Raw genomic sequence first — 56054 nt, 5'->3', positions numbered from 1 at the left:
GCCACAGCACGGAACTCGGAGACCCAGCGCCGGAAGCCCTCATCGGCCTGTGCCCGTGCCGTCATGGCGACAGCCAGGATCAGCAGTGCGGCCGCAAGAAGGCCGATGTGACGGATTGAAGCCATGGCGCGCCCGCTCTCGTGGTCGGAGGATCCTTCCACGCAAGACTTGGCGGCGGCATGGTTAACAAAGCGTTCGGCTCACGCGGCGAGGCGCCGCATCAGCAGCCGTTCCCAGGCGAGCGCGTGCCCGACGATGGTGTCGAGGTCGTCGAACTGCGGCGTCCAGCCGAGTTCGCTCCGAATCCGGTCGGCACCCGCCACCATGGCGGGGATGTCGCCGGCCCGCCGCCCGCGGAGGCGGATGTCGAGCGAGGTGCCCGCGATCCGCTGCACGGCATCCAGCACCTCCAGCACCGTGTAGCCGCGGCCGTAGCCGCAATTGAGGACCATGCTCTCGCCGCCGCCCCTCAGATGGTCGAGCGCCGCGCCGTGCGCCTTCACGAGGTCGGTGACGTGGATGAAGTCGCGGACGCCCGTGCCGTCGCTCGTGTCGTAGTCCGTGCCGAACACCGCCACGCTGTCGCGCTGGCCGGTGGCGGCCTCGATCGCCACCTTCATCAGGTGCGTGGCGCCGCGCGTCGCCTGCCCCGTGCGCTGCAGCGGGTCGGCGCCGGCGACGTTGAAATAGCGCAGCGCAACATAGCGCAGGTCGGATGCGGCGGCGGCGTCGGCAAGCATCCGCTCGGTCATCATCTTCGATGCGCCGTAGGGGGAAAGCGGGTCGAGCGGTGCGGTTTCGAACACCGGCACCGAGGCGGGAATGCCGTACACTGCCGCCGTCGAGGAGAACACGAAGCTGTGCACCCGATGAGACACGGCGGCGGCCAGCAATTCGCGCGACTTGACGGTGTTGTTCAGGTAGTAGCCGAGGGGATCGGCGACGGAGTCGGGCACCACCACGGAGCCGGCGAAATGGAAGACGGCATCGACGGCGCGGGTCTTGAAGATGCGGTCGAGCAGCACCCGGTCGCCGACATCGCCGATGATCAGTTCGGCGGCGGGCGCAACGGCCCAGTCGAACCCGGTGGAAAGGTCGTCGAGCACGATCACGCGTTCGCCGCGCTCGACCAGTTCCCACACCATGTGGCTGCCGATATAGCCGCCGCCGCCTGTAACCAGCACGCTCATTCTACCGCTCACCTCGGCCGGGCGCCTATGGACGGATCGCCTGACGCTACAGTAATCGAGCAATTCTAGCGACCGAATGGAAAGGCTTAAGCGTGGTAAACCGAATTCGTAAAGCTGTCTTTCCGGTGGCCGGCCTCGGGACGCGCTTCCTGCCGGCGACCAAGGCGATGCCGAAGGAGATGCTGACCGTCGTCGACCGGCCGATCATCCAGTACGCGGTCGACGAGGCGCGCGAGGCCGGCATCGAGCACTTCGTGTTTGTCACCGGCCGGAACAAGTCGGTCATCGCGGACCATTTCGACATCCAGGTCGAACTCGAGATGACGCTGGGCGAGCGCGGCAAGACGAAGGAGCTCGAGCTCCTCCACCGCGACCTTCCCGAGCCTGGCACGACCAGCTTCACCCGCCAGCAGTCGCCGCTCGGCCTCGGCCACGCCGTCTGGTGCGCGCGCGACATCGTCGGCCGCGAGCCCTTCGCCTTGCTCCTGCCGGACATGCTGATGCAGGCGCCGACCGGCTGCCTCTCCCAGATGCTGCGCGCCTACGAGCGGCACGGCGGCAACGTGATCGCCGTCGAGGAGGTCCCCCACGACCAGGTCGGCAGCTATGGCATCGTCGCCAAGGGCGAGGAGGACGAGACCGGCTTCCGCATCACCGGCATGGTGGAGAAGCCGAAGCCCGCCGACGCCCCCTCCAACCTCATCATTTCGGGCCGCTACATCCTGCAGCCGGAGATCTTCGACATTCTCTCGCGCCACGAGACCGGCGCGGGCGGCGAGATCCAGGTCACCGACGCCATGCTCAGGCTGATGGAGACGCAGCGGTTCACCGGCGTGCGCTTCGACGGCAAGACCTATGATTGCGGTGCCAAGGTCGGCTTCCTCGCCGCCAACGTCGCCTATGCCCTCGCCCGCCCCGACATCGCGCCGGGCTTCCGGGCCGAGCTCCGGGATATCCTCGACCGCTACGACATGGCGCTCGCCGACTCGGAGTGAGCGCGGCGGCGCGGCCCTAGCCGAATCGCGCCCTGATCCGGCCGAGCGCGGACAGGTCGTCCATCTCGAAGAGCCGCTCGCACAGCGCGCGCAGCTCCGCGCCCGCTTCGGCGAGACCGCCGAAGGCGAGGTTCGCGTCGAACTTCGACAGGATCTCCGCCTCGCTGAGCGGCTCGCGCGCGCCGCCGCGCATGTGCGGCTGGCGGACCCTCCGCTCGCTGCCGTCGCGCAGCCGGACCGTCACGTCGCCGCTGTAGTTCCGCGGATACTCGTCGTCCGGGTCGATCTCGTAGCGGACCTTCCCCGTCAACGCGAGGAGCGCCGGATCGGCGATCCGCGCCTCGGTGAACTGGCCGAGGCCGGCGGCGCGGTCGACGAGCCCGACCGCCACGCAATAGGGCACGCTGAACTTCGCCGAATAGGGCGTCGACGGCCGCCTCTTCTCCGCGAGCGGCTCCCAGAGCCGGTGCACGGTGCCCTCGCCCACCCGGCACAGCACGTCCTCCACGTCCTCCGCGCGCACGCCGCCCTCCGCCAGGCGGATCGCGCAGTCGATGAAGGGCTGGGTCATGGTCCCGCAGGCATAGGGCTTGAAGGCGATGCTCTCCATGTGGAACCGCTCGCCGAGCCCGTCCGTCAGCTCGCCGTACCGGCGCTCGATCCCCGGCGCGGCGAAGGCGAAGAAGAAGCCGTGCTCGCCCTCGATGACGGAGCGGGGCGCGAGGAAGCCGTGCTTGCCGAGGAGCGCGGCGCGGATGCCGGCCTGCGCGGCCCAGCCCGGGTGAAGGCGCTTCGTCCAGGTGCCCTCGGCGAGATACTCGATGATGCCGGACGCCATGCTGCCGGCGACGCCGAGCGCGTCCGTGAGCTGACGCGCGTTCAGCCCGAGCGCGACGCCGGTGCCGACTGCCGCGCCGAGCGCGCCGATCACCGCGGTCGGGTGGAAGCCGGCGCGATGAACCGCCGTCGGCGCCACGAGCGCCATCCGGCAGATGAACTCCCCGCCCGCCACGATCCCGGCGAGCGCATCGGCGCCGGACCGGCCGTAGCGTTCGCAGACGGCAAGCACGGCCGGAATGACGACCGTGCTCGTGTGGACCGGATTGCCCTCGAAGGTGTCGTCGTAATCCTCGCCGTGCGAGGCGACGCCGTTCACGAGCGCCGCGCCGGCGGCGTCGAAGCCGCGGCCGTGCCCGAAGGCGGTGCACGGCCCTTCCGCGTCCCAGGAGGCAAGGATCGCCTCCACGTAGGGTTCGCGCCGCGCCGATACCGCGAGCCCGACATGGTCGATCAGCGCCAGCTTCGCCACCTCGCGCGCGCGGGTCGGGACGGCATCGGCCGTGAGCCCGCGCGCCCAGTCCGAAAAGGCCTCGGCGGCGAAGCGGGTGGTCTTGATCGGGGCGTTCATCTCGGCTCCTCGGAACGGTAATCGAATATGCCCTTGCGTCTGCCTCGGACGAGCGGGACCCGGTCGACCGCGACCGTCAGGCCGCCGAGCTCGCCCGGTCCTCGCCCCGCGAGCCCCTCGGCCTCGGCCAGGAAGCGCGCACGCTCGCCTGCGCTCACGAAAGGCTCGGCGAGGCTCGTGAACTTCTGCACGTACTCGGCACGGCCGAACGGTCGCTCGCCGCGCGGATGGGCACGTGCGACGGCGATCTCCTCCTCGACGGTGCGGCCGTCGCGGAGCCGAACCACGGCGCGCGCGCCGTGATCCTTCTCCAGCCCCTCGCGGCCGTAGAAGCGGTCGTTCCACTCGTCCGATTCGGCCGTCCGGATCTTCCGCCAGAGCGCAACCGTCTCGCTGCGCGACACGCGTTCGGGCGCGTAGCTCGCCTCGTGGTGCCAGGCGCCGTCCTCCAGCGCGACGGCGAACATGAACATGGCGCTGTGGTCGAGCGTCTCGCGGCTCGAATTCGGGTCCATCTTCTCCGGGTCGTTGGCGCCCGTGCCCATCACCAGATGCGTGAACTTCTTGGTATGGAGCACGATCTCCTCGACCACGCCCGGATCGGGCAGGAGCGGACGCATCTTCAGCGCAAGGTCGATCACCGCCTGGCCGTGATAGCCGGCCGAATGCTCCTTGGTGAACGTCTCCAGGATGCCGCGCTTCGGCTCGCCCAGCTCCGGCAGCGGCACGCTGTAGACGGCGTCGTCGCCCTTCAGCATCGCCGCGATGAGCCCGTAATCGCCCTCGTAGATCGGCGAGGGGCTGGTCTCGCCGCGCATCGCCCGGTCGACCGCCTCGATGGCGACATTCCCGACATGGCCCGGCGCGTGCGCCTTCCAGCTCGAGATCTCCCCCTTCCGCGACTGCCGCGGCGCGTAGGAGAGATGGGCCGCGAGCTGGATCGCCTGGTAGGCGGCCTCCGTCTCCAGCCGCAGCATGGCGGAGAGCCCAGCCGCCACGGCGGGCCCGAGATGGCCGACGTGGTCGATCTTCTCGAGGCTGAGATTGATGCCCTTGGCGAGGTCGATCTGCACCTCGTAGGCGGTGACGATGCCCCTCAGGAGGTCGTCGCCGCCGAGCCGGCAGTGCTGCGCGACCGCGATGAGCGGCGGAATGGTGTCGCCCGGATGGCCCGATTCCTGCGCGAAGAAGCTGTCGTGGAAATCGAGCTCCCTGACCGCGGCGCCGTTCGCCCAGGCCGCCCACGCCGCCTGGAACCGCTGTTCCGGCGGAAGCCCGAGGATCGTCGCGCCGCCCGGATCGGGAAAGGCGAGCGCCTGGGCGCGCGCCGACACCGCCGGCGCACGGTTGATCGCCGCGATCGCCACGCCCGCATTGTCGATGACGCGGTCGATGGCGACGGCCATCGCGCGCGGATCGAGCGGAGCGCCGTCCGTGGCGATCTCCGCCAGCCGCCACGCGAGCTCGCGCTCCCGCGGGATGCGCTCGCCCGGCCGAATCACCCGGACCTCGTGCTCGATCATGCCTGCGATGCCTCGGCCGCGCGCGCCCGCCGGGCGCTCCGCCAGCCCCGCAGCGCCGACCCCACGATGAACACCAAAGCGAGGCCGAGCAGGAGCGCGCTCACCGGATCGCGCAGGAACACCCAGTGGTCGCCGTTCACGATCACCAGCGCGCGCCGGTAGTTCGCCTCGATCATGTAGCCGAGCACGAGGCCCAGCACGAGCGGCAGGAAGGGGAAGCCGAACCAGCGCATCAGGTAGCCGAGCACGCCGGCGGCGAGCACCACGCCGAGGTCGAACAGGCTGTGGTCGATCGTGTAGATGCCGGAGAAGACGAGCGCGTAGATCGCCGCGAGCAGATACGGCTTCGGCCGGTTCACCAGCCAGATCGCCGGCGTCATGATGAGGATGCCGATCAGGAGCTGCGCGACGTTCGCGACCAGCAGCCCGCCGAACAGGCCGTAGACGACGTCCGGGCTCTTGGCGAGGAGGAGCGGCCCCGGCTCCATGCCGTGGATCATCAGCGCCCCGAGCAGGATCGCCGTGGAGTTCGATCCCGGGATGCCGAAGGCGAGCGTGGGGACGAGCGCCGTCCCGGCGACGACGTTGTTCGCCGCCTCCGGCGCCGCGATCCCCTCCGGCGAGCCCTTGCCGAACTCCTCCGGATGCTTCGACCAGCGCCGCGCCTCGTTGTACGACATGAAGGAGGCGATCGTCCCGCCCGCCCCCGGCATCACGCCTTCGAAGGTGCCGATGCCGACGCCGATCCCGAGCGCGACCTTGATGCGCTTCAGCATGGCCCAGTTCGGCAGCTTGATGTGCGTGTCGCGCGCCCGCGTCTTCTCCCATTCCGGCAGCCCGGCCTGCGTGAAGAGCTCCGTCATGGCGAACACGCCGACCATGACGAGGATGAACTCGATGCCGCCGAGGAGCTCGGGCCGGCCGAAGGTGAAGCGGTTCACGCCCGAGAGCGGGTCGGTGCCGACGGTTGCGATCATCAGCCCGGCCACGCCCGCCATCAGCCCCTTTACGACCGAGCCGGAGGACAGCGACGCGATGACGCTGATGCCGAGGATGCCGAGCGCGAAATAGGCCGCCGGCGTGAAAAGGAGGGCCACGCGGGCGAGCGGCCCGGTCAGCACGATGAGGAGGAGCAGGCCGGCCAACCCGCCGATCACGCCGGACATCAGCGACAGGCCGAGCGCCTCCCCGCCCCGGCCCTGCCGGTGCATCGCGTAGCCGTCGAGCACGGTGGCGGCGGCCGAATTGGTGCCGGGCGTGCGGATGAGGATGGCCGGGATCGAGCCGCCGTACTCCGCGCCGACATAGGTCGCGCCGAGCAGCACGACGGCGGTGATCGGGTCCATGCCGTAGGTGAACGGCAGGAGCAGCGCCATCGCGATCGAGGGCGAGATGCCGGGCAGCGCGCCGCCGAGCATGCCCCACGCCACGCCGGCGAAGGCGGCGGGGATGGCGGCCGTGCCGGTCAGCGCCGCCCAGGCGTGCTCCCAGCCGTTCATCGGCGGGCGCTTTCGCCGTGACGCGCCCGCCGGCGCCGGCGTGGGATTGGCGTCATCCGATCAGCCCGGGCCACAGGCCGCTCGGCATCGGCACCCGCAGCACAAAGGTGAAGAGCGCGTAGTAGAAGGCGCCGCCGAGGACCCCGAAGGCGATGAGCGGGCCTGCGCGGCGGCGGCCGTTGTAGAAGGCGACGACGATCAGGAGCAGCGTGATCGCGGCGAGATAGCCGATCGCCGGCAGCAGCACGAGATAGGCGATCCCGATCGCCAGCATGCCGATGGCGCGGCCGTGCTGCCGCAGCGTCGGCGCCTCCTCGCCCTCCGCCGCGGCGGCGGCAGCGCCGCTCCGCACCCGCGCCGCCACGCTCTGCCCCATCAGCAGCAGCGCCAGGCCGCCGAGCACGATTGCGAGCGTCTGCGGCATGGTCGAGGCCGTCACCGCGCCGTCGAGGAAGCTGATCGGGATCTTCGCCGCCGCGAGCCAGTAGGAGACTGCGCCGGCGAGCACCACCAGCCCGACATAGAAGTCGCGCGTCATCGCGTCCGCCGGATCAGTCCGACGTGACGCCGTAATCCGCGAAGAACTTCTTCTGGTCCTCCACGAAGTCGGTCATGAACTTCGCGTATTCCTGATGGTCCATGACGGTGGGGATGAGGCCCGCCGCCTCGTACCACTTCTTGAACTCCGGCACCTCGAGCACGGCGGGGATCGCCTGCGCCCAGGCCTGCAGGACGTCCTCCGGCAGGCCCTTCGGCCCGGCGATGCCGCGGAACTTGTTGACGACCAGGTCGATGCCCTGCTCGCGCGCCGTCGGCACGTCCGGGTAGTTCTCCAGCCGCTCCTCGGTATAGGTGGCGATCAGCCGGATCTCGCCCGCCTCGATCTGGCCGCGCAGCTCCTGCACCTCGCCGATGCCGGCCGCGAGCGTGCCGTTCAGCACGTTGATGAGGAGGTCGCCGCCGCCGTCATGGGTGGCGATGTTCACCTCGATGCCGGTGATCTTCTTCAGCTGCTCCATCACCTGGCGGTCGAGCGAGGCCGGCGTGCTGACCCCGATCGCGACCTGGCCCGGTTTCGCCTTGGCCGCCTCGACGAGCTCGGTGAGGGTCGTGAAGTCGCTCTTCGTCGTCGTGTAGACGACCTGCGGATCCATGAAGATGTTCACGACCGGCTCGAGATCCGCATAGGTGAACTGCGGCTTGCTGAGCAGCGACGTGTTGATGAAGCTCGGCGTCGTCCCGTAGAACATGGAGCCGTCCGCCTTGGCCTGCGCGACATGGGCCATCGCCTTGGCGCCGCTGCCGCCGCGCACGTTCTCCACCACGACGTTGGCGCCGAGCACCTTCTGCAGGTGCGGCGCCATCTCGCGCAGATAGACGTCGGTCCCGCCGCCCGGGCTCGAATGGGTAACGAGGGTGACGGTGCCGACCGGGTACTTCTCCTGCGCCGATGCGGCGGTCGCGCAAAGCACCAGCGCCGCCACGGCGAAACCCGCCCTCAGCGGGGCTCTCGAGAATAGGCTCACGTTGCTTCCTCCCGTCTGCGCATCTTTGTCTTCGTCGCAGATCGCGGGGAGAGTAACACGATACGACAGGGCGACAAGGGAGGAGCGCATGCCGTCGGATACAGCGGACACGGACGGGGCGGCCCGGGCGGCCGGGGCGCAAATCGCCGAAACGCTGGCGGCGCACCTCTCCTCCGTGCTCGACCGCGCGCTGCCCGAGGAGGTGGTGGAGAAGGCCAAACACCACGTGCTCGACACGCTCGCCGCCATGATCTCCGGCTCCCGGCTGAAGCCGGGCCGCCTCGCCATCCGCTACGCCGAAGCCCAGGGCGGGCGCCCGGCCTGCACGCTGGTCGGCGCCCGCACGCTCGCCGATCCGGTCAACGCCGCGCTCGCCAACGGCATCATGGCGCATGCCGACGAGACCGATGACAGCCACCTTCCCGGCCGCTTCCATCCCGGCTGCGCCGTCGTCCCGGCCGCGCTGGCGATGGCCGAGAGCCGCGGCATGGGCGGCGCGGATCTCCTCCGGGCGGTCGCGTGCGGCTACGACATGGGCGCGCGCTTCTCGCTCGCGCTCGGTTACGCCACGCCCGAATCGGGCAGCCACAGCTCGCACTGCCTCGGCGCCAATTTCGGCGCAGCCGCCGCGGCGATCGCGCTCTGCCGCTTCGGCCCGGACGAGGTCCGCTCCGCCCTCGCCTACGCCATCCAGCAGGCCTCAGGCGTCCGCTTCTGGCAGCGCGACGAGGAGCACGTCGAGAAGGCGTTCGATTTCGGCGGCATGGGGGCGCGGAACGGCGTCACCGCCGCCGGCCTCGTCGCCGCCGGCTTCACGGGCGTGCGCGACCCCTTCACCGGGCGCCACAACTTCTTCACCGCCTTCGCCGACGAGCCGCGGCCGGAAGCGCTCGTCGCGGATCTCGGCACGAGCCAGGGCCTCATGCAGGCCGCGATCAAGAAATGGTGCGTCGGCTCGCCGATCCAGGCCGTCCTCGACGGCATCATGGCGCTCCACGAGGCGCACGATTTCGCAACCGACGACGTCGCCCGGATCGTCCTCGAGCTCCCCGACGACCGCGCGCCGCTCGTCAGCGACCGCGCCATGCCCGACATCTGCGTCCAGCACCTCGCCGCCGTCGCGCTCCTCGACCGCGGGCTCGGCTTCGCGATGGCGCACGATTACGCGCGCATGAAGGATCCGGCCGTGCTGGCGCTCCGCGCGCGCACGGAGCTGCGCCCGAGCGCCGAGCTCACCCGCGCCAGGCCGGGGCGCCAGGCGATCGTCACGCTCGAGCTCGCGGACGGCCGCGTCCTCTCCCACCGCACCCGCGCCGTCCACGGCACGCCCGACAACCCGATGGCGCGCAGCCACGTCGCCGCCAAGGCGGTCGACCTCGCGGGGCCCGTCGTCGGCGCTGGAGCCGCCGCCCGGCTCGTGGAGGCGGTGTGGGCGCTCGACGATTGCCCCGACGTCCGCATGCTCCGCCCGCTCCTGCAGGCCGATCCGCTTTAGCCTCCGCCCGCCCCGGCCTGACGACGCGCGGGCCTAGTCCTCGAAGCGGCTCGTGGCGTCGCGGTCGCGCTCGTACCGCCTCGTGAGCGGGAACGGCGGCAGCCAGGATTCCCGGCGGATCGTCCAGCTCTCGTAGGTCGGCGTCAGCTGGTCGGGGGCGTCGAGCGTTCCGAGGTTCACTTCGATCTCGTCGCCGCTTCGGTTGAAGACCGACGAGCCGCAGTCGGGGCAGAAGGTCCGCCCGCGATAGGCGCGCGTCTCGCCCGCGATCGTCACCGCCTCCTGCGGGAAGATCGCGGAGGCGTGAAAGAGCGCCCCGTGATGCTTGCGGCAGTCGAGGCAGTGGCAGAGGCCGACCCGGTACGGCCGTCCCGCCGCCGCGATCCTGACCTTGCCGCACAGGCAACCGCCCTCGAAACGATCCATGCTGCTTCTCCTCCGGTCCCGGACGGGCCGGACGTTCTTCACGAGCGGCGCCGTCTCCCTCGTCCTGCCCGCGCCGCTCCGGGGCCGGTCCGCTTCAGGGAAAGTACATCCCGCCGCTGATGTGGATGGTCTGGCCGGTGATGAAGCGGCCGGTCGGCACGCACAGCGTGCGCACCATCTCCGCCACCTCCTCGGGCCGCCCCTCGCGACCGACGATCGGATGCCCGGTCCCGGGCACGGCGCCGCCCGCGCCGGCGGTCTTGGCGCGCTCGCCGCCGATCTTGCCCGGCACCACGCAATTGGCGGTGATGCCGGCTTTCGCGTACTCCACCGCCACCGCCTTGGTGAGGCCCGTCAGCCCGGCCTTGGCGGCGCAGACATGGACGCGGTTGTAGGCGCCGGTATGCCCGGTCATGCCGCCGATGTTGATGACCACGCCGCCGCCGGCGCGGATCATGAGCGGCAGCGCGCTCCGCGTGCAGAGGAACGCGCCGTCGAGGATGATGCCGGTGATCTCGCGCCATTCCGCGAAGCTCATTTCCGTCATCGGCGCCTCGCGCCGGTTGGCGGCGTTGTTCACCAGGATGTCGAGACGGCCGAAGCGCGCGTCGACGGCCTCGAACATGGCCTTCACCGCCGCCTCGTCGGTCACGTCGGCGAGATGGGTCATCGCCTCGACGCCGAGCGCCCGCACCTCATCGGCGACCGTCTCGAGCTCGGCCGCGGAACTGCGGGCATTCAGCACGATCGCAGCGCCGGAGCGCGCCAGCGCGAGCGCCGTCGCCCGCCCGATCCGCCGCGCCGCCCCCGTGATCAGCGCGACCTGCCCGCGCAGGCTCTGCCGCTCGTCCTCCATGCCCCTCCCCCTTCGTTGATCTCTCTGGCGATCATCTAACCTGCAACGGGGCCGCTCCGCCCGGACAATTTCGCGCCCGCGCAGGCACCCTCGACCCGCCGACGCATCAAGCCACTGCGCCGAGCGGATTGCACCGCCCCCGCCCCCTTCTCTGTCGTCATTGCCGGACCAGCGGCGGAGCACCGCCCCCCGCCCCACTCCCTGTCGTCATCGCCGGACTTGATCCGGCGATCCACGAGCGCCACCCCCGCGGCACGGCCGCACTGGATGCCCGGGTCGAGCCCGGGGATGACGACAGGGTGACGGGGAGGCGCCGAGCGACGGTGCGGGCAGCGCCGAGCATCGGGCGCCGGTCGCGCAGCACTGCCCAGCCCCCCTCCCGAAATTCCGCGCGCCTCCGGCTTCGGAATTTCGACCTCCCCGCAAGGGGGAGGTTACGGATCGTGCCGGGCAGCAGATGCCCTGCCCGATCAGAGGCTGAATGTGGCCCAACGATCGCGACCCGGCACAACCCCCAACCTCCCCCTTGCGGGGAGGTCGAAAGCGGCGCAGCCGCTTTCGGGAGGGGGGCGCGGCGCCTCCGCTTGTCCCGGCGCCGGCGGAGCGCACCGGCGACCCGCCCCATTCTCTGTCGTCATCGCCGGACTAGATCCGGCGATCCAGCAACGGCCCCTCCGCCGCAGCCGCCGTCCGCTGGATGCCCGGGTCGAGCCCGGGCAGGACGACAGAATGTGCGTCGGGCGCACCGCCCACCCCTCCGCCGTGGGTCCCACCGCCGGTTGTCATCGACGAGTCTGTCCCGCCAACGCCTCAGACGGCGCCGCGGATCGGATTGAGCACCTGGAGGCCGGCAAAGTCCCTTTCGTTGTCCGTCACCAGCACGCACTCGTTCGCACCGGCAACAGCGGCGATGATCATGTCCATGCCGCTGCGCGGCCCTCCGGCCGCCTTTCCCTCTGCCATCAGCCGCGCCCAGATCAGCGCGGCTCTGTCGTCGAAAGACAGGATGCGTCCGGTGAAGAGCGCCTGCGGCCCTTCCGGTCCGGAGAACCACTCCTCGAGTGCCTCGCGCTTCTTGCCGCTCGGTTTCTCGAGAATCCCGCGACTGATCTCCGCGACCGTCAGCGAGGCGATGAACAGATCCTCGTCACCCTGTCTCGACATCCATTCCAGGAGCGATTCAGACGGATGAGACTTGATGACATTGCTGATGATGTTGGTATCGAGGAGGTAGCGCGTCAAAGGTCCACCCTGCGGGGCTCCTCGCGGGGCCGCGAAAGATCGAGTTCGGCGCCTACCAGCGGCGAACGTCGCAATGCAGCGAGGATTCCGCCGGGCTTGGGTGGCTCGCCCCCGATCGACTTGCTCACGGCGGCGCGGAGTTCCGAGGCCTCCGGCGTGTCCTCGGCCAGTCGCCGGGCGAGCGACCGGACGAGATCGCGATCGGACGCCCGACCCAGCACTTCGAAACGCGCCAGGCCGCGCTCGCCAAGACGGGATCGATAGTTCTGGACAGCGCGCTTCTGTGAATTCCCCACGGGACACCTCACCTATTTCCAGTAATATACCCGGACCGCCGCGTTCAGCAAGCCTGCGAAAGCGCCCTGCCGGACCGGCGGCGGAGTCCCGCCCCCGCCCCACCCATTGTCGTCATCGCCGGCCAGAGGGCGGAGCACCGCCTCTCCCCATCCTCTGTCGTCATCGCCGGACTTGATCCGGCGATCCAGCAACGGCCCCTAGCCGCAGCCGACGCCCGCTGGATGCCCGGGTCGAGCCCGGGCAGGACGACAGAGTGTGCGTTGGGCGCACCGCCCCACTCCTGCCGTCATCCCCGGCCGAGGGCGGAGCACCACCTCTCCCCATTCTCTGTCGTCATCGCCGGCCCAAGGGCGGAGCACCGCCACGCCCCATTCTCTGTCGTCATCGCCGGACTTGATCCGGCGATCCAGCAACAGCCCCTCGTCGCAGCCGGCGCCCGCTGGATGCCCGGGTCAAGCCCGGGCAGGACGACAGTGGCAGAGGCGCGCCAGGGGCAGCCCCACTCCCGATCATGGTCGACGGACACGCATGCGGAGCAGAGCCCCCGCCCCATTCTCTGTCGTCATCCCGACCAAAGGGCGGAGCACCGCCCCCGCCCCAATCTCTATCGTCATCGCCGGACTTGATCCGGCGATCCAGCCACGGCCCCTCCGCCGCACCCGGCGCCCCCTGGATGGTCCACCCAGGCAGGACGACAGTGGAAGGCGCAGCGCATCCGGCGATCAGGGAGGGCGCTGCGCGGGGCGCGCCGAAAGGCCCTCAGAGCGCGTGCGCGCCCCGGAAGCGGGCGAAGGTCTTCCGGCCGGACGGGCCGAAGAGCACGACCTCGTAGGCTTCCGGCGTCACGCCAGGATAGTCCATGCCCGGCGACCCGCCGGGCATGCCCGGCACGGCGAGGCCTGTCGCCGCGGGCGCGAGGGCGAGGAGCCGCTCGATCGCCGCCGCCGGCACGTGGCCCTCGACGACGTAGCCATCCACCTCGGCCGTGTGGCAGGACTCGAGCTCCGCGGGAACGCCGAGCCGGCGCTTCACGGCGTCGAGCTCGCCGGTCTCCACGATCGACACCGGGAACCCGGCAGCCTCGATGTGCTCCGCCCAGGCGCCGCAGCAGCCGCAGGAGGGATCCTTGTGCACCGTCACGAGCGGCCGCGCGAACGCCCGTGCCCATGCGGGCGTCCAGAGCGCCGGCAGGGCGGCGATCCCCGCAATCACGCTGCGGCGCGTGAGAAGACTTCTGGGCATGTCGGAACTCCTCCTCCCGAAATCTGGGCCGGCTGCAATCAGCCCCGTTTAACCCTTTGACGCATCACGTTCATTGACGCGGCGCAAAGGAGATCGCGCAAGCCTTGGGATGCCGCCGCTCAACGCGCGCCCCGGAATCTGAGCAGCTGGGCATTGATCGCGACGATGATCGTGCTGAGCGACATGAAGATCGCTCCGACCGCCGGCGTCATCAGGAAGCCCGTCCCGAACGTGATGCCTGCCGCCATGGGGATCGCGACGGCATTGTAGCCGGTCGCCCAGATCAGGTTCTGCACCATCTTTCGATAGGTCGCGCGCGACAGCCCGAGGATCGCGGGAATGTCCCGCGGGTCGCTCCGGACCAGCACGACGTCGGCGGATTCCACCGCGACGTCCGTCCCGGCTCCGATCGCAATGCCGAGATCGGCCTCGACGAGCGCGGGAGCGTCGTTGACGCCGTCGCCGACCATCGCGACCGCCTCCCCGCCCTCCCGGATCTGCCGGACCTTCGAGGCCTTCTGGTCGGGCAGGACTTCCGCGAAGAACTGGTCGATTCCGAGCTCGGCCGACACGGCCGCGGCCACCGGGCGGGAATCGCCGGTCAGCATGATGGACCGGATCCCGAGCGCCTTCAGGTCCGCGACGGCCTGCCGCGATTCCGGTCGCACGACGTCGGCGAGCGCCAGCGCGGCGAGCGGCGCGCCGGCTCGCAGCAGGAACACGACCGTCTTGCCCTGGTGCTGCAGCCGGGCGATCTCCTCGTTCGCGATGGCCGTGCCGGCACGGTCGAGATGGCCTGGGCTGACGATCCGCAGTTCCTCGCCGTCAAGCTCTGCGACGATGCCCTCTCCGGTCAGGTTGCGGAAGCTCGACACGCGCGCCACCGCGATCTCTCGACGGCGCGCCTCCTCGATGATCCCTTGCGCGATCGGGTGTTCGGACTGCGCCTCCGCCGCAGCGGCGAGCCTCAGGATCTCGGTCTCGTCGGCGGCGCCGAGCGGCACGATGTCGGTCACGCCGAACCGCCCTTCCGTGAGCGTGCCCGTCTTGTCGAATACGACCGCCTTCAGGAGCCGCGCGCGCTCGAAGGCGGCCCGGTCGCGGATCAGGAGACCGTTCCGCGCGCTGATCGAGGTGCTGACCGCGACCACGAGCGGGACCGCCAGCCCGAGGGCGTGCGGACAGCTGATGACCATGACCGTCACCATGCGCTCCATGGCGAAGGCGAAGCTCTCTCCGAGGGCGAGCCACACCGCGAGCGTCCCGATGCCGACCGTCAGGGCGATGTAGGTGAGCCACGCCGCGGCGCGGTTGGCGAGGTCCTGCGTGCGGGAGCGGGTCGCCTGCGCTTGGCGGACGAGCTCGATGACCTGGGCGAGATAGGTCGCATTGCCCGTTGCGGTCACCTCGATCGTGACGGCGCCCGCACCGTTGATCGATCCGCCGATTGCGCGGTCTCCGGGCGCCTTCGGCACCGGCCGGGACTCGCCGGTCAGCATCGCCTCGTTGACGCTCGTTTCCCCGTCCACGACCTTGCCGTCCACCGGGATCTTCGCGCCGGGGCGGATGAGGGTGCGGTCGCCCGGCTTCAGGGCGCTGACCGGCACTTCGCGCGTCGCCCCGGACGGCTCGACGAGGATGGCCGTGTCGGGCAGCAGCCGGACGAGTTCCTCCAGCGCGCGCGAGGCGCCGAGGACGGATCGCATCTCGAGCCAGTGCCCGAGGAGCATGATGACGATGAGGGTCGCGAGCTCCCAAAAGAACTCGGTCCCGGCGGTGAGTCCGACGGTGACGGCGACCGAATAGACGTAGGCCACGCTGATCGCGAGCGCGATGAGCGTCATCATGCCGGGCTGCCGCTTTCGAAGCTCGCTCGCGAACCCCGTCAGGAAGGGCCAGCCGCCATAGAAGTAGACGACGGACGACAGGAGCATGACCAGCGCGCCGCGGCCGGCGAAGTCCAGTTCGAAGCCGAGAACGTGCTGGACCATCGGCGAGAGCACGAGGATCGGCGGCGTGAGCGCCAGCGAGACCCAGAAACGCCGCCTGAACTCGCCGACCATGGCGGCGTGATCGTGCTGTCCGCCGTCGGCGCCGTGCCCCACCTGCGGCGACGGACGGGCCGTTTCCCGCGTGTCCGGCCCATGACCCGGCCCATGCTCGTGATGATTGCCTGCAGGATGACCGTGGTGGCTCATGGTCGGCTCCTCCGGATTGGACGGGCTCGGGTCAGGCGCGAGGCTCCCCGCGAGAGTGAGCGCCGTCGCGCCGGTTGGGATTCGCGCCGGCGGCAGGCCCCCGCGGCGCCGCCAGGTCGTCGATGATGGGGCATTCGGGGCGGTCGTCGCCCGCGCAGCAGGACACGAGATGGTTCAGCGTCCGCTGCATCGCCGCGAGTTCCTCGATCTTGCTCTGGAGTGCCGCGACGTGGCCTTGCGCGATCGCCTTCACCTCCGCGCTCGACCGCCCCTTGTCGTGCCAGAGCGCCAGCAGCGCCCCGATCTGCTCGACCGAGAAGCCGAGGTCGCGCGCGCGGCGGATGAAGCGCAGCGTGTGCACCTCGTTCTCGCCGTAATGGCGGTAGCCCGCCTCCGAGCGCACCGCCTTCGGGATGAGCCCGGTCGCCTCGTAGTAGCGGATCATCTTGGCGGAGACGCCCGACGCCTTCGCCGCTTCGCCGATGTTCATCATGGCCTTCCTCGCTCGGTCGGTTTCGCTGCGGGTTGCGCTGCTCGTGCGCTTCACTGCGCCGGGGCGAGCGCCGCACGCACGGGCGGCTCGGGCGCACGCGCCTCCGCCGCCATCGGCGGGCGGAAGCCGCGCAGGCGCAGCGCGTTGCCGAGCACGAAGACGCTCGAGAACGCCATCGCCCCGGCGGCGAGGATCGGCGACAGGAGCACGCCGGAAAGCGGATAGAGCACGCCGGCCGCAACCGGGATCAGAGCGGCATTGTAGGCGAAGGCCCAGAACAGGTTCTGCTTGATGTTCCGGATCGTCGCCTGGCTGAGCGCGATCGCGTTCGGCACGCCGCGCAGGTCACCCGACATCAGCACCACGTCGGCCGATTCGATCGCGATGTCCGTGCCGGTTCCGATCGCGATCCCGACATCGGCCTCCGCGAGCGCCGGCGCGTCGTTGATGCCGTCGCCGACGAAGGCGATCCGCCGCCCGCCTTCGCGGAGCCGCTTCAGCGCCTCCACCTTGCCCGCGGGAAGGACCTCGGCCACCACCTCGTCGATGCCGAGCCGGCGCGCGATCGCCTCGGCCGTGCGGCGGTTGTCGCCGGTGATCATCGCCACCTTCAGCCCGAGCCGGTGGAGCGCCGCGATCGCCTCGGGCGTCGTCGGCTTGACCGGGTCGGCGACGGCGAGGATCGCGGCGAGCCGGCCGTCGATCGCGGCATAGAGCGGGCTCTTGCCCTCGTCCGCGAGCCGCGCGGCGGTCTCCGCGAAGACGGCGACGTCGAGGCCGAGCTTCGTCATCAGCCGGTCCGCGCCGACGCTGACCGCGTGGCCGTCGACGCGCGCCGAGATGCCGAAGCCGGGCTCCGCCTCGAACGCTTCGGCCGCGCCCGGCGTCAGGCCGCGGCGCTTCGCGGCCGCCACGATGGCCTCTGCGATCGGGTGCTCGGATCGCGCCTCGACGGCGGCGACCAGCGCGATGACGGCGTCGACGTCGAGTCCGCGGGCGACTACGGCGTCGGTCAGTTCGGGCCGTCCCTCGGTGAGCGTCCCGGTTTTGTCGAGCGCGACCACCCCGACCCCGCGAAGTGCCTGAAGCGCCTCGCCTTTCCGGAACAGGACGCCCATCTCCGCGGCCCGTCCCGTACCGACCATGATGGAGGTCGGCGTGGCCAGCCCCATCGCGCACGGACACGCAATTATCAACACCGCCACCGCATTGACCAGCGCCAAACCCAGCGGATTCCCTGGGCCGAGCACGAGCCACACCGCGAAGGTCAGCGCAGCTATCCCCATCACCACCGGCACGAAGACCGCGGTCACCCGGTCGACGAGCGCCTGGATCGGCAGCTTCGCCCCCTGCGCCGCCTCCACCATCCGCACGATCTGCGCGAGCACCGTGTCCGCGCCAACCCGTTCTGCGCGAAAGGAAAATGCGCCGGTCTTGTTGATCGTGCCGCCGACGACCTGCCCGCCCGGGGCCTTGGCCACCGGCACCGGTTCCCCGGTGATCATCGATTCGTCGACGAAGCTCGACCCCTCGATCACCTCGCCGTCCACCGCCACCTTCTCGCCCGGCCGGACGAGCACGACGTCGCCGACCCGCACCTCGGCGAGCGGGACATCCACCGCCTCGCCTTCCCGGATGATCCGGGCGGTCTTCGCCTGCAGGCCCATCAGCCGCCTGATCGCCTCGCCAGTGCGCCCCTTGGCGCGTGCCTCCAGATAGCGGCCGAGCAGGATCAGGGTGACGATCACGGCCGCCGCCTCGTAGTAGACGTTCGCGGTGCCGGCCGGCAGCAGACCGGGTGCGAAGGTGGCGACGACGGAATAGGCCCAGGCCGCGCCGGTTCCGATCGCGACGAGCGCGTTCATGTCGGGCGCGGCGCGCGCGAGCGCCGGCAGCCCCTTCGCGAAGAAGCGCAGGCCCGGCCCGAACAGCACGATGCTGGTGAGCACGAACTGAATGTACCAGCTTTCGCGGTGCCCGATCGCGGCCATCACGAAGTCCCGAACCGACGGGATGAAATGCGAGCCCATCTCGAGCACGATCACCGGAACGGTGAAGAGCGCAGCCACGAACAGCGCCCGGCGCAGGGCCCGCATCTCCGACGCGCGGCGCTCGGCCTCCCCGTCGCCCGCCGCCGCGGACGCAGCGAGCCGCGCGCCGTAGCCCGACCGCTCGACCGCAGCGATCAGGTCGGCCGGCGCCACGCCCGCGAGATGCCGCACATGGGCACGCTCGGTCGCGAGGTTGACGCTGGCCCCGATCACGCCGGAAACCCCTGCCAGCGCCTTCTCCACGCGCGCCACGCAGGAGGCGCAGGTCATGCCCTCGATCGCGAGTTCCGTCGTCTCCTCCCGGACGGCGTAGCCGACCCGCTCCACAGCCTCCGCGACCGCCACCGGATCCGGCTCGCCGGCAAAGGCGATATCGGCCCGTTCGGTCGCGAGGTTGACGTCCGCACGTTCAACGCCCGGGACCGACCGGATCGCCTTCTCCACCCGCAGGACGCAGGAGGCACAGGTCATGCCCTCGATCGCGAGGCTCAGGCGCTGCTGCGCCGCGGCCGGGGTGCCGACCCTCGTCACGGCATCGGTGTCCATGATCGCTCTCCGGTTTCTCTTCCGGAGATACAGGTGGGGCTTCCAATGATGGTAAGGTCAAGCGGCGATTCATGCGCTACGAACACTTGACCTTCCCATTGTTGGAAGCCCCATGTCGTACCTTTGCAAGCACGTTGCAGGGAGAGGTCGATGCTTCGCTTACACGTCCCGGACATGGTGTGCGGCGGGTGCGCGCGGGCGGTCGGAAAGGCAGTGGGGGCGCTCGACCCGGACGCCCGGCTCGAGGCTGATCCCGACAGCCGCGAGGCGCGGGTGACGAGTTCGGCTGACCCGCAGGCGCTTCTCGCCGCGCTGGAAAAGGCCGGGTTTCCGGCGGAGTTGAAGGCTGCGGCCCCGGCTGCATAGCATGGGCTGCCGCCGCGGGGCGGCTCACCCGGGCGCGCACGGGCGACGAGCCTCTGCCGCCGCAGCGGATCGAGGCGAACGGGCCCGGAGCCTTCCCGCGGGCGACGGAAGAGCGGGCCTGTGCCGCGGTCGGCCCGGGCGCGGCGGCCGGCGCTCTACGCCGGCTTGTTCACCCTGAGATGCAGCTCGCGGAGCTGCTTCGGCGTGGCTTCCGTCGGCGCGCCCATCAGCGGATCCTGCGCCTGCTGGTTCATCGGGAACATGGTGATCTCCCGGAGATTCCGCGTCCCGCACAGGAGCATGACGATCCGGTCGACGCCGGCCGCCATGCCACCATGCGGCGGCGCGCCGAACTGGAGCGCGCGCAGCATGCCGCCGAACTTCGCCTCCAGCACGTCCTCGCCGTACCCGGCGATGGCGAACGCGCGCTTCATGATCTCGGCCCTATGGTTCCGGATCGCGCCCGAGCCGATCTCGTAGCCGTTGCACACGATGTCATACTGGAACGCCTTCACCGCGAGCGGATCGAGCGTGTCGAGCGCTTCGAGCCCGCCCTGCGGCATGGAGAACGGGTTATGGGAGAAGTCGACCTTCTTCTCCTCCTCGTTCCATTCATACATCGGGAAGTCGACGATCCAGGCGAGCTCGAACCGATTCTCGTCCACCAGGCCGAGTTCCGCTCCGACCTTCTGCCGCGCGTTGCCGGCGAAGCCGTAGAAGTCCGCCGGGTTGCCCGCGACGAAGAAGACGGCGTCGCCATCGCGCAGACCGAGCTGCTGGCGGATGGCGTCCGTCCGCTCCGGCCCGAGGTTCTTTGCGACCGGGCCGGCGCCGCTCTCCTCTCCCTCGCGGAAGAAGATGTAGCCGAGACCCGGCTGGCCCTCGCCTTGCGCCCAGGCATTCATGCGGTCGCAAAAGGCGCGGTTGCCGCCGCCGGGCCCCGGGATCGCCCAGACCTGCACGTTCTCGTCGGCCGCGATCATGTTGGCGAAGACCCTGAAGCCGGAGCCTGCGAAGTGCTCCGTCACCTCAGCCATCTCGATCGGGTTGCGCAGGTCCGGCTTGTCCGATCCGTAGAGGCGGATGGCGTCGCGGTAGGCGATCCGCGGGAACGCCTGCGTGACCGGCCGGCCGTCGGCGAAGGCCTCGAAAACGCCGCGGATCACCGGCTCCATGGCGGCGAACACGTCCTCCTGCTCGACGAAGCTCATCTCGATGTCGAGCTGGTAGAACTCGCCGGGCAGCCGGTCGGCGCGGGGATCCTCGTCACGGAAGCACGGCGCGATCTGGAAGTAGCGGTCGAAGCCGGCGACCATGATCAGCTGCTTGAATTGCTGCGGCGCCTGGGGAAGCGCGTAGAACTTGCCGGGGTAGAGCCGCGAAGGCACCAGGAAGTCGCGCGCGCCTTCCGGCGAGGAGGCGGTGAGGATCGGCGTCTGGTACTCGGCGAAGCCCTCTTCGCTCATCAGGTCCCGGAGCTTGGCGATGATCCGGGTCCGCCGGACGATGTTGCGGTGAAGCGTCTCGCGGCGAAGGTCGAGGAAGCGGTACTTGAGGCGCGTGTCCTCGGGGTAGTCGGGCTCGCCGAAGACCGGCATCGGCAGTTCCGGGGCGTCCGAGAGCACCTCGATCTCCTGCGCGAAGAGCTCAATCGCACCCGTCGGCAGGTTGTGATTGACGGTCCCGGGCTCGCGCAGCTTCACGATGCCGTCGACACGCAGGCACCACTCGGCGCGGATGCGCTCCGCCGCCTGGAAGGCCGGCGAATCGGGGTCGGCAACGATCTGGGTGAGCCCGTAATGATCGCGCAGGTCGATGAAGAGGAGACCGCCGTGGTCGCGGACACGGTGGACCCAGCCCGACAGCCGGACCGTTTTGCCGTCATCCTCGGCGCGAAGCGCGCCGCAAGTATGGGTTCTGTAGCGATGCATGTCGCCGAGGCCTGCAAAGGTGTTCGGGAAACGCGCGGAAAAGCGCAGATGGCCTGCAAGGTGTCAAGCCGCAGGGTCGCGGTGGCACGCGCGGCAGGGGCGACAGCGGAACCGCCATCCGCTATAGCCGCCGAATGCCGAGTAGCTCCTCCGATTATCAGCTGATCACGCGCACCGAAGCCCTTGCCGAGCTCTGCGGCCGAATGGCCGGCGCGCCCTACGTGACCGTCGACACGGAGTTCATGCGCGAGAGCACCTTCTGGGCGCAGCTCTGCCTCATCCAGATCGCGAGCCCGGACGAAGTGGCGGTCCTGGACCCGCTTTCTCCGGATCTCGACCTCGCGCCCTTCTACGCGCTGATGGCCGACGCGAACGTGGTGAAGGTCTTTCACGCCGCGCGGCAGGACATCGAGATCTTCGTGAAGCAGGCGGGCGCCGTCCCGCATCCGATCTTCGACACGCAGATCGCGGCAACCGTCTGCGGCTACGGCGACCAGGTCAGCTACGATCAGCTCGTGTACCGGATCACCGGCCACCATCTCGACAAGTCGTCGCGCTTCACCGACTGGGCCCAGCGCCCGCTCGCGCCGAGGCAGCTGACCTATGCCGTCGCCGACGTGGTGCATCTCCGCCAGGTCTATCTCGCGCTCGCGGCAAGCCTTGAGGAGCAGGGGCGGAGCCACTGGGTCGCCGAGGAAATGGCCGTCCTCACCGACGTCGCCACCTACGTCACCCACCCCGAGGACGCGTGGCAGCGGCTGAAGCTGCGCGTGAAGAAACCGAGCCAGCTCGCAGTCCTTCAAGCCGTTTCCGCGTGGCGCGAACGGGAGGCGCAGGAGCGCAACGTGCCGCGCTCGCGCGTCATCAAGGACGACGCGATCTACGAGCTGGCGCTGCAGCAGCCGCGCGACGTCGAGAGCCTCGGCCGCCTGCGCAGCATCCCCAAGGGGTTCGAGCGCTCGGCCGCAGGGCGGGCCATTCTGCAAGCGGTCCAGGAGGCGATGAGCATTCCCGAGAGCCAATTGCCGAAGCTGCCCCGGAGCAGGCCGGCTCCCGAGCACGCCAGCGCCGCCGCCGAACTCCTGAAGGTTCTTCTGAAGATGGTGGCGGAACGGCACGGCGTCGCCTCGCGCATCATCGCCAATTCGGACGACCTCGAGCGGCTGGCCGCCAGCGACGTCGCCGATGTCCCTGCCCTTCGCGGCTGGCGCCGCGAGCTGTTCGGCGAGCAGGCCCTTGCGCTGCGCCGCGGCGCGATCGCCCTCGCGCTGTCGCCGAAGGGGACCCGGATCGTCGAGCTGCCTCCCGAGCCCGGGCAGGATTCGGCCGGCTAGCCTCAGCCCGTTCTGATCGCTGAGGCGAGCCCGGTGAGCGCCGCGAACTGCCGGAGCCGGGTCTCCAGCCGCGGCGCGGCGAGATCGGCGAGATCCTGCGGCAGGACCAGCTCGATCTTCTTGCCCGATCGGCGGATATGCGTGCGGCCGATCACGCCGGGCATCGAGGCGGATATGAGGTATGCCACCCGGAACGCCCCGGCGAGCGCGCGGGCGCGCTCCGAATAGCGGACGGGCGCGAGTTCGCGGATCCCGCTGCCGAGATACTCGTCGGAGAGCCCGGAGTGCCGGTAGTAGACCGCGAGCGCGAGATAGACGCGGCCGGGATGATCGACGCCCACGAAGGCCGCGTTCGCGATGATGCTGAGGCTCTGTTCCCCCCGGTACTCCGGATGGGCCCGCCAGCCGATATCGGCGAGGAGACATGCGGCGGCGCGAAGGCGCTTCTCCTCCGCGGTTTCGTCGATGCCGAGCGCGCGGAGAGCCTCACCCGTCCAGGGTATCAGCTCGCGGCCATGCTCGGGCGAGCGGGAGCGCAGGATCGAGAGCTCGGCGGCGGCGGCCAGCAGGGGATCCTGCCGCTGCTCTTCCGACGTGAGCTTCTCGAACAGATAGCCTTCCCGTAGCCCGAGCGCGGACATCGTGACGACGCTCGGCTTGCCGATGCGAAGAATCTCGGAAAGCACGATCGCGCCATAGGGAAGGAGCGCCCGGCGGAGCTTCGAGACGGCGCCGATGCCGGTCATGCTGTCGAGGGAACCGCGGGCGATCACCTTCAGGAACTCCGCGAGCTCGTCCACGTCCAAGGCGTATTCGTGCATCACGTGGAGCGGGTATCCCGTCCGGCGCATGTGCAGGCGGGCAAGCGAACGCCAGGTGCCGCCCACGGCATAGAAGCTCCGGCCGGCAAGCGCGGGCAGGACGCCCGAGGCCTGCAGCGCCTTGGCCGCGATGTCGCGCGCCGACTTCAGGGAACCCTTGGCATCGCTCTGGAGCCGAAGGCTGCCGAGCTTGAGGCTCTCGCGGCTGCCGAGCCGGCGCCCGTGGACGTCCGTCAGCTCCAGGCTGCCGCCGCCGAGATCGCCGGTCACGCCGTCCGGCCGAAGGATGCCGGCGACGACGCCGAGCGCCGAGATGCGCGCCTCATCGGCGCCCCCCAGCACCGTGACCGGAGCCCCGAAGATCGCTTCCACCTCCTTCAGGAAGGCGGCACCGTTGGACGCCTCCCGCGTCGCAGCGGTCGCAAGGACATCGGTTTCCACGACCTGCATCTGCCGCGTGAGCACCGCGAAGCGGCGAAGCGAGCCGAGCGTCTTCGCTACCGCGTCGGCGGCCAGCTTTCCGTTCTCCGCGACGCCGGTGCCCAGGCCGGCGAGCACCTTCTCGTTGAAGAGAGGGGTCGGCGAGCGGGCGAGGCGCTCGTAGACGACGAGGCGGACCGAGTTCGACCCGATGTCCACGACCGCCACCGGGCCGTGGCCGGCGATGCGGCCCTGCGCCGGCGCCGAATCAGCTGCCGGCAACGGGGCGGACGCTCGGGATCGATGAGGCCTTGAGAGATCGTCCACGTCCTGACAGGCTCGGATTGGTCATGAAGAAATGGTGGGCGTTGAACGGCTCCTCGCCGCTCGCGGGCACGATCCGGCGGGACGTCCCGTCCGAAAGGATGCGCCAGCTCTGCTGATTGTCCTTCAGGTTGGCAACCATGATCTGGTCGAGAATCTGCATGTGCACGGTCGGGTTCTCGATCGGGACCATGACCTCCACCCGACGGTCGAGATTGCGCGGCATCAGGTCGGCCGACCCGATATAGACCATCGCCTCGTTCGAGGGCAGCCCGTGGCCGTTGCCGAAGGCGAGGATGCGGGCGTGCTCGAGAAAGCGCCCGACGATCGACTTCACCCTGATATTGTCCGAAAGGCCCGGTATCTCCGGCCGCAGGCAGCAGATGCCGCGGACGATGAGGTCGATCCGCACGCCCGCTTCGCTCGCACGATAGAGCGCGTCGATGATCTCGCGGTCGACCAGCGAGTTCATCTTCATCCAGATCTGCGCCGGCCTGCCGGCCTGGGCGTGCCCGATCTCGGCCTCGACATGCTGCAGGATGCGCTTGCGCAGGTTCAGCGGCGAAACCGCGATCTTCTTCACGTCCTGCGGCGGCGCGTAGCCGGTCAGGAAGTTGAAGATCCTGCCGACGTCGCGCGCGATCGCCGGGTCGGCCGTGAAATAGCTGAGATCGGTGTAGATGCGCGCCGTGATCGGGTGGTAGTTGCCGGTCCCGATATGGATGTAGCTGGCCAGGCTCGCCCCTTCCCGCCTGACCACCTGCGAGAGCTTGGCATGCGTCTTCAGCTCCATGAAGCCGTAGACGACCTGCACGCCCGCACGCTCCAGGTCTCGCGCCCAGCGGATGTTGGCCTCCTCGTCGAAACGCGCCTTGAGCTCGACGAGGGCGGTGACCGACTTGCCGGCTTCCGACGCCTCGATGAGCGCCCGCACGATCGGCGAGTCGTTCGATGTCCGGTAGAGCGTCTGCTTGATCGCGACGACGTCGGGATCGTTCGCCGCCTGCCTCAGGAACTGGAGGACGACGTCGAACGACTCGTAGGGATGGTGGACGATGATGTCCTTCTGCCGGATCGCGGCGAAGCAGTCGCCGCCGTGCTCCCGGATGCGCTCGGGGAAGCGCGCGGTGTACGGCGGAAACTTCAGGTCCGGACGGTCGATCGCCACGAGCTGCGAGAGATCGCTCGTACCGAGCATGCCGGGGATGATGTGGACCTCGGTTTCGGCGACGCCGAGCGCCTGCTGCACGCGAGAGCGCAGCGGGTCCGGCATCTCCTCCCCGAACTCGAGCCGGATCACCGATCCGCGCCGGCGCCGCTTCAGCGCACGCTCGAACACGCGCACCAGATCCTCCGCCTCCTCCTCGATCTCGATGTCGGAGTCGCGGATGACCCGGAACGCGCCCTTCCCCGTCACCTCGTAGCCGGGGAAGAGCCGCGGGATGAACAGCGTGACCGTGTCTTCGAAGCTCACGAACCGGAGCGCGCCGTCGCTGCCCTCCCGCGGCAGACGGATGAAGCGGCCGAGCGTCGAGGGGATCCGCACGAGCGCGATCATGGGGCGCGCGTCCTTGGTCGCGAGCTCCAGCGCGAGCGACAGGCCGAGATTGGGAATGAAGGGGAAGGGATGCGCCGGGTCGATCGCGAGCGGGGTGAGCGCCGGGAACACGGATTCCAGGAAATGCTCCTCCAGCCAGGAGAGGTCGTCCTCCGACAAGTCGTCGATCGACACCAGCGCGATGCCGGTCCCCGAGAGCGCCTGGCGCAGGACCTTCCATTGCGCCTGCTGCTCGACAACCAGCGCGTTGACCTTGGCTTCGATCTGTCTCAGCTGCTCGGTCGGCGTCAGCCCGTCCTCGCTGAGCGTGGAAATCCTCTCGCGTTCCTGCCCCTTCAGGCCGGCAACGCGGACCATGAAGAACTCGTCGAGATTGCTTCCGGAGATCGAGAGGAACCGCAGCCTTTCCAAGAGCGGGTGCTCGGCATTCCCGCATTCCTGGAGGACGCGCCGGTTGAACTCCAGCCAGGAGATCTCGCGGTTGATGAAGCGCTTCGGGCTCCGGGCCAGCTCGGGCTCGGGCCTCCCCTCCGCTCTCTCGACCACCAGCTCGCTGCTCAGCTCGTTCATCTCTTGCCGCATGTTTCGCCTCTTGAACGGCATCGGAGGCTATCCGAGGGCTTCGGCGGCATGATGACAGGCTAATGACGATCTTGGAATTCCGCCGGGTCGGCAATCTCGGCGAGCACGGTCGCGGCGAGTGCCCGGCTGATCCGCCGCTGGTCCGCGAGGGCGGCCCGGTCGAGCGCCGCGACCACGGCGGCGGCTGCCGTGAAGGATCGCTCCATGCGAAGCAGCATGAAGTCGAGCACCGGCCGCTCCACCAGGAGCTGGCGATCGGCGAAGAGCTTTACGAGGACCTGCCTCAGCTGCGGCTCATCCGGCTCGTGCAGCCGGAGCGCAGTCGCCAGGCGGAGCCGCGAGGCGAGGTCGGGCAGCGCGACGCCCCACCCGGTGGCCGGCTCGCGCGCGACGAGGAGCAGCGCCGTCCCGCTCTCCCGCACGAGGTTGATGAGGTGGAAGAGGGCTGATTCGGGCACGCTCCCCGGCGCGATGGCATCCACGGCCACTGGCCGGCTCATCGCCGTTTCGAACAGGTCGGCATTGCCCAGTTCGGTTGCCGCGGCCAGCCGTGCGCCGCTCCGCGCCGCCCAGATGTGGGCGAGGTGCGTCTTTCCGGACCCAGGCGGCCCGCTGAGGGCGACGACCGGCGTCGGCCAGTCCGGCCAGCGGCCGATGAACCCCGCCGCTTCGCGGTTGGCAGCGCCGACGACGTAGGAATCGGGGCCGTACGCGACGGCATGCCCGAGCTCGAGGGGGATCTGGCGCGGCCCGCTGCTCATCGCCTAGGTCAGCGGCTCGCCGGGCTCGGACCGGTCGTGCCCCCAGTAGATCCGGCTGTGCTGGTAGCGCTCGAGCGCGAAGCGGACGAGGACGCCGAGCGCTGCGGTCAGCGGGACGGCGAGCAGCAGCCCGACGAAGCCGAACAGCGAGCCGAACGCGAACAGCGCGAACATCAGCCACACCGGGTGGACTCCGATGCTCGACCCGACGAGTCGCGGCTGCAGGATGTTGCCCTCGATGAACTGGCCGACGGCGAAGACACCCACAACGGCCGCCACCCAGATCCAGTCCGGCCAGAACTGCACGAGCGCCACGCCGACCGAAAGCACGAAGCCGACGATGGTGCCGACATAGGGGATGAAGCTGATGATGCCCGCGATCGACCCGATCAGGACGCCGAAATTGAGGCCGACCACGCTGAGCCCGACGGCGTAGAACGTGCCGAGGAGGATGCAGACCGTGAACTGCCCGCGCACGAAGCCGGCCATTGCCCGGTCGATGCGGCGGCTGAGCTCCCTGATCGTGCCGACATGGTCGCGCGGCAGGAGGTCGTCGATCTTGGCGACCATGCGGTCCCAGTCGTAGAGCAGATAGAAGGCGACGACCGGCGTCACCACGAACAGGCTCACCACGTTCACGACGGCCCGGCCGCCGGCCCAGAGCGAGGACACGACGGCGCCGAGCCAGCTCGCCGCCTGGCCGGCGAACTGCTGGATGGTCGTGCGGGCGTCGCCGCCGCCGAGGAGTTCCGAGAAGCGCGTCTCGAAGAGCTTGTCGGCGAGCTCCTGCAACCGCGTCACGTGCTCCGGCAGACGTGCGATGAAGGTCATGAGCTGCGCCCCGAGGACCGGCACGAGCACCAGCAGCGCCAGGGCGAAAAGGACCACCGACAGGACGAGGATGGCGAGGGTCGCCCAGAGCCGGTTCATGCCGAGCCGCTGCAGGCGATCTGCGACTGGGTCGAGCAGATAGGCGAGCGCGAGGCCCATGATGAACGGCAGCAGGATGTCCCTGAACAGCCACAGGAACAGGAGGAGACCCAGCGAAGCCGCGATCCAGAAGGCCGCCTGACGTCCGTAGCTCAAACGCCGCTCGCCGCTCAGGACCCGCCCCCGCCCGCCATGTGCTTCAGCCAGGCGACGAGATAGGCCGCCGTCGAAATCAGCGTCAAGCCGGCGGTGGCCACGATCGCCGGGCCGATCGCCGGTTCGAAGGCCGCGAATCCCGCCGCCCCGCCGAGGACCAGGCCGACGAGGATGATCTGGGCGGCGGTGTTCAGCTTCGACACCCGGATCGGCCGGATCGAGACCGGGTTCCCGAGCATGTAGGACAGCGCGACCGCCCCGATGATGAGGAAGTCCCGGCTGACCACCGCCACGATCAGCCAGGCCGGCAGGAACCCCTTCACGCCGAGCGTCACGAAGAGCGACACCAGCAGCGTCTTGTCGGCGAACGGATCGAGGTAGGCGCCGAGTTCGGATGCAGCGCCGAAACGCTTCGCGATGAAGCCGTCCACCGCATCCGATATGCCCGCCAGGATGAAAAGGATCAGGGCCGCGCCGAAGCGGTCCACGATCATCAGCCAGATCATCACCGGGACGGCGATCAGGCGGGCGAGAGTGATGAAATTCGGAATCGTCACGCTTGTTGTTCCGGACGTTCTGCGGCAGGGCCGTCAGAACGGGCATCGCTTGCAATCACCACGTTCCGGCTCTAGGCGCTAGTCCATGACGGAACCCGCCCGGCCGCTGACATATCGCGACGCCGGCGTCGACATCGACGCCGGAAACGCGCTCGTCCAAAGGATCAAGCCGCTCGCGGCCGCCACGCAGCGCCCCGGCGTGACGGGCGGGCTCGGCGGCTTCGGCGCGCTCTTCGACCTCAAGGCGGCCGGCTTCCGCGACCCGATCCTGGTCTCCTCGACGGACGGCGTGGGCACCAAGCTGAAGGTCGCCATTGAAACCGGGCGGCACGAAGGCGTCGGCATCGACCTGGTGGCGATGTGCGTCAACGATCTCGTCGTCCAGGGCGCGGAGCCGCTGTTCTTCCTCGACTACTTTGCGACCGGCTCGCTGGCCGTGGACCAGGCCGCCACGGTCGTGGCCGGGATCGCGGAGGGCTGCCGCCAGGCCGGCGCCGCGCTCGTGGGCGGCGAGACCGCGGAAATGCCCGGGCTCTATTCCGCCGGAGACTACGACCTCGCCGGCTTCGCCGTGGGCGCCGTGGAGCGCGACGCGATCCTGCCCCGCCGGGACATGGCCGCAGGCGACATCCTGCTCGGGCTCGCCTCCAGCGGTGTCCATTCCAACGGGTTCTCGCTCGTCCGGCGGATTGTCGCCGCAGCGGCACTCGATTGGGCGGATCCGGCGCCGTTCGCCGCCGGCGAGTCCCTCGGGAAGGCGCTCCTTTCGCCGACCCGGATCTACGTCCGGCCCTGCCTGGCCGCGATCCGGGAGACCGGCGCCGTGAAGGCGCTCGCCCACATCACCGGAGGCGGTCTCACCGAGAACGTGCCGCGGGTCCTGCCGGACGGCCTCGCCGCCGAGATCGACCTCTCCGCGATCCGGGTGCCGCCGGTGTTCCGCTGGCTCGCGGCGGCCGGACCGGTCGCCGAGCCCGAGATGCTTCGCAGCTTCAATTGCGGGATCGGCATGGTGCTCGCGGTCGAGGCCGGTGCAGCTCCGGCCGTGACCCGAACCCTCGAGACGGCCGGCGAGACGGTCATCGAGATCGGGGCTCTCGCCCGGAGCACCGGCGAACGCGTGCGCTTCGCCGGCCGGCTCGCGCTCGGCTGACGCGATGCGGCGCACCCGGACCGCCGTGCTCATCTCTGGGCGCGGCAGCAACCTCGCGGCCCTGCTCGCCGCCGCGCGGGAACCGGGCTACCCTGCCGAGATCGCGCTCGTCGTCTCCAATCGGCCGGATGCCGGGGGTCTCGGGCATGCAGCCGGGGCCGGGGTGGCCACGGCAATCGTGGATCACCGGAGCCACGCCGGCAAGCCGGCCTTCGAGGCCGCGCTCCAGGCGGTACTGGAAGCGGCGCGCATCGAGCTCGTCTGTCTCGCCGGTTTCATGCGGCTCCTCTCGGAAGCGTTCGTGGAACGCTGGCGCGACCGCATGATCAACGTCCATCCCTCCCTACTCCCCTCGTTCCGCGGGCTCGACACCCACGCACGGGCCATCGAGGCCGGCGTGCGGATTCACGGCGCGACGGTCCATTTCGTCCGCTCCGACGTCGACACCGGCCCGATCATCGTGCAGGGGGCGGTGCCGGTTCTTTCCTCCGACACCGCCGACAGCCTGGCCGCCCGCGTGCTGGCAGTCGAGCACCGGATCTATCCCCGCGCGCTGGCGCTCGTGGCCACCGGCGCGGCGACCGTCGTGGCAGAGAAGGTCGTTCTGGGTGCGGAACCCGAAGGCGCGGAGGCGCGCTGCCTGATCTGGCCGGGCCCGGCCTGAGCGGTTCATCGGGTTCCCTGCTTTGAAGCCGGGCCGCAGCGATTGACCCTCCCCGCCTCAGCGGCGGGTCAGAGGCCCCTCAAGGTGACGGCATGAGCGACGGTCGCGCCGAGCAGGATGAGCGCCACGCCCTGGTGGGCGAGCGCCAGGCCGATCGGCACGACATAGAGGAGGGTGAGGATCCCGAGGACGAACTGGACGGCCAGCACAGCCAGGATCATCCGCTGCTGCCGGCGGCCTGCGGGACCGACGCGCGTCCACGTCACCACCGCATAGAGGACTGCAGCAGCGGTCAGCAGATAGGCGCCCAATCTGTGGTTGAACTGGATGGTGGTGACGTCGTCCACCACGCTCATCCAGAACGATTCGAACGGGAACAGACCGTCCGGGACGAGGCTGCCGTCCATCAATGGCCAGGTATTGTACGTCAGTCCTGCATCGTGCCCCGCAACGAGGCCGCCCAGGGCTATCTGCACGAACACGAGCGCGACGAGACCGATCGCGCCGAGGCGCATCCAGGGCGGAACGATGATCCGGGACGGCTGGCCGAGACGGACGTACATGGCCACGAGCGAGGCGAAGAACAGGCAGGCGAGCGACAGGTGAAGCGTGAGCTTCACCGGCGCCACGGCCGTCATTCCGGGCTCCAGCCCGGACGCGACCATGATCCAGCCCACCAGTCCCTGCGTGGCGAGGAGAAGCCCCATCCCGAACAGGACGAGACCGGTCTTCGATTCGACCCGTCGGGTCGTCGTGACCCAGAGCCAGCCGACGAGATAGACGAGCCCGATCAGCCTGCCGAGCTGCCGATGGCCCCATTCCCACCAGTAGATGGTCTTGAACTCCGACAGGCTCATGTGGCTGTTCATGAGCGCGTATTGCGGAGTCTGGCGGTAGAGGGCGAATTCGGATTCCCAGGCGGCGTCCGAAAACGGGGGGATGGCACCCACGACCGGCTTCCATTCGGTGATGGAGAGGCCGGAATCGGTCAGACGGGTCGCGCCGCCGATGAGCACCATCGCGAACACGAGCACGATGACGGCGCCGAGCCAGACGCGAACCGCGCCGCGGCCTTCGCTGTGAGCGCGGGCGGCATGGTGATCGACGAGCGGAACAGCGGAAACCGACATTGTGCCCTCGTTAGCCCGCACCGCTACGCCCGGCAAGTCTCACCTTGGTCGGGTGACACATCGTCGCGAACACGACAGAAACCGCTGCATCGTTCAGCTGCGGCAACTCGGAGAACGGGATCAGATGACGGCATCCGGACGAAAGCTCGCTGGCACTTTACTACTTGTGGTTTTCATTCTCCTTTACGCGCTGATCGTCATGACCGTCGCCGCGGCCAAACTGCCGGGGACGAGCGCGCTTGTGCAACTCGTCTTCTATGTCGTCGGCGGCCTTGCCTGGGTCATACCTGCGGGTGCGGTGATCCGGTGGATGGCGCGGCCGGCGGATGACCCCGGCGGATGCCGGACTTTTTCAGCCAGCCTGCCAGACGCCAGAGATTCGGCGCAAACAGAGCCGGATAAAGCCGGACGTCCTGATAGTTCCCGTTGAGGGAGATGCGGGGCAGCCCGTGCCCGGCGCGCCCCAGAGGCACGCAGCCGGGTCGTGTCGTGAACGAGGCGACGAAGCCCTCCTCCGCCGCCAGGCGTGCTTCCCGCGGCCCGGCGGCGGTGGAATATCCGTAGGGGAATGCCAGGGTCGTCGGGCGGGTGCCGGTCTCCTGCTCGATGCGATCCGCGCTTTCGCGCATTTCGCGGCGCGCCTCCGGCTCCGGCAGCCTCTTCAGCGCTGGATGCGTCATGGTGTGGGCGCCGATCGTGCACAGCGGGTCGCGGGCGATCGCCCGCACCTCGTCCCAATCCATGACGAGGTCCGCGGCGAGCGCCCGGAGGTCGACGCCGTGGCGATCGCAGAGACGCCGGATCAGCTGCCGCTGCTGCGTCTCGTCGACGCTGCCAGCCAGGTAGTCGACCCAGATCCGGAAGGCGGCGTCCTTCTGGTCCGCCGTCCGGGTGACAAGCGCGGGCGGCCCGCCGGGTTCGGCTTCCATGCGGTCGGCCCGGGCAATGACGAGCGTGATCGCCTCCCACCAGATCTCCGCGCTGCGGTCGCAGAATCCCGGTGTCACGTAGATCGTGAAGGGGCATCCGTGCCGGCGGAACACGGGTGCGGCATGCTCCGAATTGTCGCGGTAGCCGTCGTCGAGCGTCACCGCCATGCGGCGCAAGGCGCCCGCTCCGGCCGGCTCCAGAAGCTCGGTCGGCGTCACGAAACGCCAGCCCGCCCGCGCCATCTCGGAGAGGAACCGGTCCAGGAATTCGGGCGTGACCGAGAGGTGGGACAGCGGGTCGAAGTCTGCCCCTCGTGCCGGGCGGACATGGTGGAGCGTCACGATCACGCCGGCCGCGGGCGCACCGAGCCAGCGTGCCGCCTTGAGCGCCGCCAGCAGCCGCAGGCCTCCGCCGATCAGGCGGTCACGCCTGCTGAGGCGGGGCCTTGGGAAGCCGATCTGCCCCGGCGCGGGCGGAACCGGTCGCGGCGGATTCATCAGGCCGCTTCCGTCGTTTCCTCGAACTGGTCCGGGGTGTCCTCGAGGCGAACCACGATGGCGTTCCGCGCACCCCGTTCGAGCGCCGTTTCATAGGCATGGCGCCGGTCCGATTCGGGCAGGTCCGAACTGCAGATGATCGCTGCGAGATCGGGCCGGACATGCTCGGCCGGCCAGTCGGCCAGCGAATCGGCGGCGACGATGACGGCGTCGTAGGTGTGGGTCAGGGCCGCGATCACCAGGGCCAGGCGCTGGAGCGGCGGATCGGTCTCGGTCTCGCCCATGGCGATGTAGTGGACGCGGGAGGTCTCGTCCCGCCGGATCACGTCTCCGAAGGCGGAATCGCCGGCCAGGAGTTCGCCGAGGCCGGGCCCCTTCGCCGGCAGCGCCGGCGACGGCGTCACGCCGATGTCGAGCACGATCGGCCGGACGTTCTCCCGGGCTGCGACGCGGGCACTGGCGAGCGCGATCTCCCCGGCGCCCTCGCCTCCCCGGGCACCGGCGAAGAGCGCAACCCTGACGGCAGGCTGCGCGAGCAGTTCGGCGAGCTCCGCCGTGCCCGGCTGGTCGCGCGAGAAGCGCGGATGCGGGGCATGGAGCATTGCGGGGCGGACGAATTCCAGCTCCGGCTCGCGTTCCCGCTCCGGAGCCGGCGGCGGCAGGACCTCGACCAGCCGGAACGCGCGGCCAGACGTGAATTCCCGCATGAGCACGGCCGTCACGGCGAGCAGCAGGACGGCAAGCGCGACCACGACGCTGAGCAGGCCCTTCTTCGGCCAGGACGGGTTGCGCGGCGGTTCGGCGCGGGAAATGATCCGCGCATCCACCGGCACGTATTGCGTGTCGCTGCGCGCCACCGCCTCGCGATAGCGGCCGAGGAAGGTCTCGAGCAGGTCGCGCTGCGCCCGCGCCTCGCGCTCGAGCGCACGGAGCTTGATCTCCTTCTCGTTGGCCGACGCCGCGGCGGCCATCGCGGTATTCACGTCGCCGGCGAGCGAAGCCTCGCGGGCGGCCGCCACGCGGGCGGCCGTCTCGAGCGACTGCAGGATCTTCTGGGCCTCCTGGCGGATCCGGCCGTTGAGGCTTCCGAGTTCGGTCTGGAGCGCCTGGATGCGCGGATGACCCGGCAGGAGCGTCGTCGAGAGCTGCGCGATCTCGGAGCTGAGCGCGACCTGCCGTTCCTGCAGCCGCTGGATGAGCGGCGAGCCGAGCACCTCCGAAGACGTCTCGAGCGAGCCGCCGCCGGAAAGCACCTCGCGGATGAGCCGTGCCCGCGATTCGGCTTCGGAGCGGGCTGCCTTGGCGCGTGACAGTTCGGCGTTGATCTCTGAGAGCTGCTGGGTCGTCAGGCTTCCGGCCGTGGTCGAGAGGTCGAACAGGCCCTGACTGGAGCGATAGGAGGCGACTTCCGCCTCCGCGCTCTCCACCCGCCCGCGCAGCCGGTCGATCTCCCGTTCCAGCCACGCGGTCGCCGCCGTCGATGCCTCGCGTTCCGCCTTCTGCTGCAGGTCGATGAAGGACTCGGCGATGCCGTTCGCGATCTCGGCCGCGAGCACCCGATCCGGCGCCTCGAACTCGACGCCGATGACCCGCGACTTCTCGACCACATAGACCGAGAGGCGGTCGAAATAGGTCTCCATCACGCGCTCGCGCACCGAGCGGTCCGGCGTCGCCTCCTTCGCGCCCAGCAGGATCAGCGCGGAGTCGAGCAGCGAAGGCCGGTTCGCCGAATCGAATTCCGGACGCCGGGTCAGGTCGAGGCGATCGATGACCGTGTTGGCGATGTCGCGGGAACGCAGCACCTCGACCCGGCTCTGCACCGCCGATTCGTCATAGCGCTCGAGCGGCTGGGTGTTAGCGTCCCTCGGACGGGTGAGCGGCGATTCGCGGTTCTCGATGAGGATCCGGGTGTCGGCCGTATAGAGAGGCTGCACCGTGCTCAGGAACAGATACGTACCGACCGCAGCCGCCAGGGTGAGAGCCGCCAGCAGCCATGCGTGCCGCCAGAGCGCTGCGGCCAACGCCCCAAGATCAAGTTCCGTCTCGCGGACTTCGCCCATATCGATCGTACTCCCACCGAACGCGCCCACTCTGACTGATCGTGGTTATGTCCACGTTAACACTCGCATTTCTAAGCCAGTGCCAGTGTTAGCGTCCCGTTAACCACGTCCGGTCAAGTTGGCCCCGATGCGACACCTCGCGCGCCCGGCAATTTTTCTTCGCCTGCTCCTCGTGGGCGTGCTCGCTGTCGCGCTCGCGGGCTGCGGCGGCGAGCGCCCGCCGCTGCGGATCGCATCCGCCACCGTGGAGGGGCCGTATCGCCTCGACAGCGGCGACGTCCTGCGAATCATCGTCTTCGAGCAGGCCTCCCTCACCAACACCTACCGCGTGGATCAGGCCGGCTTCATCACCTTCCCGCTGGTCGGCGAGGTGCCCGCCCGCAACGTCACGACGGACGAGCTCGAGGCCGCGCTCGAAGCGCGGCTCGGCCGCACCGTGCTGCGCAAGCCCGACGTCACGATCGAGGTCGCCACCTACCGCCCCTTCTTCGCCCTCGGCGAGGTCGGCGCGCCCGGGCAGTACGACTACGTCCCCGCCATGACGGCGGAAACCGCCATCGCCGCCGCCGGCGGCTTCACCGCTCGGGCGAACCAGCGCACCGTGCGCGTCAGCCGAACGATCGCCGGCAAGCTCTACGAAGGGCGCATTGCGGTGACCCAGCCCATCCGTCCCGGCGACACGATCTACGTCTCCGAACGGCTGTTCTGAACATCAAGCTGCAGGTAACCCTAACCCGATCAATACGTTGCTTTTTGCATGTGACTTCGCGCGTATGAACCGGCACCAACCTGCCGCGGCCATCCCGAATGTCTTACGTGTCGATCGAACCGAGCGGCGCTCCGGCCGCCGCACCCGAGGCGCCGGCTGACAGGGGCCCCGACGCCGCCGGCGGGCAGCCGCTCGGACCGGCAGCCGCCGCTATCGCCAAGGCCCTCAGCCGCCGCAAGATCTCTCCTGCGCTCGTCACCGTCCTCGCCCGCCTGTGCGATCTCGGCACCCTGCTCCTCACCGGCGGGCTGATCCTGTGGCTGTATGTCGGCAGCGCGGGGACGCCCGGGGTCCACTATTACGTCGCGCTCGTTCTGGTTTCTCTGGCCGCCGTCGTGATCGTGGGATCGATGGGCGGCTACACGTTCGCGGCCTACCGCAAGCCGATCGTGCAGATCGGCCGCACCGCCGGCCTGTGGGCCGCCGTCTTCGGCTGCTTCAGCCTCGCGATCTTCTTCCTCAAGATGAGCGAGGAGTTCTCGCGCGTCTGGCTTGCAGGCTGGTTCGGGGCCGGGTTCGTGGCGCTGACGGTCAACCGCATCGGCTTCACCCGCCTCGTCCATGCATGGACGCGCGCCGGCGTGCTCGAGCGGCGTGCTGTGCTCGTCGGCGGCGGCCCCGAGGGGGTCGCCCTCATCGAGGCGCTGAACGCGGAGAAGGAGAACGACATCCGGATCTGCGGGATCTTCGACGATCGCGACGCGTCTCGAGTTCCGGCCGCCACACTGGGCTATCCCCTGCTCGGGCGCATCGAGGAGCTCGTCGATTTCGGTCGCAAGGCCGAGATCGATCTCCTGATCGTGGCTCTGCCGCTGACCGCCGAGAAGCGCCTCGTGGCGCTGCTCCGCAAGCTCTGGGTGCTGCCCGTCGACATCCGGCTCTCCGCGCAGTCCAATCAGCTGCGCTTCAGGCCCCGCTCCTATTCCTTCATCGGGTCGGTGCCGTTCCTCGACGTCTTCGACAAGCCGATCGCCGACTGGGATTCCGTGGTGAAGCGCGCCTTCGACCTTATCGTCGCGTCGCTTGCCCTGCTTCTCCTGTCGCCGCTCCTGCTGATTGCGATGCTGGCGATCAAGCTCGAATCGCCCGGTCCCGTGTTCTTCCGGCAGCGGCGCTACGGCTTCAACAACGAGGTCATCGAGGTCTACAAGCTGCGCTCGATGTACCATGACCGCGCCGACGTCGACGCCCGCAAGGCAGTGACGCGCGGCGACCCCCGGGTGACCCGCGTCGGACGCATCATCCGCAAGACCTCGATCGACGAACTGCCGCAGCTCATCAACGTGATCCGGGGCGAACTCTCGCTCGTCGGTCCCCGGCCCCATGCGGTCGGGCACAACGAGCTCTGGAAGGAAGTGGTCGACGGCTATTTCGCCCGCCATCGGGTGAAGCCAGGCCTCACCGGCTGGGCCCAGATCCACGGCTGGCGCGGCGAGGTGGACAGCGAGGAGAAGATCCGGCACCGCGTCGAGCACGACCTCTATTACATCGAGAACTGGTCGGTGCTCCTCGACATCTACATCCTCGCGCTCACGCCTCTGAAGCTCATTACGGCGGAGAACGCCTACTGATGCGACCGGGCGCCGTTCCGGTCGGGCGGCCAGTCGAGCGGCCGACAGGCCTCCCCGTCCGCTCGATCTCCGACCTCGTGCTCTGGCTCGCGGTGTTCTCCGGGGGGTTCGTGTTCTACGAGCCGTCGCCGCACGAGCTGATCTACGCCGCCGCCATCCCGATCTGGTTCCTCGCCGGGCTGACGATCCCCCGCAGCATCGGTCCGCTCGTCTTCCTGATGCTCGCCTTCGTAGCCGGCGGGTTCCTGGCAATCACGCAATCGAGCGATCTGCAGTTCACCAAGCAGCCGCTCTTCGTGGCCGTGACCGCGTTCCTCGCCCTCACCGCGATCTTCTACGCCTCGCTCGTCGCCCGTCGGCCGGATGCGCTGCGCATCATCCTCTCGGCCTATATCGCCGCAGCGGTCGCGACGACCTTTCTCGGGATCATCGGCTATTTCGGGCTGACGCCGGACGGCCTCTTCACGCTCTACGACCGGGCGGCCGGCGGTTTCAAGGATCCGAACGTGTTCGGCCCCTTCCTCGTCTTCCCCTTCGTGATCCTCGTGCAGCGAATCCTGACAGAGCCGCTGCGGACCCTCCCCAAGAACGGCATCCTCGCCGTGATCATCCTCGCGGGAATCTTCCTATCGTTCTCGCGCGCCGCCTGGGGCCTGACCGTCCTGTCCACCGTCGCGATGGCCCTTCTCCTGTTCGTGAACGAGCGGAGCCACGCCGTCCGCGCCCGATACATCGGGCTTTCCGTTGCCGGCGCGGTCGCCGTCGCCGTTCTGCTGGCGGGAGCGCTCTCCGTGCCGGCGGTGCAGGACCTGTTCGTGCAGCGCGCGCAGATCGTCCAGGATTACGATGCCGGCCATCTCGGCCGATTCCAGCGGCACGCCATCGGGTTCAACCTGATGCTCGAACACCCGCTCGGCCTCGGCTACACCGAGTTCGGCAAGATCTTCGGCGAAGACGAGCACGACATCTGGCTGAAGGCGCTGACCACCTACGGCTGGCTCGGATTCGTCTCGTTGCTGGCGTTGACGATCTGGACGATCGCAGTCGGCGTGCCGCTGGTGTTCCGGGCGAGCGCGGTCCAGCCCGTGATGCAGGTCGCCTTCGTCGTCTTCATCGGCCACATCCTGATCGCGACGGTCATAGACGTCGACCATTGGCGACATCTCTATCTGCTGTTCGGGCTGATCTGGGGCGGCGTCGCGCTTACGCGGAGCCGCAGAGGGGCTCCGGCCAGAGGCGGCCCGGCGCGGGCGCCGCGCGGCTATCGCGAAGTGAGGATTGCGGTGCCGGTTGCCATTGCACCCCCGCCGAGGCGTAACTATAGTCCGCACGCGTCGGAGCGTAGCGCAGCCTGGTAGCGCACCTGCATGGGGTGCAGGGGGTCGGAGGTTCAAATCCTCTCGCTCCGACCATTCTCCCGGAAACGAAGTCGGACGAGATCAGCGGGCTTGGTCGAGCATCCGTTTGGCCTCGAGCAGATCGCCGAGGGCGGCTTCGAGCAGCCGTCGCTCGTCGTGGCCGAATGCGGTCGCGTGTGCGGGCCGGGCTGGTGGCGCCGGCTGCTCGCCCAACTCGCCATCCCAGCCGTCATCCCGGCCGTCGTCCTCGGTCGGGTCGCGATCGGCTGCAGCATCGGCCGGCTCGGAGGCGGGCGGCGGAGCGGGGCTCTCGATTTCCGCGGGGACGGTCTCGATGGAGCCAACCTGCCCCGCGGCGATCACGAAGGCGATCCCCTTCTCCTTGAGAAGCCGCTGCACGCCCTTGATGGTGAACCCCTCGCCATAGAGGAGCAGCCTGATCCCGCGCAGCAGGTCGACGTCGTCGGGCCGGTAATAGCGCCGGCCGCCTCCCCGCTTCAGCGGCTTGATCTGCGCGAAGCGCGTTTCCCAGAACCGAAGGACGTGCTGCGGCAGGTCGAGTTCGTCCGCCACCTCGCTGATCGTGCGGAACGCGTCGGGGCTCTTCATCTCTCGGGACTGGCTCACTCCGCCGCGCGAGCCGGCGCAGCGATCCCTTCGTTCACCCGCTGCTTCATGATGTTGCTCGGCTTGAACACGGCGACCCGGCGCGGCGGGATCGGCACCTCGCGCCCCGTCTTCGGATTGCGTCCGATGCGAAGTCCCTTGTCCCGCACCAGAAAGGAGCCGAACGAGGAGAGCTTCACCGTCTCGCCAGAAACCACTGCGTCGCAGATCTCCTGGAGCACCATCTCGACCATGGTAGCGGATTCGGCACGCGACAGGCCCAGCCGTCGATAGACGGCCTCGGCCAGGTCTGCGCGCGTGACTGTCTTGCCCCCCATAGGCCACCCGCAGCTTGAATTTCAGGTCGGCTCTCGCCGAGGGCCAAACCTATTGGATGGCCCCGAACCGGGTCAACCGGAATGGCTGAAACAATTCACCAGCGTATCAATGCGGAGCCCCAGGTGAAGCCGCCGCCCATCGCTTCCAGCAGGACGAGGTCGCCCTTCTTGATCCGGCCGTCCCGTCGCGCCTCGTCGAGCGCGAGCGGTATCGAGGCGGCGGAGGTGTTGCCGTGCCGCTCTACGGTGCAGACGACCTTCTCCGACGCGATGCCGAGTTTCTTCGCGCTCGCGTCGATGATGCGCTTGTTGGCCTGGTGCGGCACGAACCAGGCAATGTCGTCGGCGTCCGTCCCGGTCGCCGCAAACGCCTGGTCGATCACGTCGGCGATCATCCCCACCGCGTGCTTGAAGACCTCGCGGCCCTCCATCCGGAGATGGCCGACGGTGCGCGTCGAGGACGGGCCGCCGTCGACATAGAGCTTTTCCTTGTGCTGCCCGTCCGACCGCAGGTGCGAGGTCAGGATGCCGCGATCGGTGAGCGCGCCGGGCTGCTCCTGGCCCTCGAGCACGACGGCGCCCGCGCCGTCGCCGAAGAGCACGCAGGTCGTCCGGTCGGTCCAGTCGAGGATGCGGGAGAAGGTTTCCGCGCCGATCACGAGCGCACGCTTGAACTGGCCGGTCCGCAGCAGCGCGTCGGCTGTCGACAACGCGAAGACGAAGCCGGTGCAGACGGCCTGCAGGTCGAACGCCGCGCCGTGATGGATGCCGAGCCGGTGCTGGACCGCCACGGCCGTCGCCGGGAAGGTGTTGTCCGGCGTCGACGTGCCGACCACGATGAGGTCGATGTCGCTCGCCGCCAGTCCGGAATCGGCGAGCGCCCGCTCGGCCGCCGCCAGCGCGAGGTCCGACGTCATCTCGCCTTCTGCGGCGATGTGGCGTTCCCTGATGCCGGTCCGCTGGATGATCCACTCGTCGGACGTGTCCACGAGCGTCGCGAGGTCTGCGTTCGTCAGGACCTTCTCGGGAAGATAGCTGCCGGTCCCAAGGACCACGGATCGAATCATGCGCTCTCTGCTCCGGCGGGTACGGCTGCCGGCCGCGTCTGCACCGCGATGCGATGCTTCACGATCTGGTCGAGCAGATCGTGCCGGGCCATCTCCCGCGCCAATTCCACCGCACTCGCGAATCCCTCCGCGTCCGTGCCGCCGTGGCTCTTGATCACCATTCCGTTCAAACCCAGGAACACGCCGCCATTGACCTTGCGGGGATCCATCTTCTCGCGCAGCCGGTCGAAGGCGGAGCGCGCGAGCAGGTAGCCGAGCCGCGCCATCATCGTCCGCGACATGGCCGCACGCAGGTACTCGGCGATCTGCCTGGCGGTCCCTTCGGCGGTCTTCAGGGCGATGTTGCCGGCGAACCCCTCCGTCACCACCACATCGACCGTCCCCTTTCCGAGATCGTCGCCCTCCACGAAGCCGCGGTACTCGAAGTGCACCTGGTCGCTCTCGCGCAGGATCTGGCCCGCCTTGCGGACCTCCTCCACGCCCTTGATCTCCTCGACGCCGACATTCAGCAGCGCGACCGTCGGGCGTTCGAGGTCGAACACCGCCTGCGACATGGCCGCGCCCATGACGGCGAAGTCGACCAGCATCTGCGCGTCCGAACCGATCGTCGCGCCGACGTCGAGGACGATGCTCTCGCCCCGCAAGGTCGGCCAGATCGCGGCGATCGCCGGCCGCTCTATGCCTTCCATCATCCTGAGGCAGAACTTCGACATCGCCATCAGCGCGCCGGTGTTGCCGGCGGAGACGGCCGCCCTCGCCTCGCCGTCGCGCACCGCCTGGATGGCGCGCCACATGCTCGACTTCCACCGCCCCTTGCGGAGCGCCTGGCTCGGCTTGTCGTCCATCTGCACCGCAACGTCGCAATGATGGAGGACGGCGACGGCCGCGAGCGCCTCGTGCCGCGCCAGGATCGGCCCGACCAGTTTCGAATCGCCATAGATGACGAAACGGAGGTCCGGGCATCGTTCCAGTGCGAGAGCCGCCCCGCCGATGATCACGCCCGGGCCGCGGTCGCCGCCCATGGCGTCCAGCGAGATCGTGATCGGCTCAGCCATTCATGAAGTGCGTCCCTCGGCGCTGCGGCCGGACAATAGCGTCTGGTGCCGCCGAAACAAGCAGCGAGGCGCACCGTGGCGCACCTGATAGTCGCCGCCCCGGCCCTTGCGCAAGCCGTGCGCGCCGACTAGCCAGCAGCAACGGAGGAGCGGATGAAGCCGGATACGGTCCGAACGCGCGCGGATCTCAAGCAGATCGTGGATGAGTGGCGCCGCAGCCGCCTCACCGTCGCCATGGTCCCCACGATGGGCGCGCTCCATGCCGGGCACCTGGCGCTCGTCCGCGCCGCTTCCGAGGCGGCGGACCGCGTGGTGGTGACGCTCTTCGTCAATCCGAAGCAGTTCGGCCCCGCCGAGGATTTCGGCTCCTATCCCCGCACCGAGGACAGCGACCGGGCGCTGCTGGCGGAGCTCGGCGTGGACGTCCTGTTCGCGCCCTCGGCCGCGGAGATGTACCCGGACAGCTTCGCCACTTCGGTCAGCGTCGGCGGCCCCGCGGAGGGCCTGGAGACCGCTTTCCGGCCGCACTTCTTCTCCGGGGTGGCGACCGTCGTCGCCAAGCTGCTGATCGCCGGCATGCCGGATAGGGCGTTCTTCGGCGAGAAGGACTACCAGCAGCTCCTCGTCGTCCGCCGCATGGCCGCCGACCTCGGCCTGCCGACGGAGATCGTCGGCTGCCCGACCGTCCGCGAGCCGGACGGCCTCGCCCTCTCCTCGCGCAACGCCTATCTCGACGCACGCGAGCGCGCGGCCGCGCCGGCGCTTCACCGCGGGATGGCGGAGGCCGCGGAGCGGATACGTTCGGGCGAGCCGCCGGAGCCGGCCATCGCGGACGCCCTCGCCGCGATCCGTGGCGCCGGGTTCGTGGTCGACTATCTCGAGATCCGCAACGCCGACACCCTCGCCCCGGTCGCGGACTGGCGGAAGGACCCGCTCCGCATGCTCGCCGCGGCCCGGCTCGGCCGCACCCGACTCATCGACAACATCCCGGTGCCGAATCCGGCGTGAGGGGACGCGCCAGAGGCCGCGCCTTGCCGCGCATCCGGGCCGCCGCTATAGCTCCGCGCCGAAAACCCACCCCAACGACAGCAAGGCATCCTCATGGCGATCGAGCGCACCTTTTCCATCATCAAGCCGGACGCGACGGAGCGGAACATCACCGGCAAGATCATCGACAAGCTGGAAGGCGCCGGCCTCCGCGTCGTGGCGCAGAAGCGCATCCGGATGACCCGGCAGCAGGCCGAGGGCTTCTACGCCGTCCACAAGGAGCGGCCGTTCTTCGGCGAGCTCGTCGAGACGATGACCGCGGGCCCGGTGGTGGTCCAGGTGCTGGAAGGCGAGGACGCGATCGCGAAGAACCGCGAGGTCATGGGCGCCACCAACCCGAAGGATGCCGCGCCCGGGACGATCCGCAAGGAGTTCGCCCGCTCCATCGGCGAGAACTCGGTGCACGGCTCCGACGGCCCGGACACGGCGAAGCAGGAGATCGCGTTCTTCTTCAAGGACGACGAGATCGTCGGCTGAGCCCCGAGGCGGCCGGCGCGACCGGCCCGACCGCCCACCGATCAGCGGGGCCCGCGCGCGCGGGCCCCGTTCCGTTTCAGCCCGCGGCGGACGCGAACGCCTGCTCCAGGTCGGCGATGATGTCGTCCTTGTCCTCGAGCCCGACCGAAAGGCGGATCACGTCGGGCCCGGCGCCGGCCGCCGCCTTGTGCTCGTCGGGCACCTGCCGGTGCGTCGTGGACGCCGGGTGGATGATCAGCGAGCGCACGTCGCCGATATTGGCGAGGTGCGAGAAGAGCTTCACGTTCTCGACGATGGCGACGCCGGCATCGTAGCCGCCGCGGACGCCGAAGGTCATGACGGCGCCGGCGCCCTTCGGCACGTAGCGTTTCGCCAGATTGTGGTAGCGGTCGCCGGGCAGTCCCGCATAGCTCACCCACGTCACCTGCGGATGCCCGGAGAGCCACTCGGCGACGGCCAGCGCGTTCTCGCAATGGCGCTGCATCCGCAGCGGCAGCGTCTCGATGCCCTGCAGGATCATGAACGCGTTGAACGGCGAGATCGCCGGCCCGAGGTCGCGCAGTCCCAGCACCCGGCAAGCGATCGCGAAGGCGAAGTTGCCGAACGTCTCGTGCAGGACGATGCCGTGATATTCCGGCCGCGGCTCCGAGAGCATCGGGTAGCGGCCCTCGCGCGACCAGTCGAACGAGCCGGCGTCCACGATCACTCCGCCCATGGACGTGCCGTGGCCGCCGAGGAACTTGGTGAGCGAATGCACGACCACGTCGGCGCCGTGCTCGATCGGCCGGCAGAGGTAGGGGGTCGCCAGCGTATTGTCGACGACGAGCGGCACGCCGGCGCGCCTGGCGACCTGCGCGATCGCCTCGATGTCGACGACGATCCCGCCCGGATTGGCGATCGATTCGATGAAGATCGCCTTGGTGCGCGGCGTGATCGCGCTCTGGAAGCTCTCGACGTCGTCGGTGTCCGCCCAGGCGACGTTCCAGCCGAAGCTCTTGAAGGACTGGCTGAGCTGGTTGATGGAGCCGCCATAGAGCTTCTTTGCCGCGACGATCTCGTCGCCCGGCTTCATCATCGTGTGGAACGCGATCATCTGGGCCGCGTGGCCGGACGCGACGGCGAGCGCCGCCGTGCCGCCCTCGAGCGCCGCGACCCGCTCCTCGAGCACGGCCTGGGTCGGATTCATGATCCGGGTGTAGATGTTGCCGAAGGCCTGCAGCCCGAACAGCGAAGCGGCATGATCGACGTCGTCGAACACGAACGAGGTCGTCTGGTAGATCGGCGTGGCGCGCGCGCCGGTCGCCGGATCCGGCTGTGCGCCGGCATGGATCGCGAGCGTATCGAATCCCGGGCTTCTCTGTTCGGACATCATGTTCCCTCACCTCGGTCGCCGGCCGCTCCGGCGCCGCGCACTCTCTAGCCCATCCGTTCCCGCCCGCGCAAAGCCTGCCGGCCGCCCGATCGGCGGGAGGAGCTCGCCCGCGCGCGGTCCGCTGAGCCGCCGGGACCTCAATCGTATTTCCGAAGGTCCTCGATCACCTTGCCGTCGTTCGGCAGCGTGCCGGGCGGGACCGCTTCCACCTCGCCCCGGAGCCGGGTCTCGGCCTGCAGCGTCGCCGCGATCGCGGCGGGATCCAGCGCCTGGTCCGTCTTAGGCTCGGCGCGGAGCGTCATGCGGTCCTGCTCCCCGGCCCGCTCGACCACGAGCCGGGCGCGGCCGATCTCCGGGTGCCGCTTCAGGACGGCCGCGATCTGCGCCGGATCGACGAACATGCCCTTCACCTTGGTCCGCTGGTCGGCGCGGCCGAGCCAGCCCCGGAGCCGGGTGTTGGTCCGGCCGCAGGGCGATGGACCGGACAGGACGGCGGAAAGGTCGCCGGTGCCGAACCGCACCAGCGGATAGGCCGGGTTGAGCGTCGTCACCACCACCTCGCCGACCTCCCCTTCGGGCAGGATCTCACCGGTGCCGGGCCGCACGATCTCCACCAGCATGTCCTCGCTCGCGACCAGTCCGGGGCAGACCGCGCCTTCGTGCATGGCCTCGTAGGCGATCACCCCGACATCGGCGTTCGCATAGGCCTGCATCACCGAAATGCCGCGCCCGGCGTAGAACTGCCGCAGCTTCGGGAAGAGCGCCCCCCCAGAGACGAGCGCACGACGGAGGGAGGACACGTCCCTGCCGGTCTCCTCCGCCTTTTCGAGGATCACCTTCAGGAAGTCGGGCGTGCCGACGTAGCCGGTCGCCTTGAGCGCGGCGATCGTCTCCGCCTGCCGCTCGCTCTCGCCCGGACCGGACGGAAATACGTTGCAGCCGAGAGCGCGCAGGCCCTCGTCCAGCATGAATCCGCCCGGGGTCACGTGGTGCGAGAAGCAGTTGACGACGCGATCGCCGCGCCGGAAACCCGCGGCATGGAGCGCGCGGGACACGGCCCAAGGGTCGATCCCGGGCGGCTGCGGCTCCCAGATCGGCCCGGGCGACATGAACATGCGCGTGCCGACGAGCGCGGCGGCCGGGACGAAGCCGCCAAATGGCGGGTCCTCGGCCTGAAGCGCCTTGAGGCGTTGCTTCCGAAGGACAGGCAGGGTTGCGAGGGTCTCGCGCGATGTGATCGCCGTGGGATCGACGGACCCGAGATGGCGCTTCAGCCCTGGCGCGGCCGCGAGGGCGGCCTGAAGGAACTCGGCGAACCGCGCGAAGAAGCGGGTTTCCCGCTCGGCCGGGTCGCGTGTTTCCAGGCTGTCGAAATGGTCCGCCATGTCTCTCCTGCCAGGCTTCGACGGGAACCGGCCGTCAGGCCAGCCAGCGCTTGCGGCGCTTGTAGTGCTTCACGTCGCGGAACGACTTCCGCCCCTCGCCGCCGATGCCGAGATAGAACTCCTTCACGTCGGCGTTCTCGCGCAGCGAGGCGGCCGGGCCGTCGAGCACGACGCGCCCGGATTCCAGGATGTAGCCGTAATCGGCGAAACGGAGCGCGATGTTCGTGTTCTGCTCGGCGAGCAGGAACGACACCTGCTCCTGCCGGTTGAGCCGCGCCACGATCTCGAAGATCTCCTCCACGAGCTGCGGTGCGAGGCCCATCGACGGCTCGTCGAGCAGGATCATGTTCGGGCGGCTCATCAGCGCGCGCCCGATCGCGGTCATCTGCTGCTCGCCGCCCGACGTGTAGCCCGCCTGCGAGCCGCGCCGTTCGCGCAGACGCGGGAAATAGCTGTAGACGAGGTCGAGGTCGCGTCTGATGGCAGCCGCGCCGTCGCGCCTCGTAAAGGCGCCGGTCAGCAGGTTCTCCTCCACAGTCAGGTGCCCGAAGCAGTGCCGGCCCTCCATCACCTGGATGCAGCCCCGGCGCACCAGCGCGTTCGGCGAGAGCGCATCGACGCGCTCGCCGCGGAACTCGATGCTGCCCTTCGTCACCTCGCCGCGCTCCGCGCGCAAGAGGTTCGAGATCGCCTTGAGGGTGGTCGTCTTGCCGGCCCCGTTCGCGCCGAGCAGGGCCACGATCCCGCCTTGAGGCACGCTGAGCGACACGCCCTTCAGGACGAGGATGACGTGGTCGTAGATGACCTCGATGTTGTTGAGGACGAGGATCGGGGCGGCGGAGGCGGCAGCCGCACCAAGTGCCGTTTCAGTCGCCATCGCCGCTGCCCCATCGTGGAGAGGTGCCGCCCGGCGAACGTCGCCGGGCGGGAGTGCCGATCAGCTCCGGGCGCATGCCTCGGTGCGCTCCGGCCAGGGGGCGTTCGCCGCGACGTAGTCGTCGGCCGCCTTCTGGAGCAGCGGCCCGACGACGTCGGTCATCGGCTCGAACCAGTCCGACGCCTGCACCCATTTCGACCCGTCCCACTCCTGGACGTAGACCTTGTGGTGGCCGGAATGGTTCTCGCAGGTGATTTTGATCGGGGACATGAAGCCCTCGAGCCCGATCTCCTTCAGCCGCTCCTCGCTGATGTCGAGGTTCTCGAGCCCGACCCGCATGTCCTCGGCGGTGATCGCCTTCTTCCCGGTGATCTCCTGCGCGGTCCTGATCCCCTCGGCCATCAGCACGGCGTTCATGACGCCCCGATTGTAGAGGTTCTCGCCGAACTTCGCGGCCTCGACCTGGCTCTTGCCGGCGTCCACCACGTGCTTCTTGATGTCCTGGAGAGCGGGATAGTCCGGGCCGACGCCGTTGATGTTGAGCGTCCGGTAGCCCTTCGCCTCCTGCCCGCCGGCGCGCGCATCGTCCTCGCCGCCGGACCACCAGACCCCGTAGAACTTGTTCATGGGGTAGCGGATCTTGGTGGCTTCCTTAACGGCGGTGGGGTTCATGGCGCCCCAGCCCCAGATGATCATGTAGTCCGGCCGGTCGCGTCGGACGTTCAGCCATTGCGACGACTGGTTCTGCATCTCCTGGCCGGGCACCGGATATTGCACGAGTTGGAAGCCGTACTTCTCGGCCAGCTGCTGGAGCAGCGGAATGGGCTCGCGGCCGTAGCCGGCGTCGAGGAAGATGTAGCCGATCTTCTTGCCCTTCAGATTGTCGACCCCGCCTTCCTGCTCGCCGATGTGCTTGATGACCGCCGAGGCGCCGTCCCAATAGGTGTCGGGCGGAATGAAGACCCATGGGAACTTCTCGCCCTGCGCGGATGCAGACAGGCCGTAGCCCATGGAGAGCACCGGGATCTTGTCGACCCCGGCCTTCGGGATGACCTGCAGCGTGATGCCCGTCGACCACGGATTGAAGACGACGGTCTTCTTGGCCTTGGCGGCCTCGTAGCACTCGACGCCCTTCTGCGTGTCGTAGCCGGTCTCGCACTCCTCGACCTGGATCCGCACGCCGCCGACGCCGCCGTCGCGCTCGTTCAGCATCCGAAGGTAGTCGTGCATGCCGTTCGCGATCGGGATGCCCGAGCCGGCATAGGGGCCGGTGCGATAGGTCGGCAGCTGGATGAAGATCGATTCCTGCGCGCTCGCCGCCGCAATGCCGGCGAGGAGCGCGATGCAGCCGATGCCGGCCGTCAGCACTTTCCGCTTCATTCCTTCCTCCCAATCTGGCGTTTTCGCCTGTTCCGGACCGCCTTCCCCACCGGAGCGGTCCCTGTCCGGATTCTATGGCGGCGCCGCAGCGGCCGGCAATCCGCCGTGCGGCCCGCAAACCCTCCTCAGCCGTAAGGGAACGGCCAGACCTTCAGCTTCTCCTTGCCGATCTGCCAGAGCCGCGCGAGCCCGTGCGGCTCCACGATGAGCAGGAACACGATGAGCGCGCCGACCAGCATGAAGGTGAGGTGCTGCACCGTCTCCGCCCCGACCGAGATCCCGATCGCGGGCAGGACCGAGCGCAGCACCACCGGCAGCACCCAGATGAAGGCGGCGCCCATGTAGCAGCCGATCAGGCTGCCGAGCCCGCCGAGGATCGCCATGAACAGGATCTGGAAGGAGAGCCGGATCGAGAAGGACGACGGCTCGGCCGCGCCCAGCCAGAAGAACACCATCATCGCGCCGGCGACGCCGCAGATGTAGGACGACACGAAGAAGGCCGAGAGCTTGGCCCTGAGCGGCCTCACGCCGATCAGCTCCGCGGCAATGTCCATGTCGCGGATCATCATCCAGCTCCGCCCGATATGGCCGCGGAGCACGTTCTTGATGAGGAGCGTGAAGGCGAGCACGATCGCCAGCACGATGAAATAGCGCGTCAGCGGATGGGCGGCCGGGCCCGACGCGATCATCCCGAAGGCGCGCCGCGTCGGCACCTCGATCGCGCCCGACGGGTTGTAGTTGTAGAGCCAGGGAATGCGGATGAACGCCCATTCCAGGAAGAACTGCGCGGCGAGCGTCGTCACCGCCAAATAGAGCCCCTTGATCCGGAGCGACGGCAGGCCGAACAGCACGCCGATCCCGGCCGCGAAGAACCCGGAGAGCAGCACCAGCAGGATGATGTTGGCGCCCGGGAAGTAGGTCGCGAGCTTGTAGCAGGCATAGGCGCCCACCCCCATGAAGGCCCCCGTCCCGAGCGAGAGCTGGCCGGCATAGCCGGTCAGCACGTTCAGCCCGATCGTCGCGAGCGCGAAGATCAGGAACGGGATCATGATGGAGGTGAGGAAGAACGAATCGGCCCAGAGCGGTATGACGACGACGGCCACGATCAGGGCGACGGCGAGCCCGATGCGGTCCTCCCGCAGCGGGAAGATGGCCGTGTCGGCCTCGTAGCTCGTCTTGAACTGGCCCGCCTCGCGATAGAACATCGGTCCTCACACAGCCGGTTCGTCTTCGAAGCGCTGCCGCATCGCACGCGAGCGGCCCGTGCTTGCGCCGGCCTCGGAGCGGAACGTGCCCGCCATCAGGTTCGGCCCCGCCACCTGCCAGTCGACCGACGCCCCGATGTCGCGGTCGGGATGGGCGGGCGAACGCTCGACGATCTCGAGCGTCACCCGGCCGCCCTCGATGCTGCCGGCGATCGCCAGAAGCGAGCGCTCCGTCGACGGGATGAGCTCGTGGCCGACGCGGTACTTCTCGCCAGAGCCGGTGATGCGGGAGCCGTCCTGCCGGAGCGTGACCTGGAAGCGGATCTCGAGGCCGACATAGCGCGCGACGCGCGATTGCGTGACGTGATGGATGACGTCCCACCGGCCGGCGAGATCGACCGCGTCGTCCGCCACCCCGGTCCTCTGGTGGTCCGCCGCGCCCATGTCAGACCCGCTCGATGATGCGTTCGCCGAACAGCCCCTGCGGCCTGAACAGCAGGAAGATCAGCGCGATCACGTAGGCGAGCCAGCTCTCGATGCCGCTGCCGATCAGCGGGCCCCAGTAGATCTCGCCGAGCTTCTCGCCGACCCCGATGATGAGGCCGCCGACGATCGCGCCGGGGATGGAGGTGAAGCCGCCGAGGATCAGGACGGGAAGCGCCTTCAGCGCCACGATCTCGAGCGCGAAGGACACGTCGGAGCGCGCGCCCCACATGATGCCCGTGGCGAGCGCGACGATGCCGGCCGCGAACCAGACGATGGCCCAGATCTGGTTGAGCGAGATGCCGACCGAGAGCGCCGCCTGGTGGTCGTCGGCGACGGCGCGCAGCGCCCGGCCGATCCGGGTCTTGTTGAAGAAGATGCCGAGCACCATGACCATCACGATCGCGACCACGGCGGCGGCGATGTCGAGGTGCTGGAGCACGACGAGGCCCGGCCCGCCGTCCGGGCCGAGGCCCGGCGGCTCGAACACGGTCGAGCCGGTCGGCAGGCCGAGCTCCGACGTGATCATCACCTTCGGGTTGCCGCCGAAGACGAACTCGCCGAGCCCGATCAGGAAGTAGGTCAGCCCGATCGTCGCCATCAACAGGATGATGTCCGGCTGGTTGACGAGGTGGCGCATGACGAGCCCCTCGACCGCCAGCGCGAGAACGCCCATGACCGCGATCGCGAGGATGAGTGCCAGCCAGGCCGGCACGCCCGCCTCGTGCAGGCCGACGAGCGTCAGCGCCGCGAACACGACCATGATGCCCTGCGCGAAGTTGAAGACGCCGGACGCCTTGAAGATCAGCACGAAACCGAGCGCGATGAGCGCATAGAGGATGCCGCCGACGAAGCCCTCCCAGAGCACCTGCAGCAGGAAATCCGGCTGGGCCGCCATCTGCAGGAAGGGGTCGATCAGGACGAGGTGGAGCGTGTTCATGGATCTCCCGCCTCAGTGCGCGACGCCGAGATAGGCATCGATGACGTCCTGGTTGGCCCTCACCTCGGCCGGCGAGCCGTCGGCGATCTTGCGCCCGTAATCGAGCACCACCACCCGGTCCGAGAGGTCCATGACGACGCCCATGTCGTGCTCGATCAGCGCGATGGTCGTGCCGAAGAGCCGGTTCACCTCGACGATGAATCGGCTCATGTCCTCCTTCTCCTCGAGGTTCATGCCGGCCATCGGCTCGTCGAGGAGAAGCAGCGTCGGCTCCATCGCGAGCGCGCGGCCGAGCTCGACGCGCTTCTGCAGGCCGTAGGGCAGCTTGCCGACCGGCGTGCGGCGGATGTGCTGGATCTCGAGGAAATCGATGATCTCCTCGACGCGCCTGCGGTGCGCCACCTCCTCGCGCCGGGCCGGACCGAACCAGACGAGCTGCCAGAGCATGTTCCGGTGCATCTGGAGCGAGCGCCCGGCCATGATGTTGTCGAGCGTCGACATCCCCTTGAAGAGCGCGACGTTCTGGAACGTGCGTGCGATCCCCTGCTTGGCGGCCACATAGGGCCGCATGCGCCGCCGGACCTGGTTCCGGAACGTGATCGTGCCCTCCTGCGGGTGGTAGAAGCCGTTGATGACGTTCAGCATCGACGTCTTGCCGGCGCCGTTCGGGCCGATGATCGCGCGGATCTCGCCTTTCCTGATGTCGAACGAGATGTCGGAGATCGCCTTCACCCCGCCGAAGCGCAGCGAGACGTTGCGGACGTCGAGGAGGACCTCGGCCTCCACCTTGGCCGGAGCGCCTCCGGGGCCGCCCGCTTCCGCGCCGCTCCTCATTCGGCGGCCTCGGCGAACGGCGCGGCCTCGGCGGCGTAGACCTTCATGTCCCGGATCTTGAGGGTGGCCGCGATCACGCCCTTCCGGCCGTCCTCGAAGGTCACTTCGGTACGGACCGCCTTCTCCGTCGAGCCGTCGTAGAGCGCCTCGATCAGCTCGCGATAGCGCTCGGCGATGAAGCTCCGCCTCACCTTCTGCGTCCGTGTCAGTTCGCCGTCGTCGGCATCGAGCTCCTTGTGGAGCACCAGGAAGCGGTGGATCTGGGCGCCCGCCATCAGCGGCTCCCTGGCGAGTTCCTGGTTCACCTGGTCGACGTTGGCCGCGATCATGTCGTAGACGGCCGGATGGGCGGCGAGCTCCTGGTAGCTCGCATAGGAGATGTTGTTCCGCTCGGCCCAGTTGCCGAACGACACCAGGTCGATGTTGATGAAGACGCAGACCCTGTCGCGCCCGTCGCCGAAGGCCACCGCCTCCTTGATGTTCGGGAAGAACTTGAGCTTGTTCTCGATGTATTTCGGGGGGAAGAGCGAGCAGTCCGTGAGGCGGCCGACATCCTTGGCGCGGTCGATGATCTTGAGGTGTCCGGCGGCGTCGAAGAAGCCGGCGTCGCCGGTGTGCACCCAGCCCTCGGCCGTCTTGGTCTCGCGCGTGGCCTCCTCCTGCTTGTAATAGCCGAGGAACACGCCCGGGGAGCGGTAGAGCACCTCGCCGCTCTCGGCGATCCGGATCTCCACGTCGGGGGCGGGCCGCCCGACCGTGTCGGCTCGGATCTCCCCGTCCGGCTGCATGGTGATGTAGACGGAGGCCTCGGTCTGCCCGTAGAGCTGCTTCAGGTTCAGCCCGAGCGAGCGGTAGAAGCGGAAGATCTCCGGCCCGATCGCCTCCCCCGCCGTGTAGCCGACCGTCAGGCGCGAGAACCCCATCCGGCTGGCGACCGGGCCGTAGACGAGCACGCGGCCGAGCGCATAGAGCAGCCGATCCGTGACGGGCACCTTCTCGCGGTTCAGGATCTTCTCGCCGGAACGGTTCGCCACCGCCATGAAGTAGCGGAACATCGCCCGCTTCAGCCGGCCGGCATCTTCCATCCGCACCATGATGAGCGTGAGCAGCGTCTCGAACACCCGCGGCGGCGCGAAGAAATAGCTCGGCCCGATCTCCCGCCGGTCGGTGATGACGGTTTCCGGGCTCTCGGGGCAGTTCACGCAATAGCCGGCGAGATAGGCCTGCGCATAGGAGAAGATGTGGTCGCCCACCCACGCCATCGGGAGGTAGGCGATGGTCTCCTCGCCCTCCCCGAGCCGGTCGAAAGCGTTGCCGTTGCGGGCCGACAAGACGAGGTTGTCGAAGGACAGCATGACGCCCTTCGGCCGGCCGGTGGTGCCGGACGTGTAGAGCAGGATCGCGAGGTCGGATCCCTTCCCGAGATCGACCGAGGCGAGCCAGCGCGCCTCCGCCTGCGCATCCTCGGCAAGGATGCTTCGCCCCCGCTCCTGGACCTCGTCGAAGGCGTGGAGCCGCGGATCGGTGTAGTCGCGAAGGCCGCGTGCCTCGTCGTAGACGATGAGGTTCAGCCCGGGCATCTCGTCCGCCACCGACAGCACCTTGTCGACCTGCTCCTGGTCCTCGACGACGGCCGCGGCGATCTCCGCGTGCTGGAGCACATAGGCCATCTCGGAAGCGATCGCGTCGGCGTAGAGCGGCACCGGCACGGCGCCGATCGCCTGCGCGGCGCACATTGCCCAGTACAGGCGCGGCCGGTTCTGCCCGATGATGGCGACCTTCGCGCCGCGCTCCACGCCGAGCGCCGCGAGGCCGTTGGAAAAGGCGCGGACTTCGTCGAGCACCTCGCCCCAGGTCCAGCTCTGCCAGATTCCGAGGTCCTTGTGGCGGTAGGCGGGCCGGCGACCGCGTTCGGCCGCGTTGCGGATCAGAAGTTTCGGAAAGGTGTCGTTGCGCGCCGGGATCGGCCGCACGCCATCCGCCATCGAAGTTCCCTACCCTTGAGCCGGCACCCTTCGCGGATGCTCTTGCTTGGCCGCACTCTACGGCAGGAACCTGCCAGATCAAAGAATGCCGCGACGATTGGCCGTTAGTCGTAGAACGAACGCCCGGGGGCGCGCTCGCGGCACTTGCGGCACTCCGCCGCGCACGTGGCGCCGGATCGACGCGATCGCGCCTCGCGTAGCGTGGTGTGTTTCCCGGGCTCGAAGGCTTCTGCACGATCGTTGTGCAAAGCGCCCGCCATGCCTGCGACTTGTGCACCTCAGCCTTGCCGCCACGTCACCTTGCCCGGAATCCCGCGGCGCCGGCCGGCCTTCCCGTGCTGGCACGGCCCTTGCTCTTTCCCTGCGATGGATGCCCGGACCGGCGTCCGTGGAGAATTGGGGAGAGGCGTATGCTTCAAGGATTGGGGAAGGCCGTTCGCAGCCTGGGGATGGCGGCGGCGGCGGCGGCGCTGTCGGCGAGCCTGCACTCCGCCGCGACGGCGCAGGAGACGATCAAGGTCGGCGTGCTTCATTCGCTGTCGGGCACGATGGCCATCAGCGAGACCACGCTGAAGGACGTCATGCTGATGCTCGTCGAGGAGCAGAACAAGAAGGGCGGCCTGCTCGGCAAGCAGCTGGAGGCGGTCGTCGTCGATCCCGCCTCGAACTGGCCGCTCTTCGCGGAGAAGGCGCGCGAGCTGATCACGGCGCAGCAGGTCGCCGCCGTCTTCGGCTGCTGGACCTCGGTCAGCCGGAAATCCGTGTTGCCGGTCTTCAAGGAACTGAACTCGATCCTCTTCTACCCCGTCCAGTACGAGGGCGAGGAAAGCGAGCGGAACGTGTTCTACACCGGCGCCGCACCGAACCAGCAGGCGATTCCCGCCGTCGACTATCTCATGAACGAGGAAGGCGTGGAGCGCTGGGTGCTCGCCGGCACCGACTACGTCTATCCCCGTACCACGAACAAGATCCTCGAGGCCTACCTTCAGCAGAAGGGCGTCAAGGCCGAGGACATCATGATCAACTACACGCCGTTCGGGCACGCCGACTGGCAGACGATCGTCGCGGACATCAAGAAGTTCGGCTCGACAGGCAAGAAGACGGCGGTGGTGTCGACCATCAACGGCGACGCCAACGTTCCCTTCTACAAGGAGCTCGCGAACCAGGGCGTGGAGGCCACGGACATTCCGGTGGTCGCCTTCTCGGTCGGCGAGGAGGAGCTCGCCGGCGTCGACACCGCCCCGCTCGTCGGCCACCTCGCGGCCTGGAATTACTTCCAGTCGATCGAGAGCCCGGCCAACGCCGAGTTCATCGAGAAATGGCAGGCGTTCACGAAGAACCCGAACCGCGTCAGCAACGACCCGATGGAGGCCCACGTCATCGGCTTCAACATGTGGGTGAAGGCCGTCGAGAAGGCCGGGACCACCGATCCCGACGCGGTCATCGACGCGATCGTCGGCGTCGAGGTCCCGAACCTCACCGGCGGCACGTCGACGATGCTCGCGAACCACCACATCACCAAGCCGGTCTTCATCGGCGAGGTGAATGCCGAGGGCCAGTTCGACGTCGTCTGGCAGACCGACGACCTCGTTCCCGGCGACGCGTGGTCGGACTTCCTGGAAGGCTCGAAGGATCTCGAGGCGGACTGGGTGGAGAAGAAGTGCGGCAACTTCAACACCGCGACCGGCAAGTGCGGCGGCCAGACCTGAACGGCAAGGTCTGAAGAGCAGAGCCGGGCGGTTCATCCGCCCGGCGCCCCACCAGGAACCGCGATTCGGGACAGGTTCATGCCGCCGCTTCGGCCCTTGCGCGCGCTGCTTCTCTTCGTCGCCCTCTGCCTCGCCAGCCTGCCGGTGCACGCCGATCCGATCGACGACGCAGCGGACCGGTTCGCGGGCGGCAGCTTCGACGCGATCGAGGAGGGAATATCCGCTTTGGCGGCGACCGGCTCGGACCGGGCCGCGGAGATCATCGGCGCGCTGGGCGACCGGCGGCTCCTGGTCGGGGCCGATGGCCTCTTCGTCCGGACGAGCGACGGCACCCTCGTTGCGGCACGGAGCGGGCTTCCCGCAACCGTCGATCCTGCCGCCCTCAAGGAGGTGCGGGTGAACAACCGCATCCGCCGCGCGGCCCAGGCAGCGCTC

Annotated in this window: 50 protein-coding genes, 1 tRNA gene and 1 pseudogene (2 of these 52 running past the window's edge); 15 read left to right on the top strand and 37 right to left on the bottom strand. The window is 69.1% G+C overall.

What is annotated here, in order from left to right; all coding sequences use genetic code 11:
- Positions 1 to 125: the 5' end (the start) of a lytic murein transglycosylase gene (locus ACUN0C_RS03965; RefSeq protein WP_445465027.1), read on the bottom strand. 1096 nt of this gene lie to the left of the window's left edge; only the first 125 of its 1221 coding nucleotides appear in the window; its start codon is at positions 123 to 125; its stop codon lies off the left edge, out of view.
- Between the two features lie 75 nt (positions 126 to 200).
- Entirely contained in the window at positions 201 to 1190 is a 990-nt protein-coding gene (gene galE, locus ACUN0C_RS03960) for a UDP-glucose 4-epimerase GalE (protein WP_445465026.1), read from the bottom strand.
- 92 nt (positions 1191 to 1282) lie between these two features.
- On the opposite strand from galE, the gene galU reads away from it, so the two are divergent.
- Positions 1283 to 2185 carry a UTP--glucose-1-phosphate uridylyltransferase GalU gene (gene galU, locus ACUN0C_RS03955; protein WP_445465025.1) on the top strand — a complete coding sequence of 301 codons (903 nt, stop codon included), beginning with the start codon at positions 1283 to 1285 and terminating at the stop codon, positions 2183 to 2185.
- 16 nt (positions 2186 to 2201) lie between these two features.
- Here the strand turns inward: galU and ACUN0C_RS03950 are convergent, their stop codons facing one another.
- The 5 genes from ACUN0C_RS03950 to ACUN0C_RS03930 are packed head-to-tail and all read right to left on the bottom strand — an operon-like array spanning position 2202 to position 8141.
- Complete coding sequence (locus tag ACUN0C_RS03950) at positions 2202 to 3593, bottom strand: MmgE/PrpD family protein (RefSeq protein WP_445465024.1); 1392 nt, start codon at positions 3591 to 3593, stop codon at positions 2202 to 2204.
- Entirely contained in the window at positions 3590 to 5116 is a 1527-nt protein-coding gene (locus ACUN0C_RS03945) for an MmgE/PrpD family protein (RefSeq protein WP_445465023.1), read from the bottom strand. The genes ACUN0C_RS03950 and ACUN0C_RS03945 overlap by 4 nt, the downstream gene beginning before the upstream one ends.
- Positions 5113 to 6615 carry a tripartite tricarboxylate transporter permease gene (locus ACUN0C_RS03940; protein ID WP_445465022.1) on the bottom strand — a complete coding sequence of 501 codons (1503 nt, stop codon included), beginning with the start codon at positions 6613 to 6615 and terminating at the stop codon, positions 5113 to 5115. The genes ACUN0C_RS03945 and ACUN0C_RS03940 overlap by 4 nt, the downstream gene beginning before the upstream one ends.
- 52 nt (positions 6616 to 6667) lie before the next feature.
- Positions 6668 to 7153: a tripartite tricarboxylate transporter TctB family protein gene (locus ACUN0C_RS03935; protein WP_445465021.1), complete on the bottom strand. Its 486-nt coding sequence runs from the start codon at positions 7151 to 7153 to the stop codon at positions 6668 to 6670.
- A gap of 13 nt (positions 7154 to 7166) precedes the next feature.
- Complete coding sequence (locus ACUN0C_RS03930) at positions 7167 to 8141, bottom strand: Bug family tripartite tricarboxylate transporter substrate binding protein (protein ID WP_445465020.1); 975 nt, start codon at positions 8139 to 8141, stop codon at positions 7167 to 7169.
- An 88-nt stretch (positions 8142 to 8229) separates the two neighbouring features.
- Here ACUN0C_RS03930 and ACUN0C_RS03925 point away from each other — a divergent pair, with 88 nt between their 5' ends.
- Positions 8230 to 9636, top strand: coding sequence for an MmgE/PrpD family protein (locus ACUN0C_RS03925; protein WP_445465019.1), 1407 nt, complete (start codon positions 8230 to 8232; stop codon positions 9634 to 9636).
- A 33-nt stretch (positions 9637 to 9669) separates the two neighbouring features.
- On the opposite strand, the gene ACUN0C_RS03920 is transcribed toward ACUN0C_RS03925, so the two are convergent.
- The 8 genes from ACUN0C_RS03920 to ACUN0C_RS03885 all read right to left on the bottom strand — a co-directional run bounded on the left by ACUN0C_RS03920 (position 9670) and on the right by ACUN0C_RS03885 (position 18912).
- Entirely contained in the window at positions 9670 to 10062 is a 393-nt protein-coding gene (locus tag ACUN0C_RS03920; RefSeq protein WP_445465018.1) for a GFA family protein, read from the bottom strand.
- 94 nt (positions 10063 to 10156) lie between these two features.
- Positions 10157 to 10918 (bottom strand): SDR family NAD(P)-dependent oxidoreductase, encoded by a 762-nt coding sequence (locus tag ACUN0C_RS03915; RefSeq protein ID WP_445465017.1) that lies wholly within the window; start codon positions 10916 to 10918, stop codon positions 10157 to 10159.
- 810 nt (positions 10919 to 11728) lie between these two features.
- Positions 11729 to 12160 carry a type II toxin-antitoxin system VapC family toxin gene (locus ACUN0C_RS03910; RefSeq protein ID WP_445465016.1) on the bottom strand — a complete coding sequence of 144 codons (432 nt, stop codon included), beginning with the start codon at positions 12158 to 12160 and terminating at the stop codon, positions 11729 to 11731.
- Entirely contained in the window at positions 12157 to 12456 is a 300-nt protein-coding gene (locus ACUN0C_RS03905) for a hypothetical protein (RefSeq protein ID WP_445465015.1), read from the bottom strand. The genes ACUN0C_RS03910 and ACUN0C_RS03905 overlap by 4 nt, the downstream gene beginning before the upstream one ends.
- Positions 12457 to 13216: 760 nt before the next feature.
- Positions 13217 to 13699 (bottom strand): DUF411 domain-containing protein, encoded by a 483-nt coding sequence (locus ACUN0C_RS03900; RefSeq protein ID WP_445465014.1) that lies wholly within the window; start codon positions 13697 to 13699, stop codon positions 13217 to 13219.
- Between the two features lie 119 nt (positions 13700 to 13818).
- Complete coding sequence (locus tag ACUN0C_RS03895; protein WP_445465013.1) at positions 13819 to 15897, bottom strand: heavy metal translocating P-type ATPase; 2079 nt, start codon at positions 15895 to 15897, stop codon at positions 13819 to 13821.
- Between the two features lie 31 nt (positions 15898 to 15928).
- Complete coding sequence (gene cueR, locus ACUN0C_RS03890) at positions 15929 to 16387, bottom strand: Cu(I)-responsive transcriptional regulator (protein ID WP_445465012.1); 459 nt, start codon at positions 16385 to 16387, stop codon at positions 15929 to 15931.
- Between the two features lie 53 nt (positions 16388 to 16440).
- A complete protein-coding gene (locus ACUN0C_RS03885) occupies positions 16441 to 18912 on the bottom strand; it encodes a heavy metal translocating P-type ATPase (RefSeq protein ID WP_445465429.1) in 2472 nt (823 codons plus the stop codon).
- Between the two features lie 225 nt (positions 18913 to 19137).
- Here ACUN0C_RS03885 and ACUN0C_RS03880 point away from each other — a divergent pair, with 225 nt between their 5' ends.
- Entirely contained in the window at positions 19138 to 19353 is a 216-nt protein-coding gene (locus tag ACUN0C_RS03880) for a heavy-metal-associated domain-containing protein (protein ID WP_445465011.1), read from the top strand.
- A gap of 155 nt (positions 19354 to 19508) precedes the next feature.
- Here the strand turns inward: ACUN0C_RS03880 and aspS are convergent, their stop codons facing one another.
- Entirely contained in the window at positions 19509 to 21284 is a 1776-nt protein-coding gene (aspS, locus tag ACUN0C_RS03875; RefSeq protein WP_445465010.1) for an aspartate--tRNA ligase, read from the bottom strand.
- A gap of 161 nt (positions 21285 to 21445) precedes the next feature.
- Here aspS and rnd point away from each other — a divergent pair, with 161 nt between their 5' ends.
- On the top strand, positions 21446 to 22618 hold the full coding sequence (rnd, locus tag ACUN0C_RS03870) for a ribonuclease D (RefSeq protein WP_445465428.1): 1173 nt from the start codon (positions 21446 to 21448) through the stop codon (positions 22616 to 22618).
- A gap of 2 nt (positions 22619 to 22620) precedes the next feature.
- On the opposite strand, the gene ACUN0C_RS03865 is transcribed toward rnd, so the two are convergent.
- From ACUN0C_RS03865 to ACUN0C_RS03845, 5 genes are all read right to left on the bottom strand, one after another.
- The gene (locus ACUN0C_RS03865) at positions 22621 to 24141 is read right to left on the bottom strand and encodes a Ppx/GppA family phosphatase (protein WP_445465009.1); all 1521 of its coding nucleotides are present in this window, start codon (positions 24139 to 24141) and stop codon (positions 22621 to 22623) included.
- Positions 24128 to 26311, bottom strand: coding sequence for an RNA degradosome polyphosphate kinase (locus ACUN0C_RS03860; RefSeq protein ID WP_445465008.1), 2184 nt, complete (start codon positions 26309 to 26311; stop codon positions 24128 to 24130). Before ACUN0C_RS03860 ends, ACUN0C_RS03865 begins: the two co-directional genes overlap by 14 nt.
- A 71-nt stretch (positions 26312 to 26382) precedes the next feature.
- Positions 26383 to 27084: a hypothetical protein gene (locus ACUN0C_RS03855; protein ID WP_445465007.1), complete on the bottom strand. Its 702-nt coding sequence runs from the start codon at positions 27082 to 27084 to the stop codon at positions 26383 to 26385.
- A gap of 3 nt (positions 27085 to 27087) precedes the next feature.
- On the bottom strand, positions 27088 to 28170 hold the full coding sequence (locus ACUN0C_RS03850; protein WP_445465006.1) for an AI-2E family transporter: 1083 nt from the start codon (positions 28168 to 28170) through the stop codon (positions 27088 to 27090).
- A 14-nt stretch (positions 28171 to 28184) separates the two neighbouring features.
- A complete protein-coding gene (locus tag ACUN0C_RS03845) occupies positions 28185 to 28727 on the bottom strand; it encodes a CDP-alcohol phosphatidyltransferase family protein (RefSeq protein WP_445465005.1) in 543 nt (180 codons plus the stop codon).
- Between the two features lie 85 nt (positions 28728 to 28812).
- Between ACUN0C_RS03845 and purM the strand changes: the two genes are divergently transcribed.
- Both purM and purN read left to right on the top strand, forming a co-directional pair.
- Positions 28813 to 29880: a phosphoribosylformylglycinamidine cyclo-ligase gene (gene purM / locus ACUN0C_RS03840; RefSeq protein ID WP_445465004.1), complete on the top strand. Its 1068-nt coding sequence runs from the start codon at positions 28813 to 28815 to the stop codon at positions 29878 to 29880.
- A 4-nt stretch (positions 29881 to 29884) separates the two neighbouring features.
- The gene (gene purN, locus ACUN0C_RS03835) at positions 29885 to 30544 is read left to right on the top strand and encodes a phosphoribosylglycinamide formyltransferase (RefSeq protein WP_445465003.1); all 660 of its coding nucleotides are present in this window, start codon (positions 29885 to 29887) and stop codon (positions 30542 to 30544) included.
- 68 nt (positions 30545 to 30612) lie between these two features.
- Here purN and ACUN0C_RS03830 read toward each other — a convergent pair whose 3' ends face one another.
- A complete protein-coding gene (locus tag ACUN0C_RS03830; RefSeq protein ID WP_445465002.1) occupies positions 30613 to 31674 on the bottom strand; it encodes a COX15/CtaA family protein in 1062 nt (353 codons plus the stop codon).
- Between the two features lie 124 nt (positions 31675 to 31798).
- Between ACUN0C_RS03830 and ACUN0C_RS03825 the strand changes: the two are divergent.
- Positions 31799 to 31936 (top strand): annotated as a pseudogene (locus ACUN0C_RS03825) (DUF2842 domain-containing protein); the annotation flags it as partial.
- Between the two features lie 19 nt (positions 31937 to 31955).
- Here the strand turns inward: ACUN0C_RS03825 and ACUN0C_RS03820 are convergent.
- Positions 31956 to 33101, bottom strand: coding sequence for a polysaccharide deacetylase family protein (locus tag ACUN0C_RS03820; RefSeq protein ID WP_445465001.1), 1146 nt, complete (start codon positions 33099 to 33101; stop codon positions 31956 to 31958).
- Positions 33101 to 35161, bottom strand: coding sequence for a Wzz/FepE/Etk N-terminal domain-containing protein (locus ACUN0C_RS03815; protein WP_445465000.1), 2061 nt, complete (start codon positions 35159 to 35161; stop codon positions 33101 to 33103). Before ACUN0C_RS03815 ends, ACUN0C_RS03820 begins: the two co-directional genes overlap by 1 nt.
- Before the next feature lie 127 nt (positions 35162 to 35288).
- Here ACUN0C_RS03815 and ACUN0C_RS03810 point away from each other — a divergent pair, with 127 nt between their 5' ends.
- The 4 genes from ACUN0C_RS03810 to ACUN0C_RS03795 all read left to right on the top strand — a co-directional run bounded on the left by ACUN0C_RS03810 (position 35289) and on the right by ACUN0C_RS03795 (position 38913).
- Complete coding sequence (locus ACUN0C_RS03810; RefSeq protein ID WP_445464999.1) at positions 35289 to 35870, top strand: polysaccharide biosynthesis/export family protein; 582 nt, start codon at positions 35289 to 35291, stop codon at positions 35868 to 35870.
- A 98-nt stretch (positions 35871 to 35968) separates the two neighbouring features.
- Positions 35969 to 37501 (top strand): undecaprenyl-phosphate glucose phosphotransferase, encoded by a 1533-nt coding sequence (locus tag ACUN0C_RS03805; RefSeq protein WP_445464998.1) that lies wholly within the window; start codon positions 35969 to 35971, stop codon positions 37499 to 37501.
- Positions 37501 to 38859 (top strand): O-antigen ligase family protein, encoded by a 1359-nt coding sequence (locus ACUN0C_RS03800; RefSeq protein WP_445464997.1) that lies wholly within the window; start codon positions 37501 to 37503, stop codon positions 38857 to 38859. The genes ACUN0C_RS03805 and ACUN0C_RS03800 overlap by 1 nt, the downstream gene beginning before the upstream one ends.
- Positions 38837 to 38913: transfer RNA gene (locus ACUN0C_RS03795), tRNA-Pro, on the top strand. Before ACUN0C_RS03800 ends, ACUN0C_RS03795 begins: the two co-directional genes overlap by 23 nt.
- A gap of 27 nt (positions 38914 to 38940) precedes the next feature.
- Here the strand turns inward: ACUN0C_RS03795 and ACUN0C_RS03790 are convergent.
- From ACUN0C_RS03790 to plsX, 4 genes are all read right to left on the bottom strand, one after another.
- Positions 38941 to 39468: a MerR family transcriptional regulator gene (locus tag ACUN0C_RS03790; protein WP_445464996.1), complete on the bottom strand. Its 528-nt coding sequence runs from the start codon at positions 39466 to 39468 to the stop codon at positions 38941 to 38943.
- Positions 39469 to 39482: 14 nt separating this feature from the next.
- Complete coding sequence (locus ACUN0C_RS03785; protein ID WP_445464995.1) at positions 39483 to 39803, bottom strand: integration host factor subunit alpha; 321 nt, start codon at positions 39801 to 39803, stop codon at positions 39483 to 39485.
- A 95-nt stretch (positions 39804 to 39898) separates the two neighbouring features.
- Positions 39899 to 40870, bottom strand: coding sequence for a beta-ketoacyl-ACP synthase III (locus tag ACUN0C_RS03780; protein WP_445464994.1), 972 nt, complete (start codon positions 40868 to 40870; stop codon positions 39899 to 39901).
- Positions 40867 to 41925: a phosphate acyltransferase PlsX gene (gene plsX, locus ACUN0C_RS03775; RefSeq protein WP_445464993.1), complete on the bottom strand. Its 1059-nt coding sequence runs from the start codon at positions 41923 to 41925 to the stop codon at positions 40867 to 40869. The genes ACUN0C_RS03780 and plsX overlap by 4 nt, the downstream gene beginning before the upstream one ends.
- A gap of 153 nt (positions 41926 to 42078) precedes the next feature.
- On the opposite strand from plsX, the gene panC reads away from it, so the two are divergent.
- Positions 42079 to 42933 (top strand): pantoate--beta-alanine ligase, encoded by an 855-nt coding sequence (panC, locus tag ACUN0C_RS03770; protein ID WP_445464992.1) that lies wholly within the window; start codon positions 42079 to 42081, stop codon positions 42931 to 42933.
- A gap of 93 nt (positions 42934 to 43026) precedes the next feature.
- Positions 43027 to 43449, top strand: coding sequence for a nucleoside-diphosphate kinase (gene ndk, locus ACUN0C_RS03765; protein WP_445464991.1), 423 nt, complete (start codon positions 43027 to 43029; stop codon positions 43447 to 43449).
- Positions 43450 to 43525: 76 nt separating this feature from the next.
- Here the strand turns inward: ndk and ACUN0C_RS03760 are convergent, their stop codons facing one another.
- From ACUN0C_RS03760 to ACUN0C_RS03720, 9 genes are all read right to left on the bottom strand, one after another.
- A complete protein-coding gene (locus ACUN0C_RS03760) occupies positions 43526 to 44818 on the bottom strand; it encodes an O-acetylhomoserine aminocarboxypropyltransferase (RefSeq protein ID WP_445464990.1) in 1293 nt (430 codons plus the stop codon).
- Positions 44819 to 44958: 140 nt separating this feature from the next.
- Positions 44959 to 46206, bottom strand: a complete 1248-nt coding sequence (locus ACUN0C_RS03755) for a phenylacetate--CoA ligase family protein (protein WP_445464989.1) — start codon at positions 46204 to 46206, stop codon at positions 44959 to 44961.
- Between the two features lie 34 nt (positions 46207 to 46240).
- Positions 46241 to 47083, bottom strand: a complete 843-nt coding sequence (locus tag ACUN0C_RS03750; RefSeq protein ID WP_445464988.1) for an ABC transporter ATP-binding protein — start codon at positions 47081 to 47083, stop codon at positions 46241 to 46243.
- 60 nt (positions 47084 to 47143) lie between these two features.
- Positions 47144 to 48463 (bottom strand): ABC transporter substrate-binding protein, encoded by a 1320-nt coding sequence (locus ACUN0C_RS03745; protein WP_445464987.1) that lies wholly within the window; start codon positions 48461 to 48463, stop codon positions 47144 to 47146.
- Positions 48464 to 48588: 125 nt separating this feature from the next.
- Complete coding sequence (locus ACUN0C_RS03740) at positions 48589 to 49668, bottom strand: branched-chain amino acid ABC transporter permease (RefSeq protein WP_445464986.1); 1080 nt, start codon at positions 49666 to 49668, stop codon at positions 48589 to 48591.
- A 6-nt stretch (positions 49669 to 49674) separates the two neighbouring features.
- Positions 49675 to 50112, bottom strand: coding sequence for a hypothetical protein (locus tag ACUN0C_RS03735; RefSeq protein WP_445464985.1), 438 nt, complete (start codon positions 50110 to 50112; stop codon positions 49675 to 49677).
- 1 nt (position 50113) lies between these two features.
- On the bottom strand, positions 50114 to 51091 hold the full coding sequence (locus ACUN0C_RS03730) for a branched-chain amino acid ABC transporter permease (protein ID WP_445464984.1): 978 nt from the start codon (positions 51089 to 51091) through the stop codon (positions 50114 to 50116).
- 12 nt (positions 51092 to 51103) lie between these two features.
- Complete coding sequence (locus ACUN0C_RS03725; RefSeq protein ID WP_445464983.1) at positions 51104 to 51925, bottom strand: ABC transporter ATP-binding protein; 822 nt, start codon at positions 51923 to 51925, stop codon at positions 51104 to 51106.
- Positions 51922 to 53910 carry an AMP-dependent synthetase/ligase gene (locus tag ACUN0C_RS03720; RefSeq protein ID WP_445464982.1) on the bottom strand — a complete coding sequence of 663 codons (1989 nt, stop codon included), beginning with the start codon at positions 53908 to 53910 and terminating at the stop codon, positions 51922 to 51924. Before ACUN0C_RS03720 ends, ACUN0C_RS03725 begins: the two co-directional genes overlap by 4 nt.
- A 449-nt stretch (positions 53911 to 54359) precedes the next feature.
- Between ACUN0C_RS03720 and urtA the strand changes: the two genes are divergently transcribed.
- Together urtA and urtB are read left to right on the top strand one after the other, a co-directional pair.
- A complete protein-coding gene (gene urtA / locus ACUN0C_RS03715) occupies positions 54360 to 55619 on the top strand; it encodes an urea ABC transporter substrate-binding protein (protein ID WP_445465427.1) in 1260 nt (419 codons plus the stop codon).
- A gap of 78 nt (positions 55620 to 55697) precedes the next feature.
- Positions 55698 to 56054: the start of an urea ABC transporter permease subunit UrtB gene (urtB, locus tag ACUN0C_RS03710; protein ID WP_445464981.1), read on the top strand. The gene runs 1242 nt beyond the window's last position; the window shows 357 of its 1599 coding nt (coding positions 1-357); it begins with the start codon at positions 55698 to 55700; the stop codon falls past the right edge of the window.

It is taken from the genome of Faunimonas sp. B44, from assembly GCF_052655945.1.
This window is presented reverse-complemented; position numbering and strand designations above follow the sequence as displayed.

Excerpts from the sequence above, each read along its gene's own strand:
- ACUN0C_RS03945 (WP_445465023.1), bottom strand. The coding sequence starts at position 5,116 with ATGATCGAGCACGAGGTCCGGGTGATTCGGCCGGGCGAGCGCATCCCG.
- plsX (WP_445464993.1), bottom strand. The coding sequence starts at position 41,925 with ATGGCTGAGCCGATCACGATCTCGCTGGACGCCATGGGCGGCGACCGC.
- ACUN0C_RS03900 (WP_445465014.1), bottom strand. The coding sequence starts at position 13,699 with ATGCCCAGAAGTCTTCTCACGCGCCGCAGCGTGATTGCGGGGATCGCC.
- purM (WP_445465004.1), top strand. The coding sequence starts at position 28,813 with ATGACGGAACCCGCCCGGCCGCTGACATATCGCGACGCCGGCGTCGAC.
- ACUN0C_RS03725 (WP_445464983.1), bottom strand. The coding sequence starts at position 51,925 with ATGAGGAGCGGCGCGGAAGCGGGCGGCCCCGGAGGCGCTCCGGCCAAG.
- ACUN0C_RS03815 (WP_445465000.1), bottom strand. The coding sequence starts at position 35,161 with ATGGGCGAAGTCCGCGAGACGGAACTTGATCTTGGGGCGTTGGCCGCA.
- galE (WP_445465026.1), bottom strand. The coding sequence starts at position 1,190 with ATGAGCGTGCTGGTTACAGGCGGCGGCGGCTATATCGGCAGCCACATG.
- ACUN0C_RS03830 (WP_445465002.1), bottom strand. The coding sequence starts at position 31,674 with ATGTCGGTTTCCGCTGTTCCGCTCGTCGATCACCATGCCGCCCGCGCT.
- ACUN0C_RS03950 (WP_445465024.1), bottom strand. The coding sequence starts at position 3,593 with ATGAACGCCCCGATCAAGACCACCCGCTTCGCCGCCGAGGCCTTTTCG.
- ACUN0C_RS03880 (WP_445465011.1), top strand. The coding sequence starts at position 19,138 with ATGCTTCGCTTACACGTCCCGGACATGGTGTGCGGCGGGTGCGCGCGG.
- ACUN0C_RS03750 (WP_445464988.1), bottom strand. The coding sequence starts at position 47,083 with ATGGCGACTGAAACGGCACTTGGTGCGGCTGCCGCCTCCGCCGCCCCG.
- ACUN0C_RS03790 (WP_445464996.1), bottom strand. The coding sequence starts at position 39,468 with ATGAAGAGCCCCGACGCGTTCCGCACGATCAGCGAGGTGGCGGACGAA.
- ACUN0C_RS03730 (WP_445464984.1), bottom strand. The coding sequence starts at position 51,091 with ATGAACACGCTCCACCTCGTCCTGATCGACCCCTTCCTGCAGATGGCG.
- ACUN0C_RS03745 (WP_445464987.1), bottom strand. The coding sequence starts at position 48,463 with ATGAAGCGGAAAGTGCTGACGGCCGGCATCGGCTGCATCGCGCTCCTC.
- panC (WP_445464992.1), top strand. The coding sequence starts at position 42,079 with ATGAAGCCGGATACGGTCCGAACGCGCGCGGATCTCAAGCAGATCGTG.
- ACUN0C_RS03805 (WP_445464998.1), top strand. The coding sequence starts at position 35,969 with ATGTCTTACGTGTCGATCGAACCGAGCGGCGCTCCGGCCGCCGCACCC.
- ACUN0C_RS03940 (WP_445465022.1), bottom strand. The coding sequence starts at position 6,615 with ATGAACGGCTGGGAGCACGCCTGGGCGGCGCTGACCGGCACGGCCGCC.
- ACUN0C_RS03895 (WP_445465013.1), bottom strand. The coding sequence starts at position 15,897 with ATGAGCCACCACGGTCATCCTGCAGGCAATCATCACGAGCATGGGCCG.
- ACUN0C_RS03935 (WP_445465021.1), bottom strand. The coding sequence starts at position 7,153 with ATGACGCGCGACTTCTATGTCGGGCTGGTGGTGCTCGCCGGCGCAGTC.
- ACUN0C_RS03820 (WP_445465001.1), bottom strand. The coding sequence starts at position 33,101 with ATGAATCCGCCGCGACCGGTTCCGCCCGCGCCGGGGCAGATCGGCTTC.
- ACUN0C_RS03760 (WP_445464990.1), bottom strand. The coding sequence starts at position 44,818 with ATGTCCGAACAGAGAAGCCCGGGATTCGATACGCTCGCGATCCATGCC.
- aspS (WP_445465010.1), bottom strand. The coding sequence starts at position 21,284 with ATGCATCGCTACAGAACCCATACTTGCGGCGCGCTTCGCGCCGAGGAT.
- ACUN0C_RS03780 (WP_445464994.1), bottom strand. The coding sequence starts at position 40,870 with ATGATTCGATCCGTGGTCCTTGGGACCGGCAGCTATCTTCCCGAGAAG.
- ACUN0C_RS03785 (WP_445464995.1), bottom strand. The coding sequence starts at position 39,803 with ATGGGGGGCAAGACAGTCACGCGCGCAGACCTGGCCGAGGCCGTCTAT.
- ACUN0C_RS03885 (WP_445465429.1), bottom strand. The coding sequence starts at position 18,912 with ATGACCTGTGCCTCCTGCGTCCTGCGGGTGGAGAAGGCGATCCGGTCG.
- ndk (WP_445464991.1), top strand. The coding sequence starts at position 43,027 with ATGGCGATCGAGCGCACCTTTTCCATCATCAAGCCGGACGCGACGGAG.
- ACUN0C_RS03860 (WP_445465008.1), bottom strand. The coding sequence starts at position 26,311 with ATGAACGAGCTGAGCAGCGAGCTGGTGGTCGAGAGAGCGGAGGGGAGG.
- cueR (WP_445465012.1), bottom strand. The coding sequence starts at position 16,387 with ATGAACATCGGCGAAGCGGCGAAGGCGTCGGGCGTCTCCGCCAAGATG.
- ACUN0C_RS03735 (WP_445464985.1), bottom strand. The coding sequence starts at position 50,112 with ATGGGCGCGGCGGACCACCAGAGGACCGGGGTGGCGGACGACGCGGTC.
- ACUN0C_RS03915 (WP_445465017.1), bottom strand. The coding sequence starts at position 10,918 with ATGGAGGACGAGCGGCAGAGCCTGCGCGGGCAGGTCGCGCTGATCACG.
- purN (WP_445465003.1), top strand. The coding sequence starts at position 29,885 with ATGCGGCGCACCCGGACCGCCGTGCTCATCTCTGGGCGCGGCAGCAAC.
- ACUN0C_RS03740 (WP_445464986.1), bottom strand. The coding sequence starts at position 49,668 with ATGTTCTATCGCGAGGCGGGCCAGTTCAAGACGAGCTACGAGGCCGAC.
- ACUN0C_RS03720 (WP_445464982.1), bottom strand. The coding sequence starts at position 53,910 with ATGGCGGATGGCGTGCGGCCGATCCCGGCGCGCAACGACACCTTTCCG.
- urtA (WP_445465427.1), top strand. The coding sequence starts at position 54,360 with ATGGCGGCGGCGGCGGCGGCGCTGTCGGCGAGCCTGCACTCCGCCGCG.
- ACUN0C_RS03755 (WP_445464989.1), bottom strand. The coding sequence starts at position 46,206 with ATGGCGGACCATTTCGACAGCCTGGAAACACGCGACCCGGCCGAGCGG.
- ACUN0C_RS03920 (WP_445465018.1), bottom strand. The coding sequence starts at position 10,062 with ATGGATCGTTTCGAGGGCGGTTGCCTGTGCGGCAAGGTCAGGATCGCG.
- ACUN0C_RS03800 (WP_445464997.1), top strand. The coding sequence starts at position 37,501 with ATGCGACCGGGCGCCGTTCCGGTCGGGCGGCCAGTCGAGCGGCCGACA.
- ACUN0C_RS03810 (WP_445464999.1), top strand. The coding sequence starts at position 35,289 with ATGCGACACCTCGCGCGCCCGGCAATTTTTCTTCGCCTGCTCCTCGTG.
- ACUN0C_RS03925 (WP_445465019.1), top strand. The coding sequence starts at position 8,230 with ATGCCGTCGGATACAGCGGACACGGACGGGGCGGCCCGGGCGGCCGGG.
- ACUN0C_RS03855 (WP_445465007.1), bottom strand. The coding sequence starts at position 27,084 with ATGAGCAGCGGGCCGCGCCAGATCCCCCTCGAGCTCGGGCATGCCGTC.